At 27.1% G+C, this 57671-nt stretch carries 53 protein-coding genes and 1 tRNA gene (1 of these 54 running past the window's edge); 27 read left to right on the top strand and 27 right to left on the bottom strand.

The features are described 5' to 3' along the window. The 3 genes in view from PF569_06805 to PF569_06795 are tightly spaced (at most 1 nt apart) and all read right to left on the bottom strand, a layout consistent with a single transcriptional unit that may run on beyond the window. Nucleotides 1–2159, bottom strand: partial view of a DUF2341 domain-containing protein gene (locus tag PF569_06805; GenBank protein MDA3855948.1) — the 5' portion only. Its footprint begins 1723 nt before the window's first position; only the first 2159 of its 3882 coding nucleotides appear in the window; its start codon is at nucleotides 2157–2159; its stop codon lies beyond the left edge, outside the window. Between the two features lies 1 nt (nucleotide 2160). Further along, nucleotides 2161–5040, bottom strand: coding sequence for a DUF2341 domain-containing protein (locus tag PF569_06800; protein MDA3855947.1), 2880 nt, complete (start codon nucleotides 5038–5040; stop codon nucleotides 2161–2163). Then, on the bottom strand, nucleotides 5037–5516 hold the full coding sequence (locus tag PF569_06795) for a hypothetical protein (protein MDA3855946.1): 480 nt from the start codon (nucleotides 5514–5516) through the stop codon (nucleotides 5037–5039). Before PF569_06795 ends, PF569_06800 begins: the two co-directional genes overlap by 4 nt. Before the next feature lie 104 nt (nucleotides 5517–5620). On the opposite strand from PF569_06795, the gene PF569_06790 reads away from it, so the two are divergent. The 3 genes from PF569_06790 (at nucleotide 5621) to PF569_06780 (ending at nucleotide 8827) form a co-directional block, all read left to right on the top strand. Beyond that, nucleotides 5621–6283, top strand: a complete 663-nt coding sequence (locus tag PF569_06790; GenBank protein MDA3855945.1) for a hypothetical protein — start codon at nucleotides 5621–5623, stop codon at nucleotides 6281–6283. A gap of 54 nt (nucleotides 6284–6337) precedes the next feature. After that, a complete protein-coding gene (locus PF569_06785; GenBank protein MDA3855944.1) occupies nucleotides 6338–7180 on the top strand; it encodes a transketolase in 843 nt (280 codons plus the stop codon). Between the two features lie 693 nt (nucleotides 7181–7873). Further along, on the top strand, nucleotides 7874–8827 hold the full coding sequence (locus PF569_06780; protein MDA3855943.1) for a transketolase family protein: 954 nt from the start codon (nucleotides 7874–7876) through the stop codon (nucleotides 8825–8827). 3 nt (nucleotides 8828–8830) lie between these two features. Here the strand turns inward: PF569_06780 and PF569_06775 are convergent, their stop codons facing one another. Together PF569_06775 and PF569_06770 are read right to left on the bottom strand one after the other, a co-directional pair. Continuing rightward, a complete protein-coding gene (locus PF569_06775) occupies nucleotides 8831–9400 on the bottom strand; it encodes a hypothetical protein (protein ID MDA3855942.1) in 570 nt (189 codons plus the stop codon). A gap of 50 nt (nucleotides 9401–9450) precedes the next feature. Then, entirely contained in the window at nucleotides 9451–10005 is a 555-nt protein-coding gene (locus PF569_06770; protein MDA3855941.1) for a hypothetical protein, read from the bottom strand. 59 nt (nucleotides 10006–10064) lie between these two features. Here PF569_06770 and PF569_06765 point away from each other — a divergent pair, with 59 nt between their 5' ends. The 5 genes from PF569_06765 to PF569_06745 all read left to right on the top strand — a co-directional run bounded on the left by PF569_06765 (nucleotide 10065) and on the right by PF569_06745 (nucleotide 15029). After that, nucleotides 10065–11069, top strand: coding sequence for a PH domain-containing protein (locus tag PF569_06765; protein ID MDA3855940.1), 1005 nt, complete (start codon nucleotides 10065–10067; stop codon nucleotides 11067–11069). Beyond that, entirely contained in the window at nucleotides 11056–12510 is a 1455-nt protein-coding gene (locus tag PF569_06760) for a PH domain-containing protein (protein MDA3855939.1), read from the top strand. The genes PF569_06765 and PF569_06760 overlap by 14 nt, the downstream gene beginning before the upstream one ends. A 46-nt stretch (nucleotides 12511–12556) precedes the next feature. Next, nucleotides 12557–13546, top strand: a complete 990-nt coding sequence (locus PF569_06755) for a glucokinase (GenBank protein ID MDA3855938.1) — start codon at nucleotides 12557–12559, stop codon at nucleotides 13544–13546. Nucleotides 13547–13624: 78 nt separating this feature from the next. Next, complete coding sequence (locus tag PF569_06750; GenBank protein MDA3855937.1) at nucleotides 13625–14269, top strand: TVP38/TMEM64 family protein; 645 nt, start codon at nucleotides 13625–13627, stop codon at nucleotides 14267–14269. A 34-nt stretch (nucleotides 14270–14303) separates the two neighbouring features. Beyond that, the gene (locus tag PF569_06745; GenBank protein ID MDA3855936.1) at nucleotides 14304–15029 is read left to right on the top strand and encodes an alpha/beta hydrolase; all 726 of its coding nucleotides are present in this window, start codon (nucleotides 14304–14306) and stop codon (nucleotides 15027–15029) included. Here PF569_06745 and PF569_06740 read toward each other — a convergent pair. From PF569_06740 to PF569_06720, 5 genes are all read right to left on the bottom strand, one after another. After that, nucleotides 15026–15325 (bottom strand): MGMT family protein, encoded by a 300-nt coding sequence (locus tag PF569_06740; protein ID MDA3855935.1) that lies wholly within the window; start codon nucleotides 15323–15325, stop codon nucleotides 15026–15028. The two genes, PF569_06745 and PF569_06740, sit on opposite strands and share 4 nt — an antisense overlap. A gap of 51 nt (nucleotides 15326–15376) precedes the next feature. Then, a complete protein-coding gene (metG, locus tag PF569_06735) occupies nucleotides 15377–17386 on the bottom strand; it encodes a methionine--tRNA ligase (protein ID MDA3855934.1) in 2010 nt (669 codons plus the stop codon). 35 nt (nucleotides 17387–17421) lie between these two features. Continuing rightward, nucleotides 17422–18666: a methionine adenosyltransferase gene (metK, locus tag PF569_06730; protein MDA3855933.1), complete on the bottom strand. Its 1245-nt coding sequence runs from the start codon at nucleotides 18664–18666 to the stop codon at nucleotides 17422–17424. Between the two features lie 135 nt (nucleotides 18667–18801). Next, entirely contained in the window at nucleotides 18802–19386 is a 585-nt protein-coding gene (locus PF569_06725) for a CBS domain-containing protein (protein ID MDA3855932.1), read from the bottom strand. A 73-nt stretch (nucleotides 19387–19459) separates the two neighbouring features. Beyond that, nucleotides 19460–22078, bottom strand: coding sequence for a cation-translocating P-type ATPase (locus tag PF569_06720; GenBank protein ID MDA3855931.1), 2619 nt, complete (start codon nucleotides 22076–22078; stop codon nucleotides 19460–19462). Nucleotides 22079–22218: 140 nt separating this feature from the next. Here PF569_06720 and PF569_06715 point away from each other — a divergent pair, with 140 nt between their 5' ends. Beyond that, a complete protein-coding gene (locus tag PF569_06715) occupies nucleotides 22219–22494 on the top strand; it encodes a hypothetical protein (protein MDA3855930.1) in 276 nt (91 codons plus the stop codon). A gap of 66 nt (nucleotides 22495–22560) precedes the next feature. On the opposite strand, the gene PF569_06710 is transcribed toward PF569_06715, so the two are convergent. Genes PF569_06710 through PF569_06695 form a run of 4 tightly spaced genes read right to left on the bottom strand, consistent with a single transcriptional unit; the run spans nucleotide 22561 to nucleotide 24359 of the window. Then, entirely contained in the window at nucleotides 22561–23115 is a 555-nt protein-coding gene (locus PF569_06710) for a hypothetical protein (protein MDA3855929.1), read from the bottom strand. Further along, nucleotides 23108–23680, bottom strand: a complete 573-nt coding sequence (locus tag PF569_06705) for a hypothetical protein (protein ID MDA3855928.1) — start codon at nucleotides 23678–23680, stop codon at nucleotides 23108–23110. Before PF569_06705 ends, PF569_06710 begins: the two co-directional genes overlap by 8 nt. 3 nt (nucleotides 23681–23683) lie before the next feature. Continuing rightward, a complete protein-coding gene (locus PF569_06700; GenBank protein ID MDA3855927.1) occupies nucleotides 23684–23947 on the bottom strand; it encodes a YhbY family RNA-binding protein in 264 nt (87 codons plus the stop codon). A gap of 58 nt (nucleotides 23948–24005) precedes the next feature. Then, nucleotides 24006–24359 (bottom strand): YigZ family protein, encoded by a 354-nt coding sequence (locus tag PF569_06695; GenBank protein ID MDA3855926.1) that lies wholly within the window; start codon nucleotides 24357–24359, stop codon nucleotides 24006–24008. 128 nt (nucleotides 24360–24487) lie between these two features. Between PF569_06695 and PF569_06690 the strand changes: the two genes are divergently transcribed. The 3 genes from PF569_06690 to PF569_06680 all read left to right on the top strand — a co-directional run bounded on the left by PF569_06690 (nucleotide 24488) and on the right by PF569_06680 (nucleotide 27191). Continuing rightward, a complete protein-coding gene (locus PF569_06690; protein ID MDA3855925.1) occupies nucleotides 24488–25570 on the top strand; it encodes an MBL fold metallo-hydrolase in 1083 nt (360 codons plus the stop codon). Between the two features lie 174 nt (nucleotides 25571–25744). After that, the gene (locus tag PF569_06685; protein MDA3855924.1) at nucleotides 25745–26215 is read left to right on the top strand and encodes a GNAT family N-acetyltransferase; all 471 of its coding nucleotides are present in this window, start codon (nucleotides 25745–25747) and stop codon (nucleotides 26213–26215) included. Between the two features lie 598 nt (nucleotides 26216–26813). Further along, a complete protein-coding gene (locus tag PF569_06680; protein ID MDA3855923.1) occupies nucleotides 26814–27191 on the top strand; it encodes a hypothetical protein in 378 nt (125 codons plus the stop codon). On the opposite strand, the gene PF569_06675 is transcribed toward PF569_06680, so the two are convergent. Then, a complete protein-coding gene (locus tag PF569_06675) occupies nucleotides 27188–28309 on the bottom strand; it encodes a phospholipase D-like domain-containing protein (protein MDA3855922.1) in 1122 nt (373 codons plus the stop codon). The two genes, PF569_06680 and PF569_06675, sit on opposite strands and share 4 nt — an antisense overlap. Before the next feature lies 1 nt (nucleotide 28310). Between PF569_06675 and PF569_06670 the strand changes: the two genes are divergently transcribed. Next, nucleotides 28311–28676, top strand: coding sequence for an OB-fold nucleic acid binding domain-containing protein (locus PF569_06670; GenBank protein ID MDA3855921.1), 366 nt, complete (start codon nucleotides 28311–28313; stop codon nucleotides 28674–28676). Here PF569_06670 and PF569_06665 read toward each other — a convergent pair. From PF569_06665 to PF569_06650, 4 genes are all read right to left on the bottom strand, one after another. Then, nucleotides 28645–29181: a phosphoglycerate mutase family protein gene (locus PF569_06665; protein ID MDA3855920.1), complete on the bottom strand. Its 537-nt coding sequence runs from the start codon at nucleotides 29179–29181 to the stop codon at nucleotides 28645–28647. The two genes, PF569_06670 and PF569_06665, sit on opposite strands and share 32 nt — an antisense overlap. 13 nt (nucleotides 29182–29194) lie before the next feature. Further along, nucleotides 29195–29890: a hypothetical protein gene (locus PF569_06660; protein ID MDA3855919.1), complete on the bottom strand. Its 696-nt coding sequence runs from the start codon at nucleotides 29888–29890 to the stop codon at nucleotides 29195–29197. Nucleotides 29891–30169: 279 nt separating this feature from the next. Further along, nucleotides 30170–30526 carry a BlaI/MecI/CopY family transcriptional regulator gene (locus PF569_06655; GenBank protein ID MDA3855918.1) on the bottom strand — a complete coding sequence of 119 codons (357 nt, stop codon included), beginning with the start codon at nucleotides 30524–30526 and terminating at the stop codon, nucleotides 30170–30172. Nucleotides 30527–30591: 65 nt separating this feature from the next. Next, entirely contained in the window at nucleotides 30592–31524 is a 933-nt protein-coding gene (locus PF569_06650; GenBank protein MDA3855917.1) for a tRNA-dihydrouridine synthase family protein, read from the bottom strand. Nucleotides 31525–31603: 79 nt separating this feature from the next. On the opposite strand from PF569_06650, the gene eif5A reads away from it, so the two are divergent. From eif5A to sepF, 3 genes are all read left to right on the top strand, one after another. Continuing rightward, a complete protein-coding gene (gene eif5A / locus PF569_06645; protein ID MDA3855916.1) occupies nucleotides 31604–32017 on the top strand; it encodes a translation initiation factor IF-5A in 414 nt (137 codons plus the stop codon). Between the two features lie 5 nt (nucleotides 32018–32022). After that, complete coding sequence (locus PF569_06640; GenBank protein MDA3855915.1) at nucleotides 32023–32193, top strand: 50S ribosomal protein L40e; 171 nt, start codon at nucleotides 32023–32025, stop codon at nucleotides 32191–32193. 65 nt (nucleotides 32194–32258) lie between these two features. Next, entirely contained in the window at nucleotides 32259–32642 is a 384-nt protein-coding gene (gene sepF, locus PF569_06635; GenBank protein ID MDA3855914.1) for a cell division protein SepF, read from the top strand. Nucleotides 32643–32723: 81 nt separating this feature from the next. Here the strand turns inward: sepF and rnz are convergent, their stop codons facing one another. Together rnz and PF569_06625 are read right to left on the bottom strand one after the other, a co-directional pair. After that, nucleotides 32724–33644 (bottom strand): ribonuclease Z, encoded by a 921-nt coding sequence (rnz, locus tag PF569_06630; GenBank protein ID MDA3855913.1) that lies wholly within the window; start codon nucleotides 33642–33644, stop codon nucleotides 32724–32726. Between the two features lie 123 nt (nucleotides 33645–33767). Continuing rightward, nucleotides 33768–34298: a hypothetical protein gene (locus tag PF569_06625; protein MDA3855912.1), complete on the bottom strand. Its 531-nt coding sequence runs from the start codon at nucleotides 34296–34298 to the stop codon at nucleotides 33768–33770. A 151-nt stretch (nucleotides 34299–34449) separates the two neighbouring features. On the opposite strand from PF569_06625, the gene PF569_06620 reads away from it, so the two are divergent. Genes PF569_06620 through PF569_06610 form a run of 3 tightly spaced genes read left to right on the top strand, consistent with a single transcriptional unit; the run spans nucleotide 34450 to nucleotide 36078 of the window. Next, nucleotides 34450–34683, top strand: coding sequence for a hypothetical protein (locus PF569_06620; protein ID MDA3855911.1), 234 nt, complete (start codon nucleotides 34450–34452; stop codon nucleotides 34681–34683). Nucleotides 34684–34732: 49 nt separating this feature from the next. Next, nucleotides 34733–35857 (top strand): TIGR04084 family radical SAM/SPASM domain-containing protein, encoded by a 1125-nt coding sequence (locus PF569_06615; GenBank protein MDA3855910.1) that lies wholly within the window; start codon nucleotides 34733–34735, stop codon nucleotides 35855–35857. A gap of 32 nt (nucleotides 35858–35889) precedes the next feature. Continuing rightward, the gene (locus tag PF569_06610) at nucleotides 35890–36078 is read left to right on the top strand and encodes a hypothetical protein (GenBank protein MDA3855909.1); all 189 of its coding nucleotides are present in this window, start codon (nucleotides 35890–35892) and stop codon (nucleotides 36076–36078) included. 60 nt (nucleotides 36079–36138) lie between these two features. Here the strand turns inward: PF569_06610 and sppA are convergent, their stop codons facing one another. The 5 genes from sppA to PF569_06585 form a co-directional block, all read right to left on the bottom strand. After that, nucleotides 36139–37074 carry a signal peptide peptidase SppA gene (gene sppA / locus PF569_06605; protein MDA3855908.1) on the bottom strand — a complete coding sequence of 312 codons (936 nt, stop codon included), beginning with the start codon at nucleotides 37072–37074 and terminating at the stop codon, nucleotides 36139–36141. Nucleotides 37075–37141: 67 nt separating this feature from the next. Beyond that, the gene (locus PF569_06600) at nucleotides 37142–37810 is read right to left on the bottom strand and encodes a hypothetical protein (protein ID MDA3855907.1); all 669 of its coding nucleotides are present in this window, start codon (nucleotides 37808–37810) and stop codon (nucleotides 37142–37144) included. A 253-nt stretch (nucleotides 37811–38063) separates the two neighbouring features. After that, nucleotides 38064–38144: transfer RNA gene (locus PF569_06595), tRNA-Leu, on the bottom strand. A gap of 63 nt (nucleotides 38145–38207) precedes the next feature. After that, entirely contained in the window at nucleotides 38208–39779 is a 1572-nt protein-coding gene (locus PF569_06590) for a hypothetical protein (GenBank protein ID MDA3855906.1), read from the bottom strand. Beyond that, nucleotides 39766–40374 (bottom strand): hypothetical protein, encoded by a 609-nt coding sequence (locus PF569_06585; GenBank protein ID MDA3855905.1) that lies wholly within the window; start codon nucleotides 40372–40374, stop codon nucleotides 39766–39768. Before PF569_06585 ends, PF569_06590 begins: the two co-directional genes overlap by 14 nt. A gap of 203 nt (nucleotides 40375–40577) precedes the next feature. On the opposite strand from PF569_06585, the gene PF569_06580 reads away from it, so the two are divergent. From PF569_06580 to PF569_06545, 8 genes are all read left to right on the top strand, one after another. Next, nucleotides 40578–41486 (top strand): hypothetical protein, encoded by a 909-nt coding sequence (locus PF569_06580; GenBank protein MDA3855904.1) that lies wholly within the window; start codon nucleotides 40578–40580, stop codon nucleotides 41484–41486. A gap of 51 nt (nucleotides 41487–41537) precedes the next feature. Next, a complete protein-coding gene (locus tag PF569_06575) occupies nucleotides 41538–42029 on the top strand; it encodes a hypothetical protein (protein ID MDA3855903.1) in 492 nt (163 codons plus the stop codon). A 1-nt stretch (nucleotide 42030) separates the two neighbouring features. Continuing rightward, the gene (locus PF569_06570; protein ID MDA3855902.1) at nucleotides 42031–42594 is read left to right on the top strand and encodes a nucleotidyltransferase domain-containing protein; all 564 of its coding nucleotides are present in this window, start codon (nucleotides 42031–42033) and stop codon (nucleotides 42592–42594) included. A 94-nt stretch (nucleotides 42595–42688) separates the two neighbouring features. After that, nucleotides 42689–43207: a hypothetical protein gene (locus tag PF569_06565; protein MDA3855901.1), complete on the top strand. Its 519-nt coding sequence runs from the start codon at nucleotides 42689–42691 to the stop codon at nucleotides 43205–43207. 146 nt (nucleotides 43208–43353) lie between these two features. Next, on the top strand, nucleotides 43354–46425 hold the full coding sequence (locus PF569_06560) for a hypothetical protein (GenBank protein ID MDA3855900.1): 3072 nt from the start codon (nucleotides 43354–43356) through the stop codon (nucleotides 46423–46425). 63 nt (nucleotides 46426–46488) lie between these two features. Further along, entirely contained in the window at nucleotides 46489–49734 is a 3246-nt protein-coding gene (gene ileS / locus PF569_06555; protein MDA3855899.1) for an isoleucine--tRNA ligase, read from the top strand. 83 nt (nucleotides 49735–49817) lie between these two features. Continuing rightward, complete coding sequence (locus tag PF569_06550) at nucleotides 49818–56405, top strand: hypothetical protein (GenBank protein MDA3855898.1); 6588 nt, start codon at nucleotides 49818–49820, stop codon at nucleotides 56403–56405. Nucleotides 56406–56465: 60 nt separating this feature from the next. Next, nucleotides 56466–57077 carry a hypothetical protein gene (locus PF569_06545; protein MDA3855897.1) on the top strand — a complete coding sequence of 204 codons (612 nt, stop codon included), beginning with the start codon at nucleotides 56466–56468 and terminating at the stop codon, nucleotides 57075–57077. On the opposite strand, the gene PF569_06540 is transcribed toward PF569_06545, so the two are convergent. Next, nucleotides 57078–57671, bottom strand: a 594-nt coding sequence (locus tag PF569_06540) for a hypothetical protein (GenBank protein ID MDA3855896.1), incomplete at its 5' end; no start/stop codon positions are given.

The following is a 57671-nucleotide window of genomic DNA, read 5'->3' as shown; positions in this document are numbered from 1 at the left end:
CCTGAACTACCAATACCAGAACCATTTTGCATTTGAATAATTAAAACCTCATCACCAATACTAAAATCAGTCCCATCATTAACAGTAATAGTTGCATCTCCAGACAACTCATTGCCAGCCAAATAAGTGTATGAATTAACAACAGTATTTGCAGCAGTAACATTTAATTCTCCATCACTTGAATCACCAAATGGATTCTTAGTCAAATTATAAACTGCATAAGCACTAACATTTGAGCAAGTTCCAACACAATCCATCGTAGCTTTAATAGTGAAAGTTTGATTCTGTCCAATCTGTTTAATACTATAAGGAGTAGGTAAGTCAAGATTAATCTGAATTGGTCCATAAACTCTATTAATTTCACAATCAATTTTAATAAGAGTCTTATCAGTATACTCATCAGAAGTCACATTAAATACAGCGCTATAAGAACCCGAATCAGAATCAGAACATTCAAATTCAATATTTTTAGTACTACTATCACTCAAATTAATTCCATTAGTCCAATTACTAGTAATAGTAGAACAATTTCCACTCTCACAAGCTACAATAATATTAGAATTATTCCCAATACTTGAAACAACATCTAAAACAACACTTCTATTTCCACTTTGTTTATTAAAAGGAGCAAAAGTATAACTAGTTACATTAAATGATACTACATTTCCTTCAACAATTTTAATAGTTAAATTATCACTAGTAATATTATCATATGCACTAATATTTGAATTTGCTAAAACATTAACCAAATACTTCTCTCCAATATCTCCAGTCATATTAACAATCCATGAAACACTACAACTCTCTCCACTAAATAAAAGACAATACTGTGGCTGAGAAGAAGAACTCCAAATAGGAGTAGTTCCACTAACAGTTGAAATATCGTTAAACAAACTAGATGAATTATACATTGAATGCAAACTCAAATTCCCACAAGAAGTTGAACTCTTCCCCTCACATGAAACAGTAACATTAATCTCTTGAGTATAATTTTGTAAAATAGCAATAATTGCAGCAGTTGAAGGTGAAGTAATACTAATACTAATATTTGGATAATATTTTTGTTCAGAACCATAAAATGTAACCGCGCTATGATCTAAAATATTATTAGAAGTTTGTGAAAACCAATTATCATCTAAATATGAATCTTGGGTTCTCATCTCATAAATATTTCCAGTAAAATAAATCCCAGGACCAAAATTACCATCATGATAATCTTTATTATTTGCTCCAGTATAAGCAATACCTCCATCACCACTATGTGCATCCATATGATCTGGTGAAGCAAGTGTAGTAATAAGTACTCCATCCAAATAAAGCGAATAATTTCCACTCTCAGAAAGATACATTGTAGCATAATATTTAGTATTAGCAGCAACAGACACATTAAGATGATTACCAGCCCAACTAGGAGAACTCTCAGACCACCATCTTGCATACAACTCTCCTCCAACAATGTACATCAAAATTCCATTAGTGCCTCCTCCTTCTGCAAAAAGAGTCTGTCTTGTTGTAACATCACTACTAGTCTCAAACACAATCTCATGAACCCTATCCATCCACTCAATTTCCCAATAAGCAATATTTGTAAGTGACCATGCATCATTTCCATCAAAAGTTAAACCATGACCCAAGAATGTATTATTAACAGTAGGCGCTCCAACATCTGCAACTCTATCTCTATTATTTGAAGTAGAATCTTGTCCAGTTGAATCCATATGATAAACAATTCCATAATTAGTATTCCAAACTGAAGTAGGATTAGCAGCGCTAAGAACAGTTGAATTACCATAATACATACAAACACTATTATTACCAAGAGAAAAATTAGGAATCTTAACCCAAACACTTGCAAAAGAAGCATTATACAATTCAACTTCATACTCTAACTGACTACTCTGTGGCGAGCTACAATCTCCGTTAATAAATCTTAAATCATCATAATCTGCTTGCATATTAGTCTCATAACTAATATTAAAATAAACTGGGAAATCAGACAATACAGAAAATCCATTATTTGTTGCATTAATCTCTTTTCTATACTCAAAATCATCATTCCACCAATTATTTGCACTATGTACAAACTGAATACTAAACATACTAAGCACTAGAATCATCATCCAAAACTTCAAAGTCCTTTGCACATTTATGTTTATCATTTTAGTCAACCCCTACAACAAAATAATTTCCAAGATAATAATCATCAACTCCGACAACTGAATATGTATTATTAAATTCTAAATTCAATTCCCAACCAAGAACAGTTCCATTGTAACTTAAGCCTGAAGTTATATTTTCCCAATCATAAAGCGTTCCAAAAGACCCATAATTAAAACTATTATCAACAAAATCAATAATATTATAATTAGGAATCTCACTCAAAATAGAGCTAACATTTTGAATTATTTTATACTGGTCATTATTCTCAAAAATAATTTCCTTTCGAATTCTTAAATCATATTCATTAATCAAATTAAAATAATGCTTAGAGGAATTAATTGTATTATTCTCATTATCTAAAACTTCAACAATCCAATTATAATTTCCACGAGGAAGTGTTAGATTATAATAATTAATTGTATTATTACATCCAAAACTTCTATTCAATAAATCATTCAAATATAAATTACAAGATAGATTATATTCATTATCTGTAATATTAAATCCTAATTCAATAGTTCCATTTCCTAAAATATTTGTTGAGTTTAAAGGTGAAGTCAAATTAATAATTGGAACTTGCGCATTATCTGAAATCCAGCTAATGTTCAAATTATCCAAACTTACACTTGATAGTCCATCACTACTAACAATTAATTTCACAATCATAGAATTATTTCCAGTAAAATTACTAAACGCTAATCCATTACTCATATTATACCAACTCATTCCATAATCAAAACTCAAATTAACTTCTAATTTATTACTTCCAGAATTATACTCATCCCAGGTAATATTTGTAATACTTGTAATATCTTTAGTAGTATTAATCGATTTGAAAATCACTTCGCTACTCCCTGACCTATCGGCAATATTCTCACTAACACTTCCAATACCCCAAGTCAAATTTGCTACAAGTACATCTGAAGAAATAGGAGTAAATGCTTCATTACACCCATTATTATCATCATAATACCACTGTCCAGAATTATAACAAACTGCAACAAAATAATTACTCTGTTGAGCATGTGGTGCTGGACTAAATCTTGTATGAATATCTTCCTCAGAATACATAACAAATCCTACTGTTGAGAAATCAGAATCTAATGTAGTGACTCCATTACCAATATGTGGTGCTGAAACATTTGTTCCATTTTGACGAACAAACCAACAATTAGCATCTCCTCCAATACAAGTAATATCTACTTCACCAGCATTAGCAGCACCATTCCATTGATTAGCGATATAAGTCATATCTGAAGATAAAACTCCAATTTCTAAACCTTGGTAATATTTAATTGAACCACCTGAATATGAAATATTTTCACCATTCCATAAAGCATCATTAAAAGAATCAATACTTGAATCATCAACAAAATTTTCAAAGAAATTACCTTTCATATCAATAGTAAATGAATTATTTAATGATGAATTAAAATTATCATAACTATCATTAGCAAATATATTAATTGCATAATCTCCTTCAGCTAAATGCAGATATGATGTATCGATGCTTAAACAATTATTACACAAACTATGATTTAATCCATTATCAATATTAAACCAACTAGTAACAGTCTCACTAAAACTTACATTAATCGTAGGTGTTACATCCTGAACGCTTCCAAAAGGAGAATGCAGATTAATTTGAGGCAGAGTTTTATCAATAATTAATGTATGATTAACTCCCCAATCAAATCCTCCTGATTGATCATAAGCAACACAACTCCATAAATAAACTCCACTACTCAAAGGAAGACTAATTGTGAAATTTGTACTATTAATTTGTCCAATTAAATTAGTAGTTTGATTCAAACTCCAACTTCCACTAAAATTACCATAAATTGAGATATTATCTAATTCAGTTGTATTTGTTGTAACAGCAGAACAAGTAAATTCAACAGTATTATTCCCTGTAGTATAATTTGTTATAGGATTCATATAAGTCAAAGTTGTATCAACTGCTTCTTCACCTCCAATAATAAACCCAGGCTCATTAGCTACATATTTTCTAATTCTAATATCTTTGAAATAAATATCACCACTTGCATCTGCATCATCATCAATAGGTAGGTGAATATGAGTAGGAGTAACAGTAAAATCATTCAAAACGCTACCTACATCTTCCCAATTACTTGAACCTGAATAAGGATCATCAGGAACAATACCCCAATTAGTTTGAGAACCACACCATCTATAATTATTAGTATCTTCTTGGACAGTATTTGTATCAAACTTAATAGAAGCAATCTCACCACAATCACTAGATCTAAAACTTAAATCTAACATTTGTGACCCATTATTATAAATTGCATAACTAGTAAATCCACTCAAAACCTTCCAGGAATTTCCCCAAGTATGAAAAGTTCTACCATTCTCTAAAATATCTCCATTTCCTGAAGAATCCTGTCCTGCTCCTTCTGAAGAAATTGTAAGACCACTCATATTAAAGTAGAAATCAAAGACTGCACTAGCATTAGTTCCCTCATAACTAGCACCTGAGTTTCCATAATACATAAAAACATTATATCCTGCAGTTGTAATTCCTGAAGGGATTTTTGTCCATAAATAAATCTCCTCGGAACTAGAAGAACAATTCTTAATCCAATAATCTAATTTAACACTATCAGTATCATCAACAAGCCTAATCTTAGATAAATTATTATAACATGCTTGACTCCAATCAAATCCAGCACCTACAATCGTAGAGTTCAAAATAATCTCTACAGAATAATCTGCAGGAGCAGTTCCACTAGGAGTTGAAACATTAATTGTTTGTCTTAATGGATAACTACCATCCCACCAACTAAATCCTAAATTAATCATAAGTAACATCAAAACAAAAACCATACTAATTTTAATCAAAGATTTTCGACTAATCATTGGCTCTGACCTCCAAGCATTAGTTTTACTTTTTTATCTTCTATCTTTAATTTATCTGAATGGTCTAAATACGCAAGAATAACTTTATATGTTTGATACATAATTTTTTTTGGCAATGAATTCCAAAGTTCAGTTTTAGAGTAAAGCCCCGAATTCTCTACTAAAAAACTCTCAATAGAACAAATTGTATTAAGTGTTGCATTATGATTTTGTGCACTAAAATTATCTAAATTAAATTTAGAATCTCTTCCATTCCATATAACTTTCTTGCCCCGAATTGTTATTTTATTAGAATTAAGAAGATATTCTAGCACTATTTTGTAAGATTGATACATGATTTTCTTTGGTAATGCCTTCCAAAGCTCAGTTTTAGAGTAAAGCCCCGAATTTTCATAGATAAAACTCTCTATGTTAATTATAGTACTAAGTGTACATGCATGATTTTTTGAAGAATAACCTTCGGGGCTAAAAATCATATAAACTTATATGATTTTCTATTTATAAGTTTATTTGTGATTTTTATTGTAAAAACACATTTGTTATAACAAAACTTTAAAAACAAACATAATAAGATAATATCATGCAAAGAGAAGAAATAAGAGATTATGTTTCAAAATATAAAAATCAATATTCTAGAGAATCAATAATAAATCAATTAGTATCTCATGGAGTAAAAAGAAAAGAAGTAGAATTAGTATTCAAAAAATTAGAGACTAGACCATCCCAAAGTGAATATAAATCACCATCAGTATTTCTTATATTATTTATTGTCATCATTTTTTTCACATTTGTTGGAGTATTAATATTCTCAATATTTAATTATGTAGATTTTGATAAAATTGAAGTCTCTAGTGGATTACTTTCAAACAAATTAGATTTAACTAATAATCTTATAGGAGATTCATCATCAATGATTTATGATATAAATAAAAATGAATTCACAATACTTGTAACATTTGTTGGAACAAGAAGTTCTAATTTAATCTTGGAAGGTTCTCAAGTATTAATTGAAAATAAAATTTGTCCTCTAAAAATTGCGCAAAATTTAGCTACTCAAACTGAGTCTCCATCTGATATAAGTTTTATTAATGGCCAAAATGGCTTACTAACATTTGATTGTACAAGTTTAGAAAATATTGAATCAGGAGATATATTAGAAGGAAATATTAATATAATATTACAAAATCCAAAAACTGGGATAAATATTCCTTCAACAGGAACATTTAGAACTACTGTCCAATAATTCCCTAATCAATCATAACAACTTTTTTTAAACATAAATACTAATATAATTCTTATGAACTTAAAAGATTTAAAACTCAAGTCTAATGATATTAGAAAAGATATAGTTTTAATGTTAAACAAAGCAAAATCAGGACACAGTGCTGGAGCAATTGGTCTTACTGATATTTTCACAACTCTATATTTTGATAATCTAAAACATGATCCTAAAAAACCAAATAAAGAAGATAGAGATTTCGTAATTTTATCAAATGGTCATATATGTCCAGTTCTTTATGCAACTCTTGCGCATTCAGGTTATTTTCCAAAAAAAGAACTCTTATCTTTAAGAAAATTAGGCTCAAGACTCCAAGGTCATCCACATAACAATTCACTTCCAGGAATTGAAAACTCTTCAGGTCCTCTAGGCCAAGGTTTGTCTCAAGCAGTAGGACTTGCAGCATCTCTAAAAAGAGATAAAAAGAAAAACAAAGTATATTGTTTTGTGGGAGATGGGGAATTAAATGAAGGTCAAATTTGGGAATCTTTACTATTTGCAGGAAAAGAAAAACTTGACAATTTAATAATAATTGTTGATAGGAATTTCATACAAATTGATGGAAATACTGAATTTGTATTACCGCTTGAACCTTTAAATAAAAAATTCACAGCATTTAATTGTAAATCAATAGAATTCAATGGAAACGATATAAAACAAATCAAACATGTATTTAAAGAAATAAAAAAACTAAAAGGAAAACCAATAGTCCTAATTGCAAAAACAACTCCTGGAAAAAATATATCTTTCATGGAAGGAAAATCTGAGTGGCATGGAAAAGTACCAAATGATGAAGAAGCAAAACAAGCAATCAAAGAACTTGAAGCTATTGAATTAAAAATTAAAAGAGGTGAATTCTAAAATGATGATAATAATTTGCGAATCAAATTTTAGCAGCGTTCAAAAAATCAGCGAGGTGAGTTTTTGAAAATGCTCAAAAAACCTAAAATCTTGGACACAGAAATAAAAATTGAAACAAAAAAAGAATTAGATGAAATAAGAGTAATTAATTCGACAAAAAAAAAAGTAATAAGAGAAGCAAAAGACTTTAAAATAATTACAAAAGAGAAAGAAATAGATTATAAACAATTTTTAAAAGAAAATAAGTTTGATGGTATAATCAAAATTCAAAAAAATGATTATAAATTAATACATAAAAATCAAAAATTATTAACTCATTTTAATTTACAATATTCTGGACATGAAAAAGGAAAAGTGTATTTACTCGTGAAAATTTTAAAACAAGGCCACTACATCTCAGATGAAGATTTTTCTTATCCAGTTTTAGATTTAAACAATTGTTATGTGGCAAAATGTTTAGAAGTTAGAAATTACATAGATTGCAATACATTACAAAAAGAAGATTTTGAAAATTCATTTGAAAATATAAAAAATAAAACAGAATTAAAAAAACAAATATTAGAAAGATATTCTCATTCACTTCCTGAATTCTCAAATAAAGAAATTCTAGATTTAGGAGTAAGTATAACTCAATTAGAAATTATTGACAAATTTACTTTTGAAGAGCTAAAAAGAAAAATTTCAGAATCATATATTTCAACTTTAGACGATAACTCAAAAGGTCAAACTAGAAATGGTTTTGGAAAAGCAATGGTTGAGCTTGCTAAACAAAATAAAAACATTGTAGGTCTTTGTGCTGATTTAAAAGATTCTTTAAAACTAGGTGAATTTGCAAAACAAAATCCAAACAATTTTTATGAATTTGGAATCTCTGAACAAAATATGCTCTCTGCAGCAGCAGGAATGACAATCAATAATAAAATACCTTTTGTAGCATCATACGCTGCATTTAATCCTGGGAGAAATTGGGACCAATTAAGAGTTAGTGTATGTTACTCAAATACTAATGTAAAAATAGTAGGTGGTCATGCAGGACTTACAACTGGCCCTGATGGTGCAACACATCAAGCACTAGAAGACATAGCAATAACAAGAACTCTTCCAAATTTAGTAGTAATAGTTCCATGTGATGAAAATCAAACCAAACAAGCAACAATTGCTTCAGCTAAATATAAAGGCCCTGTATATATAAGATTATCACGAGAAAATGGTATGAATATAACTAATACTAAAACTGAATTCGAAATTGGAAAATCTCAAGTTTTAGATAAAGGTGAAGACTTAACAATAATCGCAACCGGACTAACAGTCCAATTTGCTCTAAAAGCAAGAGAAGAATTAAAACTTCTAAATATTTCAGCATCAGTAATTAATCTACACACAATAAAACCACTTGATGAAAAAACAATTCTTGAATACGCAAGAAAAACAAAAGCAATAATAACAATTGAAGAACATCAAATCCAAGGAGGAATGGGAAGTGCAGTTTCAGAATATCTCTCACAAAATTATTCAGTCCCAATTGAGATGATTGGCGTACAAAATACCTTTGGAGAAAGTGGAAATGGATATGAACTTTTAGAAAAATATAATATCTCGACAAAAGAAATTATTCAAAGAGCAAAGAAAATATTAAAGAGAAAGTAATTATTATTTAACTGCTTTAAGAGAGTTCTTCTTAATTCCCTCATTAAATCTATTACCAAGATTTTGAAGATAAGTATCATATAATACATCAATATTATTATAGCCTTTTGCAAAACTGTACTCTTTTGATAAATCAAATATATATGAAGCTTTATGAAAATTAATTACAGATTTCATAAATCTCAAATAATTATTCCTATCATAATAAATAGGCCATTCAAATTGTGTTTTAATATTTAATTTTTCTCTACTATTACTAACACTAATATAACAAACATTATATGACTCACTTTCTTCAAAACCATTTTCATCTTCTTCTAAACTTTCAGCATCTATTCTAAAATCATTAATTGTAGAATATTCACCATCCGTAGCATCTAAAAAATTTTGAGCAATTATATCATCATATTTAAGAGTATCAATAGAAGACTTAACTCTAGACAAATTATTTCCTATTCTTTTTAAGATTTTAACAAGTTTCAAATGATTACTTTTATCACTCTCAATTTCTGTTTTAACTAATAAAGTTCCACTTGACTCATTAAAAGATATATAATTATAAACTAATTCCATAACTAAAAAATATTTCTATCCTTTATATTATTTACTATTTAGTAATAATATTATTTTTGAGCTAAACTATTAGAAAATAACTCTTCAACACATTTATCTCTTTTTTTAATATCTTTAATAATATTCTTGATATTATTTTTCATTGTATCAAGTTTATATTCAAATTCAAATTCAACACCATAAATCTGTTCTATGTAATCATAAACTAATACAAGTCCATCAAAATGATCTTTAATATTAATGATTGGGAATCTAAATTTATTTTCAAAGGTAATTGTATCTCTAGAAACAAGATAATCTAAAATAAAAACTTCTTCTTTTTCAATTTCTCTTAAATCATTTAGTTGAGATTGAGAATATATGAGACTATTACCAGTATTTATTACTCCATTTTTTTTGTATTTAATTGGTGAAAGAATTGGTTCTAATTTACAAGGAATAGTAGTTTTAATATTTTTATTCATAAAGGACCAAGTATTAAATAATACCGATTCAAGTTTGTCTGGAGAATTTTTTTCTACTAAATCTATATCAACATTTAAATGAAAATCATAATAATCTAAATCAGCTTTAAAATGCATATAGTTAATATAGTTAGGACTCATATATTAACGTTTTCATTAATAAACAAACCTTTATAATAATATTATACTATGAAGTATTTATGGAATTCAAATTTAAACCTAGTGTTAATAGAGTTTTATTTCCAAGTATGATAATATTTATCTTTTTTATTATAATATTTATTATAGGAATAGGAATAATAAACTTAGTTCCACAAGTTGATTACTATACTAAATTAGCTGGCAATTCGCTTATAGTATTTTTAATATTAGTACTAATAACTTCATTTGTAAACTCAATTGGGAAAGTTAGAAATACAACCTATTTCATTAATAAAAAATTCATAACAAGAAATAAAAAATTCATAAGTGAAATTCAAGAAGATATACCAATAGGACAAATTACAAATGTTGATTATAGAATAAGTTTTTTTTTAGACAAACTATTTGGGACAGGTTCAATTGCAGTATATACAAGTGGTTCTAATTCTGCTGACATTAACATTTCAGGAATTAAAGATGTTGTAAAAATATATGAAGGTATAAATAATTTACTTAAACTAAATAAAAGTATTGAACTTAACGCAGAAGGAGAAGTTCGAGGCACTCATCAAAAAATTGAAGAAAGTAAATTAGTTGAGAGAATTAAACCGAGTGCAGGAATTGCTACAGCATTTAGTGTTTTTTCTACATTTATTTCCTTTATTATGTTTGGTGTATATGTATTAATAGATTCAAGGATAGCCTTATACTCGAGTTATCCTATCTTAAGTATATTTATGGTTTTGGTAGTCTCAATTATTTGGTTATTCATCGCTCCTTTTTTTACATACAAAGCATACAAAAAAAAATACTATGATTTTTATACGGACAAATTAGAATACTATGATGGTTTTTTTAATTTACACAAAGCAACAATTCCTCTTGAGAGAATAACAAATATTTCCTTACACAAAGGTTTAATAGAAATGATAGTTGGAGTATCAAGAATCGATATTGAGACTGCAGGAAGCTCAGGTGCAGAAATTAAAATAAGTTATGTCAAAAATGGTGAGGCCATAATTGCAAATTTAAAGGAGGTATTAAAGAAACATGGAAGAAATTAGATTTAAACCAAGCATTAAACCAGAAATGTATCTTTCAGGATTTTCAGTAATTTACTTAGTATTAATAATAATACTTGCTATTTTAATTCATCCTACAATTTTATTTGGAATTGCAATATTAATTCCAATAGGTCTTGGAGTAATAGCAGGAATATTTTCAAAAATATTTTTAACATATACAATAACTAATGAAAATGAGATAATGATTAAATACTCTTTTTTATCCGAGCAATCTAAATTTTTTAGAGTTGATCAAATAACTAGTATAACTCAGTCAAGATCTCCTATTCAAAAATTAACAGGATTAGGTAGTGTTCAATTTGGAATATTTGGTAAAAATAATTTTAATTTACAACCAGGAGAAAATGCTAATGCTTACAGAATAAATTCAATTTTCTCTTCAATAGAAAACTATGATGAGATATTTCAAAGATTAGCAAGAGTAATACATCTAGAAACAGACACTAAAGATATTTACAAAGAAAAACCTTCAACATCTCCTAAAATATTTTCAATAGGATTAAATTTAATTTTCATGGTTTTATTTTCAATAGTTTCATTTTTCATATATGAATTTGTACTGAGAATCTTGCCTACAAATAGTTATAATCTTCCTGAAGACACACAAATAGTTAATATGATTGCTTTAGGAATTATAGGTTTTTATATGTTAATCTCTCTTCTAATTTTATTAGGGCAATTCATAGGTTATTTAAGATTAAGACAAAAAACGAATTATATTTATGAAGACAAAGTTGAATCAAGTTATAGTTACTTTTTTTCTTCAGCTAAAACTTATGTACCAATTAAAAAAATAACTAATACTCAAATTAATAGAAATTTGATTTCGTACTCTTTATTCAAAGTTGGTTCTGTAAAAATCTTTACTGGAGGAGACAACGACCCTAAACTTGAACTATTAAGAAATTATGAAAGATTCTCTGAAATAGTCTCTAATTTATATTCAGGAAAATCAGTAAAAGAAGCAATTGAATACAGAAAAGAGGAAGGCTATAAGACTAGTCCTTCAAGTTCATTCTTTATCACAAATTTATTTTGGACAAGTATTTTTTTTATACCAATAATTGCAGGTTTATTTCTCATACCTTATGGATTTATAGGCTCAATTTTCTTTGGAATAATTTATTTATTAATAATAATATTAAGATTAATTTTATGGAAAAATACTTCTTATGAATTTTTTGATAATAAGATTGTTGATAAAAGTGGAATTTTAAATATTACTAAAAAAGAGATTTACTTTAAAAATATAAAACATATTGAGTTGAGAAGAAACTTGTTATTTGATAGAATTCTATCACAAGGTACTGTTTTTTTATACACACCAGGAACTGGGATGGTAGATAATAAAATAAATTCAGTAAAAGAATACGAGCAAGTATATAAAGAACTAAAAGAAATAATTGGTGAGATGAATTAATTATCACCAAAGATTTTATAAATGAGTAAACTTTTTATTTAATTAGATGGATGAGTTTGTTCTTATAGGCGATGTGGGTGGGACAAATTCAAATTTAGCATTAGTTCAAAGATTAAAAAAGGATTATGAGATAATATTTCAAAAACTTCAACCTAATGCTGCATTTGATTCTTTTGAAAACCTACTAAAAGATTTTTTAAAAATTTGTAATATAAGATATAAAGTTGAACCTGAAAAAGCAATTTTAAGTGTCGCAGGTGAAATTGATAAATATAGAGTGAAATTATCAAATTCTAAATTTATTATTGATACAAAAGAACTTGAGAAAAAAACAACTCTAACAAAGATAGAGTTATTAAATGATTTTGAAGCAATTGCATACTCTGTAGAAAAATTAGAGAAAAAACATGTTAAAATTTTAAACAAAGGAACAGTTCAAAAAGGTAAAACTGCAGCTGTAATTGGAGCAGGAACTGGTTTCGGGAAAGCTGTTCTAATATATGATAAACTAAACAAGAATTATTTAGTTCAAGCATCTGAAGGAGGACACTGTGATTTTGTAGCATATGATAAAGAAGAGTTGGAACTAGTTGAATTCATAAGAGAAAAAGAATCAAAAGAAGTTGTGGTACTTGAAGATATAATTTCTGGAAGAGGTATAGAATATATATATTCATTTTTACAAAAAAAATATACTGGAATTGAAAATAAATCTTCTGCTGCAAAAATTTCTGAGAATAAAAAAAAGGATCCAATTGCAAGAGAAACAATGAGACAATTTTTCAAATATTATTCTAGAGCATGTAAAAATCAAATACTTGAAACTCTATGTGAATCTGGTCTTTATATTGGGGGAGGAATAATTGCAAATAATATGGATTTCTCTAAAAAAGAATTCATAAAAGAGTTAACAAACAATCATTTATTTGAAAGTTTATTAAAAAATACACCTGTTTATATAATCAAAGATTATAATTGTTCTTTATTAGGATTAATGAATTATCTAAATAAACATGAAGAAATTATAAAATTATGAGCTCTTCATTTTAATAGAATTAATAATCACAATTATACTAAAGAATAGTTTTATTAATACTAAAATTAGTGATTAATTATGATAAATAAAAAAAATCTAAAAATTTTAACATACATTTTATTTTTTTTAGTTTTAATAGTATTGATATTTATTTTTTCAAAATATTATTTTACGGATTTAGAGAAAACAAAAGAATATATTCTAAATTTTGGGATTTTTGCTCCATTAGTATACATATTAATTATGGCAATAGCAATAATAATATCTCCAATACCATCATTTCCTCTTGCAGTAATTTCAGGAGTAATATTTGGAACTTTAAACGGAGTAATTTACACATTAATTGGAGCAGAAATTGGAGCAATAACTGCATTTTATCTCGCTAGAAAATTAGGGCGAAAATATATTTTAAAAAAATTCAAAAATAAACTCGAATTTATAGAAAAAATTCCCGAAAATTTATTAGCATTATATATTTTCATATTTAGACTATTTCCATTTTTTCAATTTGATATTGTGAGTTATGGTGCAGGCCTTACAAAAATTAAACTAATAAAATTTGCCACTGTAACATTTTTTGGAATGATTCCTATGGTAATAGTTTTTGTATACTTTGGGAGTTCAATTAAAATCAATCCAATAAACACATCAGTAATTACAATATTCATAATTTCAATGATGTTTTTATTATCATACCATTTTAAATATAGATTAGAGAATTAAAAAGACTTATAAACATAGTATTTAATCTTAAAATATGAATGAGTATAAAACTATTGAAGTTGGAAAAAACAAAATAGATTATATTCAAAAAGGTGAAGGTAAAGACATAATTTTTTTTCATGGATTTGGTATTCCTCCAAACTTGTGTTCAGGATTAATTGATTGCTTTGCAAGCAAATATAAAATTACTGCACCAAAGCTTACTGCAATAAATTATTTAAAAGTACAACCTAAATCTCTTAACGAATATGTCGAAATTGCAAGAAATTTTATGAAAGCATTAGACATAGATAAGAGATATTTAATAGGACAATCTTGTGGAGGTTCATTAGTTTTAGAATTATTAAAAGATGTAGATAATAAAAATAAAGCAGGAATTGCAATTAATCCAATTTTACCAACAAAGATATTACTTCCCAAAATTAGATTTTCGTTAATAGCATTATATCTTGTACACGAAAATTCTTTAGGCAAATTAAAATATATGAAAAATTTTCTTAAAGATCCTTTAAAATCAAGAGCATTGGTAAAAGAGATTGGAGAGTATTCTTGGGAAAAAATACATCCCATAAATCCATCTTTAATGATTCATTCAAATAGTGATGAATTTTTTAAAGAAAGTATAAATGAATTAGAAGAAAGAAAAAATTCATTGGGAAATCTTGAATTAGACATTTTAGAAGATTATGATCATATGTGGTATTTAAACTCTCCTCAACTATTATTTGAAAAAGCAGATAAGTTTTTCTCAAAGTACTAGAATTCAAATAATACTTTTTTGAAATTAATTACTTTGTTATTCTTAATCTCAATTCCTTCAGATTCAAGTAGTCTTATTTTCTCATCAGTTCCATGCATAAATCCCCCTATCTTTCCGTTCGAATTAATAACTCTATGACAAGGAACTTGAGGCGCATAAGGATTTCTACCAAGTGTAGTTCCAACTGCTCTATATGCTCTTGTATTTAACCTTAGAGCTAATTCTTTGTATGTTGTAACTTTCCCTTTTGGTACTCTCTTTAGTTCATCATAAACTCTCTCAGAAAAAGATTTCATCTTATATATTTAATTTGATAATTTAAAAAGTTACTTATTTAAGATTTTATTTTAACAAATTTTGCCTTTAAAGTCTCTATCAATTCCAACACCTTTCAATTCAGTATCATTGTAAAGCACTTTACCGCTTTTTCCAAACATCTCAGTTTTTTGAAATATTTTTGATTTAATTTGAGCATCATTATCTGCTACATCTTTTCCACAAGAAATTTGCGCTCCTACTTTTAGTGTAGTTGTAAGCAATCCACAATCATCATGTCCGATTTCTGGATCTTCACATGCAAGAATCATACCTTGAGATTCATAACCTCCAAGTTTTGCAGCTTTAAGATTTGCAATAACAATTACTTTTTTATTTTCTAATTCTTCTTTTTTGTAAATGCCTTGAAGCCCAGAGACAATTTGTCTCTTCTCACTACCTAAATCAACTTGTAAAACAAATAATTTTTCAGAATCTGGATGTAATTCAACTTTAACAATCTGAGCAGCTTTTAAATTTAATTTTCTAAAACCTTCTCTTACCTCTTCTTTAGGTTCTTCTTTCTTCTCAAGTTTAATCTTTTCAAATAAATTATCTTTCTCACCTAAAGTATGTCCAGCAGGAATTGCTTCAAACTTATCAAAACTTCCTTTCTCAAAATTATATTGCTTTCTGATTCTTTGAGCTTTTGAAGGCATGAAACAATCAATATAGTCAGCAAATGTTTTCATTGCAAAATTTAAAGTATTCATGATTGCAGATAGTCTCTTCATATCTTCCTCTTTCCATGGAGCAACTTTGTTAACATATACATTTGTTTCTCTAATTGCTTTCCATAAAATATTAATTGCTTTATTAAATTCTAAATTTTGCATTGCTTCATTAAAAGGTTTAAAAATATTAAGTTGTTCAACTAAATCAATCTCATGTTGGCTTAAGTTTTCTTGATTAGGAACATTGCCACCAAAATACTTGTTAGTCATTGCATGAACCCTTGAAATCAAATTTCCTAAATCATTATTCAATTCATTATTAATTTTCTCAGCAAATGTTTCATAAGAAAAATCTAAGTCATCTCCAAATGCGCCAAGAGCTAACATATAATATCTAAATTCATCCACACCATACTTTTGAGCAACTTTAATTGGATCAATAACATTATCTAATGCCTTACCCATTTTCTCTGAATCAACAGTCCACCAACCATGCGCAAAAACTTTCTTTGGCATCTCATAACCGGTACTCATCAAAAAAGCTGGCCAATAAACCTTATGAAACCACATAATATCTTTTCCAACAACATGAACACTTGCAGGCCAAAACTCATTCTTATCATTCTTATCTAACAAAGAAACATAATTAAACAAAGCATCAAACCAAACATATGCTACCTGTGTATTATCAAATGGAAGTTCAATTCCCCATTGCAAACTCTCCTTATTTCTTGAAATACTAATATCTTGCAATCCTTCTTTTACTCTATTAATGGTTTCTTTAGCTTTAGAATGTGGGGATAAAAAATCAGGATTATCTTCATATAATTTTAACAACTTATCTTCATATTTAGAAAGTCTAAAAAAGTAATTCTCCTCACTCATCTTAGATACTTTCTTTTTATGAATCGGACAAATATTATCATCCATTAAATCTTCTTCCTTGTAATATTGCTCACAATCAATACAATACAAACCTTCATATTTTGCCTTGTAAATATCTCCATTATCAAATGATTTTTGAAGCATATCCTGAACAAATTTCTTATGGTGTTCATCAGTTGTTCTAACAAAATAATCATTAGAAATATTTAATTTTTCAAGTTGTTCTTTAAACGCAGGAATTAAATTATCTACAAATTCCTTAGGCTCAACTCCTGCAGCTCTTGCATTTTGTTCAACTTTTTGTCCATGTTCATCAGTCCCTGTAGAAAAAAAAACATTTTTCCCAATGTTTCTATTCCATCTAGCTAAAACATCACAAGCAATTGAAGTGTAAGCATGTCCTAAATGTGGTTTGCCACTTGTATAATAAATAGGTGTTGTAATATAGAAATTATTCTTGTTATTTTTTTTATCCTTACTCATAATATAAGATAAATAAAAGTATTTTATAAAATTATTTAATTAATTATAACTTTTTGAATTAATTTTTCTTTTAATTCATTAACTTTATTCAAACTCTCCCAAGTAAAATCTTTATCATCACGACCAAAATGTCCATATGCTGCAGTCTTTGAAAAAATAGGTCTCCTAAGTTTTAAGTAATCAATAATTCCTCCTGGAGTTAAAGGGAATATAGTTTTAATTGCATTGATTAAATCATTTTTAGGAACTTTTTCAGTCCCATAAGTTTCAACATGAATTGAAGTTGGTTCAGTAACACCAATGGCGTAAGATAATTGAACTAAACATTTATCTGCTAATTCTGCTGCAACAATATTTTTTGCAATATGTCTAGCAATATATGCAGCAGACCTATCAACTTTTGTTGAGTCTTTTCCACTAAAAGCTCCTCCTCCATGAGCCCCATGTCCTCCATAAGTATCTACAATAATCTTTCTACCTGTAAGTCCTGCATCTCCTTGAGGTCCACCAATTACAAATTTACCTGTTGGATTAATATGATATTTAGTATTTGGATCCAATAATTCATTAGGAATAATAGGTTTAATTACATATTCAATAATATCTATCTTTAATTGTTCTAGCGTAACATTCTCACTATGTTGAGTTGAAACAACAATTGCATCTATCCTTTTTGCAACATCATTTTCATACTCAATAGTAACTTGAGTTTTCCCATCAGCTCTAAGATAAGACAATGTTTCTTCTTTTCTAACCTTAGATAATTGAAATGTAAGTTTATGTGCCAAATCAATAGTCAAAGGCATATAAGTAGGAGTCTCATTAATAGCATAACCAAACATTATACCTTGATCACCAGCACCAAGTTCTTTGGTCTGTGAACAAGGTTCCGAACGATTATCAAGAGTGACTACACCTTGATCACCTGCGCCTATCTCTTTTTGTTCTCCTTCATTAACTCCTTGAGCAATATCTGGGGACTGTTGTTCAATTGCAACAAGTAAATTTAAAGTTTTATAATCAAATCCTTTATCTGAATCATCATAACCAATTTCTTTAATTTTATCTCTAACTATTTTTTGATAATCTAATTTTGCATTTGTAGTAATCTCTCCTAAAAGCATAATCATTCCAGTTTTAGTCGCACTCTCACATGCAACTCTAGAATAAGGGTCTTGTTTTAAACAAGCATCAAGAACAGCATCTGATACTTGATCACAAATCTTATCTGGGTGTCCTTCTGTAACACTCTCTGATGTAAAATAATATTTTTTATCCATTTTGTTTTAAGTGGAGAAAAAATGCACCGAAAAAATCAAAGATTTTTGACTGTGTATTCTTATTATCCATACTAATATTAATAAAATTTCTTATATAAAGCGTCTTGACATTATTATTCTTTAAAGAATAATTACTTATTGTTTAAATAAATCACTTTTAGTAATAAGTCCTAATACTTCATTATTTTTCCCGACCAAAACAAATTTAATTTTATGATTTTGAAAAATATAACTCAAATCAGATGCACTATATTCGGGAGGAACAATAATAGGATTTGGTTCAATAAATTTTTTAATTTGTGTTTCATAAATATCTATTTTCTGTGTTATAACATCAAGAATAGTTTTTTCATAAATTGTTCCAATAGGTATATTATCTTTAAAAACCAAAAGTTGCGAAAAATCATTTTTTCTCATAAGTTCTAAAACATTAAAAATTTTACAATTAGGTTTTACTGATATAATCTCTTTAATCATAATACTCTCAGCTTTGACATTTGAAATTTCTTCTTGTTCACTAAGCGCTTTTTCAATTTTCAAAATAGTAGAATAAGTAGGATCAATTTTACCATTTTCTAATTTATTGACAATTGATTGTGATAAATTTGCAATTTTTGCAAGCTTCAATTGTGAGATATCAAGAAAATTTCTTCGTCTCTTAAATTCTCTAGCAACCTCTAAAATTTCATTTTTAGTAAAATCCTGTTTTAGTTGTATCATATATTTTTTAATTATTCTTAATTTATATAACTATTCTTTAAAGAATTATTAATAAAATAAAAATCAAAGATTCTTAGTCATTATCTTTATTAAAAGAAATATTGAAAAAATAATAAATTAAATAACAAATGTAAAAGAATGCCCCAGCATAAAATAATACTAAGATATCAACTAGACTCAATGCTACAACTCCAAACATAGTACTAAGTGGAGTATACATAATTAATGCTTGCAGTCCAAGAGTTAACACAATAGCTCCCCATAACCATAAATTACTTAATTGTTTAATTCTATATTGTTCTCTAATCACAAATACTAAAACTAATTCATACACAGCAATAAAATTAAATATCATTGTTTGTGAAAGAGCAGAAGTCTTATCTCCAACATTTCCTCCATAAATACTAAACAAGTATAATCCAATGATTGTACCAACACTACCTAAGACTCCAATCAAAATTAATTTAGATCGAGGCAAAATTCCTTCTTTTGATGAAATAGGTTTTCTCTTCATAATATTCTTTGAATAAGGATCAACTCCAAATGCAAGTGCAGGTGCTCCATCAGTTACCATATTTATCCATAAAAGAAGAATTGCAGTAAGAGGTAAATTAAATCCAAAAATTACTGCTAAAAAGATAATTAAAACTTCACCAAAATTACCAGAAAGTAAAAGCATGATAGACTTTTGAATATTATCATAAATTCCTCTTCCTTCTTCAATAGCATTAACAATATTAGTAAAAGAGTCATCAAGTAAAACAAAGTCTGCAGCTTCCTTTGCAACATCAGTTCCTGAGCCTACTGCAATCCCTATATTCGCCTTTTTTAGAGCTGGCGCATCATTTACTCCATCACCAGTCATTGCAACCACATTTCCTTGTCTTTGAAGTTCTGTAACAATTCTTTGTTTATGTTCAGGATTAACTCTTGCAAAAATATTTGTATTTCTCTTTAAGACCTCTCCTAATTCTTTATCACTGATAACTTCAAGTTCTTCACCAGTCATAACTTCTCCCAAAATACCTACTTGCTCTCCAATTGCTCTTGCAGTTTCCTTATAATCTCCTGTAATCATAATAACTCTAATTCCTGCATCTTTAGTTTTAGCAATAGCTTCAATAACATCAGGTCTTGGAGGGTCAATCATTGCTTGAAGACCAACAAAAATTAATTTCTCTTCTGTAAAATCCTTTTTATGTTTAATTTCTTTATATGCAAAACTTAAAACTCTAAGTGCTTGTGCAGAGTACAAATCATTTTGTACGAGAATAATTTTTTTAATATCTTCAGTTAATTTCACAACCTTACCATCGTTAACAACATGACTACATTTATTTAAAACTGCATGAGTTGAACCTTTACTAAAAACAAAAATCTCCTTCTTCTCTTGAATCAAAGTAGACATCATCTTTCTTGTTGAATCAAAAGGAATCTCATCTAAATTTGCCAAATCTTCTTTAATTCCTGCCTTTATTGCAGAAACTCTAAGTGCTGCCTCTGTAGGATCTCCAGAAATTTTCCAGAGTCCTTTCTCTTTATAATGTGAAGAATTATTACAACCAAGACCAATCTTGTATAACATAGGATTTAATCTCTTTTCAATATGACCTTGTGGGTTATAACCTACTCCTTCAATTGAAGTCTCATTATCAAGAGTCCAAGCATTTCTCACAGTCATTTCATTTTGAGTAAGAGTTCCAGTCTTATCTGTACAAATCACATTACAAGAACCAAGAGTCTCAACTGAAGATAATTTTCTAACCAATGCTTTCTTTGAAAGTAAATTTTTAACGCCAATACTAAGAGCAACAGTTACAACTGCAGAAAGAGCGGTCGGAACTGCTGCAACTGCAAGTGAAATTGCAACAAGAGCAAATGATAAGATGTTGTCTTTACTAAATCCTTTAGTAATAGTTAGAGCAATAAATACAAAAACACAAATCCCTATAATTGCATAACCTAATTTTTTTCCAAATTCATCTAATCTTTTTTGAAGTGGAGTTTGCTCATCTTCTACTTGGGTAATAAGTTTAGTAATTCTACCAATTTCAGTCTTCATTGCAGTACTTACAACTATGGCTTTTGCAGAACCTTCAGTTACTGTTGTAGAACTAAAAAGCATATTCTTCTGATCACCAATACCACAATTATCATTAATTACAAATTGATGTTTATTAACTGGCAAACTCTCTCCTGTAAGAGCGCTCTCTTCTACTCGTAATTTCCTCTCTTCAATAATTCTACAATCTGCAGGAATTCTATCTCCTGCCTCTAAAAAAATAACATCTCCAACAACTAGATTTTTTGAATCAGTTTTAATTAATTTAGAATCACGATAAACTTTAGCAACTACAAGATTTAATTTTTTTAATGCTTCAAGAGACTTTTGAGCTGAAAGTTCTTGAAAGAAACCAATTGCAGCATTTGCTAGAATAATCACAATAATAATTGCAGCATCTAAATAATGGCCGAAAGCTAAAGAAAAAATACTTGCAAAAATCAGTAAATAATTAATGAATCCTTGGAACTGACTAATCAAAATTTTAATAGGGTCAATATTAGTTTTAGTCTTTAATAGATTATGTCCATATGCTTTAATTCTTCTTTTAACTTCTTGATTTGAAAGACCAGAACTTGTACTATCTAATTCTTTTAAAATAGTAGAAGTTTCTTCCTTATAATATTCCATAAGAAATCTTAACTAAAATTATTTATAAATATTTATAGTCACGAATGAGATTGATTATTAATATATAGCAATATAAGAGTTAGTAATTATCTCTTTATGTCGAAACAAAGACTTATATAAATGTTATACAAAAAGAGATTATGGTAGTAAAAACAACATTATCTTTTATGCTTTTAAGCCTAGTAAATGTTCAAGATGTAAGAATAACTCTTGATTCAAATCAAACAATTGGAAATCCAATTCAAATAGTCTCTACTTGTCCTCAAAGAGAATGTCCTGAGAAAACATATGTTGTCTCAGCAGGTCCTTTTCTAAGAGAAGACGAATATACTCCAGTTAATATCTATGAAAATTCTTCAAGAAAAAACAAATATTTTTTAGAGAGTAGTCAAAAAAGATTTAAAAAATTATATTGATCAAAGAAAAAATGTGATGAGATATTCACCTTACTTAAATAAAACAAGAAGAGATCCAAGACTCGGTTAGAATTTAGGACAAATAATTTTTTTAAGTCCTTTTACATCTCCTTGAAAAATATTTTTATAATTTAATCTATAAGTTTTTTCATTACACATTGCTTCAATTAATGAAACTGTTCTTCTTGGCAAAACTAATCTATCAAAACCTCCTTCAATCATTAAATAATCAGTATTTAAAATATCTTCCTCTTCAAATTTATTTTGAGTTTCAAGTAATGCAAGAATAGGATTTTCATTATTAATTGGGTCTTCAACTAATTTAAATCCTAAAAACTGATATGCAATTCCAGTAATATATCTTTCAACCCTATCTGAAGAAAGTCCTCCAATTTTAATTTTTCCTTCTGAAGTCATATTCTTTGCAGTTTCACTTCTAATTCTACTAATATATGATTCAATTGATTTAAAAGGTAATTTCTTCACAGATGGTTTTAATTTTTGAGATAATAATCTAATATTTGGGGTTCTTAAATTTAAATTATTGTAAATTTCGTAAGTATATTCAACTCCTAAATCACCCTTCTTATTCTTATGTAGATAACCTAAAATCTCAACCATTTTTCAATCTATCATAAATATCATTCCAAGAATTAACTCTATTAATTTTTTCATTCTCTAAAATATTTTTATTCCAAGGCCAGCTCATAACAAAAGTTTGAATACCTTTCTTTGAAACATTCTCAATTACATGTGGAGCATCATCAATCATCAAATCAAAACCTTTCTCAACACAAACTCCAGATTTACAATCATATCCTGTTTCATCTAGAAAAATAAATTCTTTAAAAATTCCTTCTCCAAAATTATTATTAATCCATTCAATAGTTCTATCCCTAACTTTTGAATCTCTAGCTGTAAGAACATATAATTCATATTTGTCTTTTAGAATATTTAATATTTCTTTTGCATTATTTATTGCTTTTAAGTTTAAGATGTTTTTATCGAGCATTACTAAATATTCTTCAAACATTTCTTTTGCATCATATTTAGGTGTTAACCACTCAAAGAAGTAATCTTTCATATCTTCAAGTTTATAATTGGAATTATCTTTCGAATTAACCATATCTAAAAGATTTTCTGTACTCTCACATAAAACCTGATCAACATCTATTGCAATTTTCATATTTTAATCTTTTCGAAATAATACAAATGTAAAACCTTTAACATCAACTACTTCAGAATCAGTTTCTTCTGCTAAGAATGCTGCCATTTTTTTCAACTCACCCTTATCTTTTGCTATAAGGGATTTAATTTTCACAATTTCATGAGCTCTTAAATAATTATCAACAGTATCAATAAAAGTATCAGTTATTGCACTCTTTCCAACATTAAATTGAGGCTTTAGTGCATTAGCAATACTTTTTATTTCTTTTTTATCATAACTTTCCATAATAAAGTTAGTAATAATAGTTTTATAAATATAATGCTCACAAAACTTACAGTTAATTCTAAGTATAAACTTTAAGTGCCTCTCTTCCAATTTCTCTAAACGCTCTTTGAACTCCACCTTGTCCTAGTTTTATTCCGCCAAAATATCTTACAACAATTAAAACATGATTATCTAACTTGTTTTCTTTTAAAATTTCAAGTAGAATTTTCCCTGGCTGGCCTACTTCTTTATCATTCTTGAATTTTTCAAATGAATCTAATTTAATTCCAACACAAATATGATTTGCCTTTTTATGTTTTTGATTAAACTCTGATAAAATATTTTCTATATCTTCTTCATTTGTAATTTCATATAAAAAAGCGAAGAATTTTGATTTCTTAACAGTAAATTTTGTCTCAGAGATTAGTTTCATATTTATATAATAAATATTCGTTTAGTATAGATTATAAATCTATTTTTTATTTGTCAGGAAGGTTTATAGATTTCGAGAGATTAATTAATATAAGAATGTTTAAAAAATATTTAAAACGGTTTTCAAAAATGATATTATATACAATACTAATACTAATCATAGGAGGGACTTTATTCCTAAATTTTGCACCAACTTTTGGAGATGATGCTAAGGGTAAGAGTCTAGATAAAATAAAGGGATCAAATAACTTTGATGGTAAAAAGTTTACAAATCTAGTTCCTACAAGATTAGGGATGAATAGAACTGAAGATGGAAATCATTCGATGTGGGACTTCTTTTTCAAGAGTAAAAATGGGAAAAATCCTGAGGCGCCTTTACCCTCTAAAAAGTTGAATAAGTACATTAAAGATGATTCATTCACATGGCTTGGTCATTCAACAATTTTAATGAAAACTTCAAATGTAACAATAATAACTGACCCAGTTTTCAATAGGGCATCACCACTTCCAATCTTTGGGAAAGCATTCGAATTTGAGAATCCAATTAAGATAGAGGATTTGCCAAAAATAGATGTAGTTGTGATTTCACATGACCACTATGATCACTTAGACCATAGAGCAATTAAAAAATTAGCTCCAAATGTGGAAAGATTTTTTGTACCCTTAGGTGTTAAAGCGCATCTTCTAAAATGGGGAGTTGACGAAGATAAAATTATTGAGAAAGAATGGTATGAGAATGTAAGTTATAAAAATATTAATTTTACCTTTGTACCAACAAGGCATTTTTCAGGAAGAGGATTAACAAATAGAGACTCAACTCTTTGGGGAGCTTGGATAATTAAATCTGAATCATTAAATATTTACTCTGGAGCAGATGGTGGTTATTCTAATGAATTTAAAAAAATAGGAGACAAATATGGTCCTTTTGATATTGCATTTATGGAAAATGGAGCATATAATCAAGCCTGGGCAGATGTTCACATGAAGCCAGAAGAATCTATTCAAGCAAGTATTGATTTAAATGCTAAAGTTGCATTGCCTATCCACTGGGGAAAATTTGACCTTTCTATACATCCATGGGATGAACCTATAATTAGATTTACTAAAGAAGCTCAAGTTAAGAATGTAAGTGTAGCTACTCCTTTAATTGGAGAGAGTTTCACATTAGATAAAATTCCTCAAGATAAATGGTGGGAAGAGTTGAGAGATTAGAATTATTAATTAGGAATAGATATTTAAATTATTTATTTGTTAATATAAATTCTCTTGGTAAAGGTATTGGAGATAAATTAATGTTATTTATAGAGAAAAGTGCAAAATATCTTTCTCTCTCTCTAAGTAGAATTTAAATACATTTTTAAATATAGAGTTTTATGATATATATATATGATAGAAATTAAAGAGTTAAGTAAATCTAAAGTAAATGATGTAGTTCAGATTTATTCTCAATATGATAAAAATGATTCTAAAATAATTGAAAAAGCTTATCTTAAATTTTATTCCAAGTCTAAATCTAAAAGAAACAAAAATGTTAAAGATTATATTTTATTTAATGATAAAGAGATTATTGGATTTTCAGGTTTTAATAAAGAGGAAACTGAAACTACTGATATATATTGGCTTAATTGGACAGCTATAAAAAAAGGTAATGAGAAAAAAGGCTATGGTTCAGTATTATTAAATTTTATTCTTAAAGAGCTAAAAAGAAGGAAGGGAAGAAAATTATATGTTTCAACATCTTCTAAGAATAAAAATGCTATAGAATTTTACAAAGAGATTGGTTTTCATAAAGAAGCAATATTGAAGGATTATTATAAAAAATCAGAAGATTCAATAATCATGAGTATTAATATTTAATATTATCAGGATAATGAGAATATTTTATTTCTTCAAAATAATCTAAATATTCTATTAGAAGAATATCTTTGGAATATTTCTCAGTTAAACTAGTAAAAACTGAATAAATATTATATTGTAAAATATATTGAAATTTTATTCTTTAATATTTTTGTTACATTTGAAAGAATTAATCTTATTTTATTTGAAAAATATTATAACTCATTACTTATTTTTATCCTTAGATTTTTCTTCTTCACTAAATGCAATCATAAAAACAAACCCTAAAGATATTCCCATAATAATACTATCAAATACAACTCAAAACATTAAACCAAATGTTAAACCTAATGAAATAGATTTTTCACTAAGTTTTAAACTTTTAAAATAATTTTCAATTTTATTCTTCATATAAAAACAAATATGTAGGTATTTATTAATTTTCACTTTTTCAGTATTAACTTTCTTAGTAAACCTATATTCCTTGGAAATTTCATTCAATTTATGATAAACTATTATAATAGAAAATAGCAAGTGATTTTTCATATAGATGAATCACTACAAGTATTCAAAGAATTATTTAAGTAATTTTTATAAACTTCAAAACCTCTAGAAAACTATGAGTTTAGATAAATTACCATTAATAATTAAAAATAGAGGTTTAATTGCAGATATGGTTAATGCACTTGCTGCTTCAAAACCTAAGTTAAATATTGAAAATGAATTAATTGCTTACAATTTAATGAGATATTTTATTCCAGAATTTAATCCAATATTAAATAAGGGAGGCTCAGTTGCAATCCAAGATAAAAAAGGTAGAAGTTTTTTATATAGAGGTAATTCAATTCCAAGAAGTTTAGGTATAAGACATCTAGATGAATTATCTGGTGCTAATTTAGCTTATTTTTGTGAACAAGCAGAAGTTGAAGCTGTGTTATTAAAACCTGAGGAGGCATTTGGTTTTGAGTCATTTTACAAATGTTTGTTTAATCTTTAACCAATCAACCTTAAATATTCTTCTTTATACAATTTAGCTATTCTCTCATTCTCAATAATTAAAACATTCTCATCATTATAATCGTCTCCTGAAGCGCTCGGATTCATTGAACCAGTAATAACTATTCTCTCATCAACTACAAAGAACTTATGATGCATATTCCCTTTGCTAGTATCATTATACAATGTAAAATAACTTGAAAGATTTTTAGCATCAGACCCTTTAAGATTAAAATTCCTCTTTTCAATTAATCCTGAAACATTTAAGCCTTCAATAGATTTTCCAATAAGTTTATTTGAAATATCATTATGAGTAATTGCAAAAGTTGCAAAAAATATTTCTTCTTTTGCAGAATTTAATATGTCAATAATCTCATCACCACAATTATCTTGTGGACACATATAAGAAGATATAATATATTTATTCTCATTCTCAATAATTGTTATATTATTAAACTCTAAAAAAGATTTTTTATTATCTCCAAAAACATTATTACTCATCTGATCAAATTCATTCTCATAATTTGTAGCAAGACTCTTAGAATTCAAAACAATAAGATTATTATTATTCTTAAAAAATCCATTCGTTGTAGGATTAGTTGAACCTGTAATTAAAATTTCATCATCAATAATACAAAACTTATCATGCATATAATTATTATATCTTGTTCCTCTATTAACATCAGAATATACTTTAACTTTAGTATTTGAAAGTTCTTTAATTGAATCTTCAAGCAAGTAATCATTATCAATAATTAAACTAATCTCTACATCATCTTCTGATTTTTCAGATAATATTTCAGATAAATTTAACTCGTCCAATTCATAAAAAGCGCATTTAATCTCAAACTTAGCATTATCAAAACTAGTTTCAAATATTTCATAACACTCATTAGAAGGACAAAATAATACTTCTATTTTCTCATCAGAAATCTCTTGCAAATTATAATAAATATTTTGTTGAAAAATTTCATCTTCAAAAGTATCTTCATAATAATAATTAATCTCGGAGATAAAAGACTGATTATTATATCCAAGAATTAAAAGTAAAACAACTATAATTAATTTCAAAAATTTCTTTTGCATAGCTTTATTAAAACTTAATTTATTTAAATACATTATGAAGCTCTCAGAGAGGACAATAATTAAAATATCCTTTATAATTTTTTTACTAAGTTTTACTTTACTATATTATTTAGACTCAACACTTGAAGTAAAACAAATTCCAATAAATGAGATTTCAATCAAAAATTTAAATGAATATGTAGCAATCAAAGCAAGTATTTCAAAACAAACAGTAAATAAAAATAATTCATTTTTAATACTAAAAGACTCATCAGGAGAAATTGATGCAATAATATTTAATATAAAAAATAAAATTCCAAATGAAGAATATCTATTTTTAGGAAAAGTCAGTTTATATGATGACAAATTAGAATTAATAATCGATGAAATTAAAACTCAAAATCATGAATCGAACAATTAGGAATTTCAATATTTATTATTTCTTCATTTGTTAGATCATTAATAAATCCATATATTTTTTGTATAATTGAATCATGTGTGACAATTAAAACATTTTCATAATTTTCTTTCTTTAAATTATTTAAGAATTCATAAACTCTACTTTTCTCTTCATTAAAGCTTTCGGCATCATTAAATTTAGCATTCCATTCATCCTTGCTTTTATTAATTTTTAATTTATAACTATCATAGGATTCATCTTCAAAACCTGTGTGTCTATCATCTAAATTTTCATTTTCTAATATTTTCAATTCATGATATTTATTAATAAAATTAGCCGTTTGGTATGTTCTATAAAGTTCAGAAGAATATATTATCTCAAATTTATTGTTTTTTAATTTTATTGCAACATCTTTTGCTTGTGAAATGCCTTTATCTGTTAAAAAGCATTTTTTAGTAGGAAATGAATTGCATAATCCTAAAACATTATAATTTGTCTCACCATGTTTAACACAAACAAGTTTCATATTTTAAAAAGAATTAGATATAAAATTCAACTTCAGTTACAGTCGGTTCTCCTGCATCAATTGTTACAGTTCTTACTATTTTTCCGCCTCTTTTAGCTAATCTTCTAGCTTCATCAAAATTCTCTGTTTGAGGTAAATCAATCTTATCAACAAAAATTTGATTTTGAATGATAATATCTTTTGCATCTTTATTTTTAACATCAAATGCGAATTCTCCCATAATTTTTTTCTTCATACTCTCAGGAAAATTTGTTTTACAAAAATCATGACTAACTTCTTTATTTGGTTTAGGAAGTTTGGCTTTTGTGCTAAGTGTTACATCTTCTTCTTTAAAACTAATTAAGAGATGATATTTCTTTAGTGTATCTACAAATTCTTTAAATTTAACACTATTCAGAAGAACATAATTAAAGATACCTCTTGATTTTTTAACTTTGAGATGCTTAATACCAATTTGTTCAAGCTCTGGACTCAAATCTTGGTTCCATGCAAGAGTTCCTTTAATCTCTATATCCCTATTGCCTACATAATCTGCAATTAAAGTTAATAATTCATCCACTAGATGATAGGAACCATTTAATTTGATTCCTTTCTTAGTTATTTTAATTTTAATCTGTGCTCCTATAAACTCACCCTTACTATATCTTACGAATTTGTTATGGGCATGTTCGGAGTCCTTCTTTTCAAATAAATCTTTAATATAATGCATAAATAGCTTAAGAAAAAGATGTTTATATATATTTGTTTTCTTGAAATATAAGTACTACTATTGTCGTTACTAGTAAGTTAAGACTTTTAGATAGATTTATAAATTAAGAATTGTTACTTAAAATTAGAATGATAAATTCAGAATACTTCGCAATCAGCGCAATCTTTTTTTTCGGATTTTACTTAGGTTTTAAACTTAAAGGCGCAGCATATTCCTTTAGAGAATATATTAAAGCAAATTTTTAAATTTGTAAATTAGAATTAATTTTTTAAAAAGTGATTATTTAGCTTTCCACTTTTCCAAACTTTCTTGGATTTTTTCAAAATACGATTTCACATTATCTTCAATTTCTTTAACTATCTCATCTTTATTTTTAGAGAAATAAACAAACATAAATCCTCTATCTAAATTAATTTGTCTTTTCATTAGAAGTTCTCTTTTCAGAAGTTTTGTAAGAATCTTTTGAATAGTAGTTCTATCTTTTTGAACTTTCTCAACTAACTCTTTAACACTGAGTCCTTTTTTGCTTTTTATAATCTCAGCAAAAATTTGATATTCCGATTCATTTAGGTTATAATTACATTGAACCAAATCTTTTAATGTAACCTTTTTACATGTGAAGTCAACTTTTCTCATAGTGAAAATTAATTCACACACCTTTAAAAATCTTTCTAGTTATTTAAGAATTAATTACATTAAAATTAAAATTTCCTAACTTTCTCAATGATTTCATTAACCTCTTTAGTAGAGCAAATTTCATTTCTTAGTTCCTTTGAACCTTTTACTCCTTTAGTAAACCACATAGATTGTTGTTTAATTTTAAAATCTTTTTTATAAAAATTAATTTTATCAACTTTCTCTAAATACTCTTCAAATGTTTTTTTTTGAATTTCTTTCTTATCAAATTCTAGTTTCTTGCCAGTTTTGTAATAATGATTAAACCTTGTAAATATGTTTGGGTCTCCAATTGCTGCTCTCCCAATCATTAGAGCATCGCAATGAGATTCGAGATATTTAGTTATTTGTTCTTCATCTCTGATATCCCCATTTCCAACAACTATAATATTTAGACTTTCATAAACTTCTTTAATAGCATCCCAATTAGCTTCTCCTGAATATCTTTGTGATGCTGTTCTACCATGAACTGTAATTAATTTCGCTCCTGCTCTCTCGATTTCTTTTGCAATTTCAAGATAACTAGATTTTTTATAACCTAATCTAATCTTTGCTGTAATTGGAATATTTGTATTTTCAACTAAAGCTGAAATAATTTCATAAACATTTTTTGGGTCTTTGAGAAGTGATGCTCCAGAATCATTACTCATAACTGAAGATGATGGACAACCAAAATTAACATCAATAATATCTGCTTCATCTTTAATTTTATCAATTGCTAAAGCAAAACTTTCAGGATTCGAACCAAACAATTGAACGGCATTTATTTTAAGGTTTCCTCTCTCATATCTATATTTTGGTACTTTATCACGAATTAATGCTTCAACAGAAATAAGTTCAGTTGTAGAATAAGAAGCTCCGTATTTTTCACATAATTCTCTAAAACAAATATCTGTAACATTATCCATTGGAGCTAGGAGAAATGGATTTCTTTTTACTTGTTTTTTGAGGTCTATCATAATAAATTCAAATTAAATAGTATTTAAAAACGCTTTCATTTAGAAACATATATAAATGTTATGTCATTTTTTTAAGTATATGTCAGACATTAAATTAACACATGCAACATCATTGAAAAAGGGAAGTTACCTTTTAGTTGATGGCAACCCGTGTATTGTAAAATCCGAGCCTCAAGTTTCAAGGCCTGGAAAACATGGACATGCAAAAGTAAGAATTAAAGCTATGGATATTATTACTGGCTCAACAAAAGAAGTTGTAAAACCAGGTCATGATAGTATTGAAGTACCTCTAATCTTGAAAAAGAAAGGACAAGTATTGAGTGTAGATGGTACTAATGCAGAAGTTATGGATATGGAGACATTCGAGCAATTCACAGCAGATTTAAAAATCGCTGATGAAGAGCTTGATGGTAAAATTGAAGCAGGTCAAACAGTAGTATTCTGGCAAGTAATGGGCAGATATATTATTAAATCAATTAGTGAGGATGCATAAATAAAATGGCAACATTTCCAGAAGCAGAAGCGAGATTATTCAAAAATATGTACGTATGTAGAAAGTGTGAGACTAAATTTAGAACAACAGTAGGAAAAGTTCTTGCAGGTAAAGTCTCTTGTAGAGAGTGTAAATCTAGCAGCGTAAGACCTGTTAGGATGAGGTCTAAGAAATAAATTTCTTTGAAATTATTTCATTAAACCAAAAGTTTATAAATAACATAAATCCATAAATTATAAAGATGGCACGATTCTTAAATTTCTCCGGTAAAAGGAAAGAAGATGAATATATTGAAGATAGTAATGATGACTATTTGTCTATTACAGAATTCGATGTAAGTAAGAAAACAGGCTCTACTAAAGAAGGCAAAGTTGTTGATGTTAAAGTATTTGTTTTAGACGATTATGATAATATTAGGGACATTCTTGATGTGATTAGAGGAGAAGAAACAATGTGTTTAATTGACATTCATTTACTAAGGAACAAAGATCCAGATGAATTAAGAAGAGCTGTTGACAAATTAAAGAAAACAATTGAAGCTGTTAGTGGTGAATTAGTTGGATTCCATGAGAATTGGATTTTAGCAGCACCAAAACATGTTCATATCCATAAGGGTAAGAATTAATTTTCAATTTTTCTAATTTTAAGAATCAAAATATTTTATAGGTTTTATTATTTTCAACTTCAAAATCATCATAACAATAATTTATTTTAACTTCAAACTCATTAAATCATAAGTAGAAGTTGTCTTTTCAAATACTTCTCTTGCTTCTTCTTCAATTTCCTTTGTATCTTTATATCTTTGAGAGAAATGAGTAATAAATAATTCATCTACATTATTTCTAAGCGCAGTCTCAGCACTATCTTGTGCAGTCATATGATCTGTCTCTTCTGCTTTATGAGCATGTTTTTTCATATGTGTTGCTTCCATTACTAAATAATTTGAATCTTTAACAAGTAAATCAATTTCCTTACAGGGCCTTGTATCAAAAACAAAACTAATCTTTGAGCCAACTTTTGTATAACAAACATCTTCAGGTAGAATAGTTTTCCCTTCAAATTCTATTGGTAATCCCATTTTAATTCTGGCAAGCATAGGTGAAGTTTCAAGAGAAGGTGCAATTTTTTTAATTTTTTCTTTATCAACATTAAGTGTATCTTTAACTTTGAAAGAATAACCTATGCAAGGAACACTATGACTAAGTTTTGCGCAAAAAATTTCATAATTTGAATTTTCAAAAACTTTCAAAACTTCTCCTTTTTTTGGTTCATATTCAAAAACTTCAATTGGGATTTTACTCTCAAAAATAGTTGATTTTAACATATGGTCTAAATATTTTTTAGAATCAATAGGACCATGAACTTCAATTTTTTCAACATTATCTGTATTAGTTAAAGTTTGAATTAAACCATTTAATCCTATAGTATGGTCTCCGTGCCAGTGAGAAATAAAGATTTTTTTAATCTTACCAATTGGAAGTTTCATCTTTTTAATTTGGTTTTGTGTAGCCTCGCCACAGTCAAATAGAAAAATCTGTCCTTCATACTCAAGTGCAACACTAAGATGATTTCTATCTTTAGTTGGCACCATACAACCAGTTCCTAAAAAATGCAACTTAAAGGTCATAGTATCCTCCTTTTAGTTGCGACCAAAAATTCTTTTTTAATTTTTGAGTATGTAATTTAAAAGTCATTTTAATATATAATCTAGAAAAAACAAAGAAATATTAATTTATAAATGATTGTGTTATTAAAATTCATTCACAACATAGGGTAATAGTGGAGTTAAAGGCTTATTTTTTATTAAAAGTTGTCCTTTTTTATTAAACTTTTCAATTTCTCCATACATATTTGGTGATACAAATAATCTATCATTAACAAAGAAGTATCCAGATTGATGATGTTTTTCAACAGATGCAAGAGCTATAAGTCTATCTCCTGCTTCTGCTTCTGCTTGAGACATAATTTTTTTATTGTTAATAATGCTTTGTGGTGAGCTAAAAAATAAATATCTTATATTTTTTTCAAATAATCCTAATTCTCCTTCAGGATTAATCACCTTATTAATTTGTAAATTTGCAGAAATATGTGGATACTCAAAACTCATATTAAAAGGTTCTTTAAGTTTTAAAATCATTTCTTCACCTTGTCTATCATAAGCATCAAGTAAATTATTTTCAAGTCTTCCTATCATTGATTCAGGATTCTCATTAAATTTTGCATGTCTGTAAAATTCTTGCATATGTGCAATTATATGTGTTGCATTTTTTTTAATATCCATATTTAGAGTATTTTATTGTGAATTTTCTTTATAAATTTATCCTAAAAAATATTTTTACTACAAATTTCCTCCTATTTTTTCCTTAAATTCAAATTTTGTTAAACTTTTTAATAATAAACTATTTATTAAACAAGATTTCATTTGAGAATACATGGAATCAAAAAATGAAAAACCTGTGTATAAAGCAAAAATTGGAAGTATGGATATTGCAGTTTGGGAACATAAAACTGAGAAAGGTTCTACCTATTGTTCAGTTTCATATGAGAAAAATTATTTACACGACAAAGATGGTTGGCAAAAAACTAAAAATATTTTGATAAAAGATATTCCTAATTTACAAATTGGTCTTCAAAAAGCTTATGAATTTGTAAAAATAAGAAGTTAAATCTTAAAAATTATAAATTTTTATAAAATAGAATTAATTCTTTAATATTATGCATTACTATTTAGCACTTACATCAAAATGTAATTTGAGATGTAAATACTGTTATGGAAAGAGTTGTGAAGATTATTTAACTCATAAAGAAGAAGAAAAGTACGACTTTTCACTTCCAGAGGATTTAGATTTTACAGTGGAAACTCTTGCTAAATATTCTAAAGACGATTCTAATTTTGCTTTAACATTTTATGGTGGGGAACCACTATTACAAATTGATAAAATAAAAGAGATAATGGACAAAATTGATTGTAAAACTTATATGTTGCAAACAAATGGTATGTTTTTAAATAAGTTAGATAAAGACTATGTAAATAAATTACACACAATTTTAGTTTCAATTGATGGTAATAAAGAACACACTGATGAGCGAAGAGGTGTAGGAGTATACGATACTGTAACTAAAAATAGTAATTTAATCAAACAAAACGGCTTTCAAGGAGAGATAATTGGTAGAATGACAGTTGATGAGACTTGTGACATTTATGGGGGTGTAACACATTTATATGAAAATGATGATTTTTCATTCTCTTCAATTCATTGGCAAATTGATGCTCAATTCTGGAAGGGAGATTATGAAACACGAAATTTTAAGCAGTGGTCTAATACATACAATCAAGGAATTAAAAAACTAGTTAATTGGTGGCTTGATAAAATCAAAGAAAACAAATCAGTCCCAAAAATTTACCCATTCATTGGAATCATGCAAACTCTTCTAAATGATGAAAAAGTTCCTATGAGATGTGGAGCAGGACATTCATTATTAGGAATACAAACAAACGGACAAGTTGTAGCATGTCCAATTACTGCAGGATTTAAACCTCTTTATATGGGAAATATTAGAAACTCTTCCCTAAATGATATTGAAAACAATAAAATACTTCCAGGTGGCCTTTGCTCAAGTTGTGAAATCAAAGACATTTGTGGTGGGAGATGTCTTTATGCAAACAAATCAATGTTATGGGAAGAAAAAGGATTCAAGGAAGTTTGTGATACAATATTTTTCTTAGTAAACTCTCTAAAAAAGATAAAACCTCAAATTGATGAGATGATTAAAAATAAAGAACTAAAACTTGAAGATTTTAATTATAATAAATATAATGGTTCTGAAATTATACCATAATCTTATAAATATTATAAAATTAAATTTTATATATGACAAAAAAAGAATATTCAATGGAAGATGGAGCTTGCTTTGATAAATCAAAAAAAATTCTTGCACACAGAGTACTTAATCCTAAAGTTCCTGAAAATTCACCTCAAAGATATTTATGTTACAATACTAGAGACTGCGAATTAAGATTAATATTTGAAAACATGAGATATTGTAAATATAGAGATTAAATAATAAGTTCATACCATACTATTATTTTATTGAAAAGAAATAATTTTTTTTTTAAATTTTTATTGTAACATTATTTGACTCTTAGTTTCTGGAACTGCAAAAAATGATTTAATTCCTAAAGCTTCAAGTAGTGTAGGTGTTTCTTCATATGTAATAATTAGTGGGTCATCTAAATCAGTTATTTCTTTAACTTCTCTTAAAACATCAGGAAAATATCCAATTTCATCAACAAATCCAATTTCTTTAGCTTTTGAACCTAAAAAGATTTCTCCAGTTGCATAAACTTCAACTTCTTCATAACTCATATTTCTTGAAGTTGCAACATGTTGAATAAAATAAGTATGAATTTCATCTAAAATCCCTTGGATTAATTCATTCTCTTCTTGAGTAGGTTCTCTAAATGGGGACCCTAAATCTTTTTTATCTCCTGCAACTAATCTTCTATATGTAATATTATATTCTTCAATCAGTTCTTCAAAACCAAGTGTTGCAGAAGTCACTCCAATACTACCAACAGTAGACATTGAAGATGCATAAACTTTGTCTGCAGAAACTGCAATCCAAAAAGCTCCTGAAGCTCCAACATCATTAATAAGAGCATAAACAGGTTTCTCTAATTTTAATTCATCAATAGCTCTTGAAATTTCCTCTGATGCAACAGGACTTCCGCCTGGAGAATTAATATCAAGTATTACTGCTTTAATTGAGGAATCACCTTGAATCTCTCTAAGTGTATTTGCAATATTTCTTGAAGATTCAGACTCTCCTAAAAGAGTTGAAGATTTTTCAGTAGAAATTGGTCCATTAATTGGAACTACTGCAATTTTTGGAGTAAATGAATAAGTAATTGATGAAATAATACTACTTACTAAAAAAAGTACAATCAAAAGAATAAAAAATCCTCTCCAATTAAAACTTCGTCTAACTGAAACTCTTTTCTTAGTAGCCTTTGTCTTATCTGAATTTTCTTCGTCTATTTTTACAAAATCAGCCATAAAATAAAATGAGTTTAAGAGTTTATAAAACTATTTAAAATAGTGTTTTGAAGTTTATTTGTATGTTTTAATTTATATTCTTCTTTCTCTTTCTTCTAGAATATAAATAAAATAAGTATTGAATCCCATGACTTGGAATCACAATTCCAAAAAACACTATAATTGGCCAGAAATAAGTATATGAAGCAAAAGTTAACTGTGTCGTGCCACAAATTTCGTAAACACAATTAATATTTCTTGCAGGGTCAGTATATGTAAGGGTCATTGCATACAAAAAAATAAGGTAAACTAGTGAGTAAAATAAAATTTTAAGTGTAGGTTTCTTTTTGTAGGTGAAATAAAAAGCCATATTAGTAGATAGAACATGAATTAATATTGGGATAAGAACATAAATTCCATGAATATCTTCAAATACATACCTTGTAACTTTAAATATATAAACATTAAATATCAATTTAGACAAGAAATCAAGAGTCCATAAAAATTGAGCAATAAAACCAACATTAATTAGTGCTTTGATGACATTCTTCTTTCTAAAAAAAAAGGCAAAAGCAAAAATTAGTGGTGTATGATTGCAGAACCAATAAAAAACATCATATCTATCAGAAAAACCATTTGCAAGAATTGCAGTAAATTCAAGAATAAGAAAAAAACTACCTAAAACTTTAAATTTGTTAGATTCTAAATCCATCCATTTTTTTAGATTTTTGTAGTTTTTTTTTATTTTTTTTCTCATTTATGAGATTATATAATTCAATACTTATAAATTTATATACAAAGTTTTGGGTAAGGGACTTCTTTTTATGTAAAATAAAATGACACCGAAAAAACATAGTTTTTGACTGTGTATGAGTCTTTGCACCATACAAAGTTTTGGGTAAGGGACTCGAAGGTTTGTGTAAGCTTTTATCTCATAAACTGCTAAACGAGAGAATCGAGTGACTGCATCTTGAAAAAGGGTGAGAGTGTATTCTAGAAAATAAATAAAGTGTGGGGTAAGGGACTCGAACCCTTGAACCCTAAGGAACCGATTTTGAGTCGGTCACGTTTGACCACTTCGCTAACCCCACATAAGAAAATAGTAACTTGTAATAAAGAAATATTCAATATGTTTTAAAAATGTTTTGAAAAAATTATGCTTGAACTGTATCTTCTGGATTCTCTTCAGACAAAGTATTCTCTTCAGAAATTGGAGCTGTACCTTCATTTGTTGTTTGAGAATTATCAACAATAACAACTTCTTCAGGATTTGAGTTTTGTGGAGCTTCATCATCAGTTAATGGTTTTGCAATATAAATTGTAAGTGTATTTTTTTTCTCAAGAAGAGTTTTAACATCCATTGTAATTTTCACTTCACTATACTCTTTCTCAATACTTTCTTTATTTAATCTTAAATCAAATTCTAAAAAAGCTTTTTCTTCTTTATCTTCATCATTAGCAAGAACTAATTCATTAAAATTTGTATCAACAGTTTCAAAGATTGAAGGTATTGTATAATTATAAACTTCTATACCTTTTAATTTACCATACATAATTCCTGCAGACTTAATAATAGTATATAAAAATTCATACTCTTCTTCCTCATCACAATTTGCGCCAATAGTAATAGGCATACTTGCATAATGAACAGGTTCAACTTTAATTGCATCATTACTATTTTCAAAAATATCTGACTTTCTTTTCTCAGCACTAGACATATCATCACAATCTTTCTTAAAAATAGGAATACTATGTTTCAAACTTGTCTGGATTGAATATGTTAAAACTGGAATAACTTTAATAGTATCACCTTCTAAATCTTCACTACTAATATCTTGTAAATCGCAGTGCATTCTTTTCTCTTCTGCAACATCATCAGTATCAATTAATTCATTTAAAATTTCAGTATAAACTGGATCACCTCTAACATTGTTAATATAGCATTCTAATTTTTCAAACTTGATTGCATTATTCAAACTCATAACTTTATATTTAAATTTAATATCTTCTCCATCTGCAAAATCTTCTATTTTAATTGTCGACTTATATGAATTTGAAAGTAAAACTAAACTAAAATCTTGTTTATTAGTATTTGTAGTATCAACAGCATTTTGTTTTTGAAGTAAACATTGTGTATTAAAATTACATAAAAATTTTTCCCAAGTACTCATTGCAGTCTCTTGAGTTTCTTCTGCAGCAATTGTAGCTCCTCCCCAAAAATCTCCTCCAGCCATACCTGAAACAATAACTGTAATTATTAAAGGTATAATTAAAATTAAAGATATTTTTGCTTCAAAAAAGATATTAGAACCAACAACTTCTTGAGGTGCTTTTTTAAAATAAAACATCATTGAAAGAGGCATAACAATTAAAAAATTAAAATAAATCATAACTCCAACTATCCATAAAGACAACAAACCTAATGCGCCTGCTTTAGGTAAAAGTGTAAAACCGAAAATATATCCTTCACTTCCAATTAGACTTGCAAGAAGATTGTATAATAATGCATTTACATCTTGAAACCATAAAAAATTATATTTTCCAATAAAATATAAAACAAAAGTAAGATACAATACTCCGATAATGAATTGTTTTAATTTAATACTATTTTTTACTTTTGGTTCAGTTTCTTTTTTTGATGAATTTTGATTATTAACTATTCCATCAGAGATTTCTTTAATCTCTTTAAATTCTTTTTCAATTTTTTTATCATCACTCTTTTCCAATCACTCCTGCAATCTTTTTTTTATTAAAATCATAATTTCCGATTTTTAATAAAAGACTTTTAACTTCACCCTTTTTCCTATATCTTTTAAAAAAAGATAATTTACTATACTCCTCACTCTCAACATAAATTTGAATTTCATTTGCAAAATATGCTCGAAGTTGATTCTTAAGATGCCATTTAAAAGCTTCATATTCTTCATCTTGTTTTACTTCTAAAATCTTTTCAATAATTGTATATCTATTTTGAAAATAACTATGAAGTAAACTTTTAACAATTTTCTCACAAACTTCATTAACTTGATTATTATTAGACTTATAAGAATCTAACCATTTAATATAGTAATTTCTAATATTTGAAACATCATCACTTGAAGTGAATTGTTCTTTTGTTTTTTCTTCTTCTATTTGTTTTTCAATATTTTCTAAAATAATTTTATTTTCTCCTGCTAAAAGAGAACTTGAGGTAAATTTTTGATATTCATTAGGGTTTTGTTTAACCATATTAATAATTGAACTATTGGTCTTATTCTTTTCATAACCATCAGTTAATTCTTTATAATTATTTAAAAGTTCTATAAACTCTAATTCAAACATAGTATTTTTCAATACTTATCATTTATAAATATTGTTTATAGTTAAAGAGTTGTTATATTTTATTGTAAAATTATTTTTTGTTGAGAAAATGAAGAAAATATTCTAAGAACCTTAATCTTTTGGACCTTATCCTAAAGTAATTATGTTGTTGCTATAAAATAATATAGGCAAATTATTTAAATGAATTTGTTTGAAATATAACTATGAAAAAATTTTTAATTGCATTTTTTTTAACAATAATTCTAGTTTTATCTGGATGTAGTGGATCTAATTCGGGAAAAACTGGAACCGATGATCAAGTAACTTCAGGTTATGGATTAGAAGTTGATTTTAAAATTGATGATAGATACATAAAACAAAGAAAACTAATTTACGAATTAAACTTTAGAAATTCAGGATTAAAACCTGTAAAATTATCACCTTCAAATGTTGATTTATACACAATTCAATCTGAAGGTCAAAATAGTTATTTTAGTAGTGAGAGCTTAAATAGTTTTGAAGAAAAAGTATTTGGAAATCAAGGAGAATTAGAACTATACAATGATCAAGAAAGAGATGCTGCAGGAACTCTACTCTTTGCAGACAATTTTGATTTCAAAGACTACACAAAATTAGACTATTTACTCGAAGTAAAATACGATTACGAAACATTATTTAATAATAATTTAGAATTTATAGAAGAATTTGGAATGTTTAAATTAAATAAATTAGACAAAGTCTCACAAGCAGCACCTCTTCAAATCTCGGATATAAAACTAGTTCCAGGAATTGAGAACAACGAATATATACTTGAATATTATTTCGAAGATAGAGGTAAATCAAGTTCTCTTGCTGAAGATGAAACTACAGTTGAAATTAGAGAATTGACAATTTTATTTGGAAGTGAGGATATAACTTCTAATTGTATAGGATTACAAAAAGAAGAAAGTAAGAGAGATAAAGAACTAAGTATAAATGAGTTAAAAGTTAGTAGAAATTCAGACTTAGTAGTTGAATGTAGAATAACAATTGAAAATGAAGACACATTCACAACAAAAACTTCAGGAAACTTCGAATACGAATACAAAATCAAAAAAATTGGTTCAATATCAATTCCTAAAATAACTAATTAATTATTCTTTTTTGGTAACATTTATAAATAAACAAGTATTTATACCAATTAAATGGTAAAAATCAATACTTTAATTGAAGAAGGAAAATTATCTAGAATTGGAGATTTGGAACTTGAAAGGTATATTAATTTCTTTAATTCTTCTTATGGTGATAATTTAAAACATTCTGAATTTAATAAAAATGAATTTCCTAGGTGGGCAATTATTTCAGGATATTATGCAATGCATGACATCAGTAAGTTATTAATTGTTAAAACTTATGGTTTAAAAGTTGAGTTTGAAGTTCATTCTACAACTATCAAAGTCTTGAATGAAATTTTAAAAGATAAAGAAATATTTGCATTAATTGACCAAGCTTATTTTGAATTTAAATATTTAGCAAATGATTTATTTGATGCAAAAAATGAAAGAGTGAAAACTCAATATTTTACAGGTTCAGAATTTATGCATGATGAGTACAAAAAGAAAGCTGAAAATTTTATTAAAGAAATAGTCAATCCATTCATTGAAAAGATAAATATCTTATTGGAGGTAGAAAAATAAAATGATTTCAAACTTATTTAATCAAAACTGTATTAAAGTATTATTTTTATTTAATTTATCACCTGGTTCTAAGTTTAATAGAAAAGAAATACAAGAAAGAACTAAATTAAATAATGTTCCTTTAGATAGTTCATTATTAATCTTAATTAATTCAAAAATTTTAATTAGAGAGAAAAATTTTTATTCTTTAAATTTTGAAAGTTCTTATTTAAAAAAGATTATGGATTTGATTTCAAAAGAATATATTGGATTGAAAAAAATTCCTCTAAATGTATTTTATATGGTTTTAGATACTGTTGATTTTTTTACAACTTATAAGAATATTGAACTTTACTTATTTGGTTCTTATTCTAAATTAACTTATAAATTAAATTCAGATTTAGATATAGCTTTACTTTCCGAAAAAGAAGATAATAGAAAAGAGATTTCTAATTTAATTCAAAAATTACATAAACTATATGGAATTGAATTGGAAATACATTATTTTGATAAAAGAACTTTTTATAAAAACAAAAAAGATCCAATAATTGCATCAATATTAAGAGAAGGAGTTAAATTAATTTGATAACTAATTAATACATACTCTTATGTATGTTACTACTACTAAGATACAGATTAAACGATAAGTTTATAAATAAATAATCATCTATAAGATTATAATGGTAAACAAAGTTAAAACAGGTTTAGTTGCTTTAGCATTCTTAGGTGCTGCTGCAACTCCAGGTATGGCTCAATCAGAGTCTCAAGTAGGTGCAAGTGTAAGATTTCCAATTAGTAAATCTTTTTTTAAAGGAGCTCAAGTAGGAGTTGTAGGTCAATATGGTAAAATTCAAGATGAAGATGCTGTATATGGTGGAGAAGCAGGTCTTTATTTCAGACTTAACTCAATCAAACCTTCCTTTGAAGCAAAAGTATTCGGTGGAGATGGCGACACATTAGGAAAAGCAGGAATTGGTTATGACTTTGCAAAAGAAGATGGTTACACATCTCTAGCAGTTCAACACAAAAATGCAGAATTAGGTTTAAACTTTTTAAAAGAAAACGGAACTCAAGCATACATTGGTGCAAACACATTTGGTTCACTTCCAGAATATAATAAATCAACAGCAGTTGGAACAACAGTAGTTGCTCCAGTAGTTGAAGAACCAACAATTACACCTCCTCCTGGATTTGATTAATTACTTTTTAATTAATACATTTATTTAATTATTTATTTTCTTGAATTTTTCATATGAAAAAGCTAAATTATTTTAAATTTATAACGATATTCTTTTTAATTTTTGTTAGTACAAATTTTTTATATGCGAATCAAGTAAGTTATACTATGTCAAATCAAGACTGGAATTATGAAACTTGGAAGTCAGATTCTTCTTGGACTATTTTAGATACTGGTTCTTTAATGCCTTTAGATTCTGGAGGAACATTTCTTACAGGAGTAGAAAATCCGATTATTTATGCTTCTAGTTCTGATTTTGGAAGAATATTTATTTTTCCTTCGAATAATGAAGATTATGTGTTAAAAAAGGCAGCCTTTGATTTTAGTTTTATAGGTCCTTATTCTTATCCTACGGAAATTTTCACTAAATACAGACAAACTACAACAGACCCATTATATTACGAACTTCCTATAGGTCAAATATGTGAGCCTCAAGCAGGAACATTTTATTACAACCAAATACTAGAAGAAATACGATATATGGGAATTAGTTCCAATTTAAATTCTCTTCAAACTTCATCAGGAATTGAAATTCAAAATGAAGAAGTTGTAATTCCACATTTAATGGATAAATACTATTACATGAAAAATTTTGCAATGCTTGAAGTAACAAATGGAATTCATACATTTTATCTATATCCTAGAGATTTAGATAATGGAAGTGATATTGATTACTATACTTATAATGGTTATTTGCCTTCAGAAGTATTAGATAAAATGCAAAATAAATTCAGTAGTCCTTTATCTTTTGATATGGTTCAAGATCCAAGATTTGGTGCTCCAGGTTCCTCAACTTTGTCATTTTCAGGAATTACTCCTTATATTTTATTAAAAGATTCAGCTCATCCTACTGAATTAGTATTTGATTTAAACATATTAATTCAAAATTTAAATGTTAGATGTGAATTAGATACAACTTATTGTGGTGATTTTAATTCAACAATTAATATTATTCCTGTAGATGGAAAATGTGATTTGGATGACAATTTAGATTTATTAGGTGAAATTTTAACTCATACTTCAATTAAAGATATAAACACATTCACAATCACAGACCCAAATTCAGATGATGATACTGATGGAGTTCCATTCTCTTTAGATTTATTTCCTTTAATAACAGGTCATGAAATCTTAGATGGTGGAGATTCATTATATATTCAAGGGACTTGTGATGATGAAGGAAGTAATATTTGGGGAAATAATCCTGTAACAAGATTTGAAGGTAGTTCAATTCGGTGTGATGATGATGGAATGGCAAATGATGATTATTTAGCAATTGCAGATTCTACTTCATGTACTTTGGGAAGTTCAGAAGGTTCATTAGTTTGTGGTGGTTTAGATTATAATAATTATGGAAGTTTAGTAAGTATTCTTACAGGGTTAGTTCCAATATATACAGGAATTAATCGGTATGTTTGTGTAAATGAAGATTCTGGAAGTGATAAAGTAATCGGCTACTGTAACTTAGAATACTACGGACCTCTTCCTTCTGAAGAATTAGCAAATATTGAAATTGATGATACACTTCAAACTTTAACTTATGATGATACTTACACAGTAAATAAAATAGAATTTGATTATGTAACAAAAGATGCTTATTATATTAATGAGGCAGGAGTAAAAGAATTAATAACTTTACCTACAACTCAAGATAAAGAAATAATTATCATGAAAAATGGAGGAAATATAAAAAATGAAACAATAAGACCTGAATATATTGCTCTAAATGCTCATCAAATTGCATTAACAAAAAATAAAGAAGAATTAATTGATTTCGTAGATAAATCATACACTCTAATGACAAAATTAAACATAACAAAAGAACTAGACACAACAACAGTTCCAGGAAAAACTAGAGTTAAAATTAAACTAGAAATTCCTACAGGAGACTCTAAAAATATTACTCTTTATCAAACAATCTCAAAAACACAAGCAGCTGATTATTCAGAAATAAATTTCATAAACAATGGTGGTGCTCAATTAATTGTATTAGACAAAGACCCAGTAATTGGTTGGTATTTTAATGAATCCGACGGAACAGAAGAAATTGAATACGAACTTCCAGGAGATGTAGAAGGAGGAGTAATAATTATTACTCAAGAACCAATTCTATTCAATGAAGGAGAATTAGTAATCAATTACAGAGAAGGTTCATGTAATGCAGATGAAGCGCATCTATTTGACATAACTGATCTAGCAGACTCAAATATCTACGCTCCAACAACTTCATTCTACAAAGTATGTGTAGCTCACTTAACTGAAAATTTAGCAGCAATACCGGGCATTCAAACTCTAAACATTTCAAGCTATGAAAATGCAGGTTTAATGAACCTCTCTGAAACACTAACAAACTTAGTACAAATTTCAACATCCAATTCTAATATCTATTGGAATATGAAAATTCAAAAAGATAATCCGAATGGAAACTACTCCTGTTTAGGTTCTGTTAACGACAAACAAAACCCTTCTTTATTTGGTGATTGTGGATATAATCAAGACAATAGAATTTGGATACATCTAGGTGATGATTCTGAATCTCCAACAACTGACATCTCATATCCTTACTTAGCTCATACGATGAAAATAACTGTAATAGGTGATGATGGACTTCAAGGCTCAGGAATAGATAAATCTTATTATTGTATAAAAGATAATCCAACTGATTGTTCAAACAATCCTGCAGACTACACAGAATACACAAAAGAAATTCTATTAACTTGTGAAAATACTTGGGGATGTATTAAAGAAATAAATGTATTCTCTACAGACAATGCAGGAAATACTGAAACTCCAAAAACAAAAATTGTAACAATAATTGATGAAGGTTCAGCTTGCGCAGCAGACTGTACTGCAAAACCTACACCAAATAGATTCCTTGCAGCATGTAGGAATTTAAATGGTTGTAATTATTACCAATTCAATGCAACAGGTGATTATGATGATGGGAAATATGTAGCAGACCAATGTAATTATTTAGTTGAAGACTCATGGGCTTTCTTCAACATATCTCATGAAATTAAATGTCCAAATGGACCATTTAGACAATCAAGATTCACATTTGAAAGATTATATATTACAAGTAATATGAAATGTAAAAATATTCATTCAATAGATTATCCAGTATTAATTGATGGAGAACAAGTTAAAATGAAAATCATATATTGTTCAGATTACAGTTAATAATAATAATTAATTCTTAAATTTTTCAAAAAATATATAAATCATTTAATTTATTTTTATAATATGACTAACGACAAGTTTCTATACGAAGAAGAAATATTAAAATTTTGGGAAGAAAAAGACATATATAATAAAGTCCAAAAAAAGAATGAAGGCAATGAGCTCTACACTCATGTAGATGGTCCTCCATTTCCAACAGGTGAAGTACATATGGGACTTTTAAGGAATTGGGCTACAAAAGATAGTGTTTTAAGATTTAAAAGATTACATGGATATGATGTGTACGCAAGGGATGGTTATGATGTCCATGGACTTCCTGTTGAAAATAAAGTTCAAACAAAACTTAATTTGAAAACTGTTGAAGATTTAAAAAAATTCGGTGAAGAAAATTTTGTAAAAGAATGTAAAGAATATGTAAAAGAAATAGTAAATGATATGAGTACAGTTAGAACTAGATATGGTCTATGGATGAACAGGGAACAATATCAAACTTCACATCCTGAGTATTTATCTATGGCATGGAGATTCTTCAAAAAAGCACAAGAGAAGGGCCAATTATACAAAGATTATAAAACTGTAGCTTGGTGTCCAAATGATGAAACAACTCTTTCCGATTATGAAATCAAAGACACTTACAAAAATGTTGATGACCCATCCATTTATATTAAATTTCCACTAAAAAAAGAATATAGGACAACAAATTATGAAGAATCTTTTGTAATCTGGACTACAACTCCTTGGACCTTGCAATCAAATATGGCAATTGCAATGCATCCTCAATTAGAATATTCTAAAGTTCTAGTAGAATTAAATGGAAAAAAAGAAGTATTAATTACTGCAAACGCATTAATTGAAAAAGTAGTTGAAATTTTATCCAAACAAAATGAAATTAAATTCTTAGAAGTATTAGAGACAAAAGTTGGAGCAGAATATGAGGGGATAAAATACGACCATATTTATTTAGATGACACTCCATCCCAACAAGAATTTGTTAAATTAGATAACAAACATATTCACGGTATTGTTTTAGCAGATTTCGTAACATTAGGTGAAGGTGAAGATATTTTTGACAAATTAGAAAAAAAATCTTATAAACATTCAAATAAGCAAGAAGGAACAGTATCTGAAGAAAAAATTCAACAAAAAGGAAAATCTGAAGGTTCAGGCCTAGTACATATTGCACCTGGACATGGATTTGACGATTATGAAGTTGGAAAAAAATACAATTTACCTATATTTTGTCCTGTTGGTCCAAATGGTTGTTTTACTGAAGGTAAGTACGATAAACAATATTTCAAAGATGTAGATCCAATTGCAATTGATTACCTTAAAGAAAAAGGATTCCTTTTATCTTCAGCTATGAAAAATCATAGATATCCATGTTGTTGGAGATGTAAAACTCCTATCGTTTATAGGGCAGCAGACCAATGGTGGATTAAAAGAGGAGACTATACTAAAGATGTAATAAAGGCAAATAAAAATGTTCACTGGACTCCAAATAGTGCAAGACACTCATTTGATAATCTTCAAGAAGGTGCAGGTGATTGGGCAATTTCTAGACAAAGATACTGGGGAATTCCTCTACCAATTTTTGAAGATGAAGATGGTAATTACGAAGTATTTGGCTCAAAAGAAGAATTAGAAGAAAGAATAGGGAAAACTCTAAATGACATTCACAGAGATGATTTGAAAAATATTGTTATAATAAATAAAGTTTCAGGAAAAGAAATGAGATCAGTACCTTTTATTGCAGATGTTTGGTTTGACTCAGGTTGCGCATCATTTGCATCTCACTATAATGAAGGATTAGATTTCAATCAAATAATTGAAAAATATTATCCTATGAATTGGATTACTGAAGGAGAAGATCAAGTAAGAGGTTGGTTCTCATCATTATTTAATGTTGGATATATGATAACAGGTAAAGCTCCATACAATCAAGTTTTATTTCAAGGATTTGTAATGGATAGTGAAGGAAAACAAAAAATGTCAAAATCATTAGGAAATGGTGTTGGTGGAAATGAGGCAATTGATTTATGGGGAGCAGATGTTACTAGATATTATTTATTATCTAAAAAAGTCCCTGAAGAAAAATTCAATTTTGATAGGAACGAAGTTACAATTGTTGAAGGATTTTTCAACACTCTAGACAATGTTATAAAATATATGAATGTGTATTTAGAAGAACATGAAGTAAGACATCCATCATTAAACATTTCTGCACTAGATGTAGAAGATAAATGGATACTATACTCACTAAACAGAACAATTCAAAGATTCACATCATTATTTGAAAAGTTCAAATTATCTCAAGCATACAAAGAATTAGAAGATTTCATAGTAAGAGACCTATCTAAAACTTATTTAAAATTAGTAAAAGATAGAACTGAAGAAAGAGATGAAAATCTTCATATAATCTTCAAAGAAATAATTAAAACTATTTTAATATTATTATCAACTGCAACTCCATTTAGGGCTGAGAATTTATACAAACAAACAAACCTCCCAAATAAAAAAGAATCTATATTTTTAGAGCATTATCCTACAGTAGATGAATTACTAATCAAAGAAGTTGAATCAAAAGGAATTGATAAAAACTTCGAGTTATCTCAAGAAATAATTCAATCCGTTTTAAACGCAAGAGAAAAAGCTAAAATTGGAGTTAGATGGCCACTTCCACAAATTGACATAATTTCTTCAAAACCACTTGGAGAAAACCTAAAAGTATTTGAAAATTTAATGAAAAAATTAACAAATATTCCAAAAATTAATTACGACTTAAATGATGTTGAAATCAATTATATAATTAAGCCAAACTTTGCAAAACTAAAGCAAGATTTTGATAATGTTCAAGATGCAATAAAAGCAATTAATTTATCTAAACACTACATTTCAGAAGACTTAAAATTAGGTGAAATTGGTGGAACTTATGAAGGTGTAAAATTAGACTTTGAAAAGCATATATTAAAAGAAATAGAATTAAAAGGAGAATATACTTCTTCAGATTTTAGTAATGGAAGTGTAATTTTACATACTCGTCAAGATGAGATTCTTCTAGAAGAAGGATACTTAAGAGAAGCAATAAGAAGAATCCAATCATTAAGAAAAGACTTAAGTCTAAATAAAAAAGATGAAATAGAATTATCTTTTTCAGGATCAGATGAATACTTTTTAGAACTATCACAAAATTGGGGAAGTTTAATTAGTAAAAAAGTTGGTGCATCAAATATTTTACAAAATGCATTCGAAAATTCACAAGAATTTGAAATCAAAGGTAAAAAACTTACAATTTCAATTAAATCTCAATAAATTCTTTAATTCTTTCTTTTGTCTATTAGAGTAAAAACTAATATTTATATTACAAAATAATTTTAAATAATATATAACTTAAAATGCAATATAACAAATTTGCAAAAAGATTAATGATTTTTTTAGCCTTTACTATAATTTTTTCTATTTTTCAAACTAATCTTTCCTTCTCTGCAATCCCAAGTTGTCTTGAAGCGGCAACGATTAGTGATACAATTTATACATTTCCAAATAATGATTACAATTGTGATGCGCCAGGAAATTTTGATTTTTCAAATCTAAACAATTTCACACTTGATTGTAATGGAAGATTTTTAGAAGCAAGAACTGGGGCAAACATTAATATTACAAATTCAAACATAATTTTTAAAGATTGTGACATTCGAATTTCAGGAACAGGAACTTGGATTGAAAATGGTGCAACTAATGCAATCTTAAATAATTCAATATACACAACAAATATTTTCTTAAATACAACAATTGGAAATTATTATTTGTATGAAGAATTAACCTTTAACACTCAAAATAAATTCTTAGAAGAAGTCAATGGTTTTGATGTAGAAATTAACTCAGTACCTCAAATATATCAAATAGTAAAAAGTAATCTAAATTACAGCGAAACAATTTCACCATTATTCGAAACTTACATAGGTGGAGTTCAAACAAATTATAATAATTTCACAATTAATGTTTCATACACTGATTATCTAAGTTACAATCAAACATCATTAAACATCTCTGAAAATTCAGTAATCAATTTAATTTTAGAAGACAATAATTCTCCTAATCTGATATCTTTAAATCCTTCAATCACAAATGAATCTATGAGTTTCAACCCTGAATTTTCTGAACCTGTAAATGGGACATTTATGATACTATACATGAACGACTCAATAATTAGTGAAACTATTTATTCTGATTATTCTACTTCAAGGTTAGTTTCAGCATCAGGTCTCATTCCATTCACAAATTATAAATTTGCATATAATGATGTATATGATAGATTAGGTAATGGGCCTATAGCATATCCTTTAACTATTTTCCATACATATGAAACAATTAATGCAACGACAAATATTCAAGATAGTTATACTTTTACTGGAGACCCACAAGACACAACTTCATTTAATTTCATATCCTCTCTCTACAATATTGAAATTGAATTCTTAGAAGCACTAAATATTTCAGGAATTTTTAATTTTTCAAATGAGATTAACATAACAAGCAATTTAATTTTTATAGATACACTCTCAGAATTTAACAAAGCTGCAAGATTATATTTTTCAAATCTATTATTTGAAACTACTCCAGTTGTTTTAAAAAATAGTTCAATTTGTAATATTCCTGATTGTCAAATTGAAAGTTATATTGGTGGAGAATTAATATTTAATGTTACAGGATTTTCAAATTACTCACTTACTTCAAACTCACAATTAAATTCAAGTTATGATTCTCCTGAAATAGGAAATAATTTCACAATATACTCAAACTATTCAAAAACTCAAAACAATACTCCAATATTAAACTCTTCATGTTATATGACTCTAAATTCACAAACAAATAATATGACTTACAATTCAAGTTTAGGTTTATACACTCAAGAAATATATACTTCTATAATACAAGAATATATCTACAACATTTCGTGTTATTCTTTATATTTTGATTCAAAAAAATTAAATACGAACATGACTACAATATTTCAACCTATTGACAATTTTATTGCAACAAGAACAATTGTAAAAAAAGATGGAGATTCATTTCTTACAGAAATCAAAAATTTAACTGTAAATCTAACTTCTTCTGGAACAAATAATACTGATTTGTCAACTGATAATGAATACTTTTTCATGGTATCAAAAGATTTTCCAATAACTAATCCAAGTTTCACAAACACAGATAACTTAACAGGTTGGGTAAATATTTTCAAAGAAGAATCTTTTAAAATAAAAAATATAGGAGAAGATAACACTGTATATGAATTCGCAAATGGAACTCAAAAAAATATTACTTCATTCATATTTACAGATGATGGTGGTTCAAGTTTTTATATAAATATTAAATCTTGTACATTTGGAAATTCATGTATCTACAATTCAACTGATTATTATATTTTTTTAGACACAACTCCTCCTGAATATTATTTACCAATAAATGTATCGAAAAATTACAACAGTCATAACAAATTGAACTTTAGTTTTTTTGTAAGAGATTTAGAATCTGGACTTGACTTAATTTCATATGGTGTTGAAAAATATCCAAATCCAATAACTCCTTTAAATCAGATTTTATCTTTTAATAATAATCAAGAAACATATTTTCAAGATTTCGGACATAATTTTGAAGAAGGAAAATACTACCGAATAAAACTTGAATCATATAATCTTAGATTAAGTGCGCAGCCAAGTTATAATACTTCAAATAATTTTTTAATAGATACTCTCCCACCATATAATGCAACATTCAATATTAGTTTATACCAAGACAATTACAAAAATCAATCTCTAACAAACTTAAGTTTTAACTTAGGTGATGATTACCATTTTAATTACACAGCAAAAGGATTAAATTATAGTGGTCTTGATTACATGATAATTTCATATAAAAATGCTTCATTAATTCAAGATGTTTGTTATACTTGGGGAAGTGAATTTGTAATTAATCAAACCTTTAATTCTTCACAAAATTATTATATGGATAATCTTACAACTGGATATTGTTATAACTTCTCATATGAGGTTTTTGATAAGGCAAAAAATAGTAATATCTCCTATTTTGAAAAGGAAGTAAGAGTTGATACAACGATACCAATAATTAATACTCAATTATCTGAAGACCCTATAAATAGAGTAGAAAAATCCATTTTCGAATTAAACAATGATTTAGTAATTTACACATTAAGTTGGGATATAAGTGATTTAAATTCAACAGTTGATTATTATGATTTATTCATATATGATAATACAACTAATTCTAATGTTAAAAATTTCACATTAAATGGCTCAAATCATAATTCATTTGAAATGAAATATAATTCAACATACATAAAAGATGGACACACATATATTTCAACAATTAGGGCAAGAAATAAAGCTGGTTTATATTCAGATAATTCGACAACAGATGGAGTAAGTTTTTACATATTAAAAATTCCTGAAGTAGAACCGCAAAATGCAGTTATAATTCAAAATAATCCTTTAAACAATTACTATCAAATCTTAGACTCAAAAGAGAATGGAACTTATATATTAAAATTAAATGAGAAAAATGGTTACAACACAACTTGTAGATGGGACATAGAAGATTTCACATATACAATCGCAAAAGGAACACTCTGCTCAGGCTCAAACACTCCAAGTTCAAATTGTACTTTAAATCTTTCACAAAGTTCTAATTTTTATATCTCTTGTATGAATGATGAGCTTGTGAATTCTTACAATGATATAGTAAATAATCTGGATGTAGAAATAATTTCACAAAAAAATTATGCGCCACAAATAGAATCCTTAAATTCTATAATGAATTATTCTAATCCATACACACTCTACGAAAACGAAACATTAAATCTAGACTTAATAATAAATGATAGTAATACTCTAAATTATCTTCTATTAAATTCGACATTAAAAATTGGAAACTTAGAAATTAAAATTAATACAACAAATGTTATTAATGATTTAATAAGTATAAATTTTCATAACTCAAGTTTACAAACTCAACCTAATTTAACAATATTTAGTTACAGTTATGATTTTTATTTTAACAACACAATAAATCATTCAGATATAATATCTCTTTACTCTGCAAAGTCTGACACATTACTAGATATCACAACAATAAATCTTGCAGAAACAATTTCTCAATCAAGTTATACTTCGGAAAACTTTTCTAAAACACATTATGATGGAGTATCTAACAATGCACAAATAATAAATATTTCTTCACCATACAATATAATATTAAATCAAAGTAAAATCTCGTGGGATATTGAAAACTTTACAATAAGAAGAGATTTATTTAATATAACTATAAATCTAAGAGATGACTTAAATACAACATCGTATAATTTGACAATTAATTTAACTCCAATTAATTATCTTCCTCAAATCAATCAAACTTATACAAATCTAAATAATCAATTTAATTTAACAAAATTTAAAGTATACAAATACAACTTAACAAAATACTTCTATGAAGAAAATACTAAAGTTGGAATAAATGAAAAACTTTCATATTCATATTCAAATGAACAAAATATCGAAATATTAAATTTAGATAAAAATTCGGGGATATTATATCTTTTAGGAAAAATTCAAGATAATGCAAGTATAGAAATTATTGCAACAAATATTATAGGTAAATATAATTCTACAATATTAAATTTTTCAATAAATAATACTCCTGATAATCTAAGTCCAAATTTAATTATTTCCTCACCTATAAATAATTCAATATTCTCAACTTTCAATAAAGAGATATTTGTAAATGTTTCTTCAAATGAGAATTTATCATACATCAATTTAGTTCACAATTCAATTGTATATAATTTATGTGAAGGTTATTGTAATAATTTCAAATCAGATTTTTCAATATTTAGTCTTGTAAATGGAACAAATTATTTAAATTTCACAATTGAAGATTATGCTGGAAATTTAAACTCATCCTTAATCCAAATAAATTTCACATTAGATTCAGACTCTGATGCAATTCCAAATCATAATGATACTGATTCAGATGGAGATTTAATTCTTGACATACAAGATAAAATTTTATGGACAAATACTTCAATTAAAACCGATATAAACTCTGCATTATTTCAAATTAATGATTCAAGTAATATGTCCGTTAATTATACAAGCTTAGAAAAATTAGAATATGTAGATTCAAACAATCAAACTTATTTTAATTTTAGTTTTGATTTTAATACAACTCAATTAAATTTATTAGAAGTATTAGTAGTTTATGATACTAATGAGAATCAATATTTGTTCGTTCAAGGATTAAATAATATCTCCGGAACAAAAACATTTTTCTTACCAAAAGATAATATAAACTCTTTAGTTTGTATAAGAGATGAAGAGATATACTCTCTTGCTCAAATAAGTAATACTTGTTCTGATGTGAATGAATATAGATTGGATTGTTCATTAAATGAATCGCAAGGAAATTATTCTTGTGAGCAAGAAACAAAAGATTCAAAAGATTATTTTGTAATTAAAGGTTTAACTCATAGTGCAACTAAACTTATGTGTAAAGAAGATTGGATTTATAGTGTGTGGAGTGCATGTTCAAATAGTCTACAAACAAGAACTGGGACTGATTTAAACAACTGTGGTACGACATTATTTCAAACTCTAACTCAAAGTTGCATAATACCTCCAACATCACCTTCAAGTGGAGGAGGTTCAAGTAGTGGAGGAAGCAGTAGTTATTATCCTTCAATAATTATAGAAGAAAATGAAAGTGAAATTCAAGAAAATATAACTTCAGATAATCCAATTATACTTCCAATATCTTTAGGAAATGTAGATTATGGGTTTAGCAAAATAATTGAAGAAAATAAATTATACTCATTTACTTTTGAAGGAGTAATTTATGAGGGAGAATTTTCAATAAACTCGGAAAATATAATTTTTGAAACAAAAGAGAATTCATTTATTTTTGAATTTGGAGAATTTGAATTTGATATAGATTTTGACAATGAAAATGATGCAGTATATATTTTAGAATTCGATGGAGTAAATTATTTATTAGATGTTAATCCAATAAAAAAAGAACAAATTACAATTCCTACAACTCCAGTAATTGAACCAACTCAAGATACACCTATTGAAGAATCTAAAAGTTATTTAAGTTATATATTAATTGCTTTAACAGTACTAACTATTGGTGGTGGTTTAGCGTATTATCTAGTTGATAAAAATAAGCATAAGCAAGAAGAATTTGACTATAACTCTTTAGCATCAACTCAAGGAGCAAAAGGATTTTCAAGAAATTTAAATGATGCACAATCTTATGAGAAAATTATTGATGACTTATTAGCATATTCGCAAAATCTTAAAGAAGAAGTATTATCTGAAGAAGATTTATTTAATAAATTACACAATCAAGCAAAACAACTTGTAAGACAAGGTTATTCTTGGACAGATATATATTATTATTTGAAAGATAAAAAATTATCAAACTTTTTCATTAGAAAAGTTATAGACTTCAAGTATCTAGGGGATAAATTTGAAGATTTTTATCAAAAAGAAGATATTAGAGTAAATCCTCAAAATTTAAGAAATAAATTATTAACTCAAAGTTGGTTTAATGAATGTTACATTTATGACGGTGATGGCTCTAAAATATTAAATGATATATTATTCATGTTTGCAGGAGCAAATATTTATGGATTTTCAAAAGAAAAATTCTTAGATGTTTTAGAAGATGAATTTAAATTTGGTCTACAAAATACGAAACCTATTGTTGTAGAAATGACAAAAGATAAATTAGTACTCGCAGACATTCAAGTACTACTAAATTTACAAAAGAAAATTGAGAACTTAAAACAAGACACACACGAATTAAGAGAAGAAGTAAAAACACTAAATATCTCTAATCTAAATGAAATTGAAAAATTAATCGATGATTTACTGCATTCAACAAATAAACATTTAGATGAATCCTAATAAAAGTTACTATTCTTATAAAATAATAATATATATAAATCATTATAAATCAAAATCATTATGAAAAAGCAGCTACCTCAAGTAAAAAAGAGTTTGAAAACTTTTATTTTAGATGACGATGCAAAAGTAATCGATAAAGCTGCAACAAAAATAGCCCTTACTTCTTCTTTTATGGCAATAACTATTATTGCAAATAGTAATGATGCTCATGCTGGCCATAGTAATCATACAAACCATGCAAACAATCTAAATGCACCAGAGAATTTTGGTACTGATTATCATGGTGGAAATAATCCTCTTGATGCTGTTCTTAATGGAATTGAAGAAAAAGGTGTTGATACACTCCACTCCAATCACTACAATCATCAAAATGTAAGTGGAGGTCAAAGTGGATTTGCAATGATAATTGGAGCAATAGTTGCAGTAGTTGCTGTTGCCGCAACTGCTGGAGCAGGTTTGTTGGCAGTAGGAGGTGCAGTTGCATCTTTTTCGGCAGTTGGTGTTGGTACAGGTATGACTGCTTTAGTATCTGGTATTGGAGTTGTTGCAGCAGGTGGAGCAGCAGCAGGTTCTTTAGTAACTGAAACTCCTGACACTGCTATGATTACAACTGGTGACCCATATCATGTGACTGAAGAAATTCTAAGAGAACTTCAAGACGAAGAATCTTAATTATAAATTATACATTGTCTTCTTAAAAATTTCTCCATCTCTAATATAAAATGCAAGAATTTTATATTGTTTGTCAAATAATTTATTTTGTCTTAAAATATCCTTTTCTTCATTAGTAAGAATTCTATCATATTCAAATTCAAACTTTTCATCAATTTTGTGATTGTCTCTATACTTTGAAACTTTAACACACTCTTTATTATGAAAAACTTTATTTAAAATTTCATCATTCATTTTTTCTTTAAAAATAAAAGGTTCCTCATAAACTTTAATCTCCTCTTTATTCTCATAATAATCAATTGCGTAATACCAAACATTTTCGAATTCTTCTTTTATTTGAATATCGTGTCTTTCTTGAATAAACTTCTTAATTTCTCCTTTAATAATTAAAGCATTTGCAAATTTAGAATACAAACTAATTCTCTCAATTTTATCATTTTTATATGAGAGTCCAATAGCATAATAATATGTTTCTTCATTAATTTTATTTTTCGAAATCAAATTTTTAATTTCATAATATGCATTTTCTAAATTAGAATTATAATATTTATCTTGTTTTTCAATACTTCTTAAATTATCAATAATCTCTAATGC

The sequence above is a fragment of the Candidatus Woesearchaeota archaeon genome (assembly GCA_027858315.1).
Taxonomy (GTDB): Archaea; Nanobdellota; Nanobdellia; order Woesearchaeales; family UBA583; genus UBA583.
The sequence above is the reverse complement of the archived record's forward strand: the minus strand, read 5'-3'. Positions and strand labels throughout refer to the sequence as shown.

What these genes read in the sequence shown, in the direction of transcription:
- PF569_06740 (MDA3855935.1), bottom strand. Translation starts at nt 15,325, where the DNA reads ATGAAATCTTTTTCTGAGAGAGTTTATGATGAACTAAAGAGAGTACCA.
- PF569_06640 (MDA3855915.1), top strand. Translation starts at nt 32,023, where the DNA reads ATGGCAACATTTCCAGAAGCAGAAGCGAGATTATTCAAAAATATGTAC.
- ileS (MDA3855899.1), top strand. Translation starts at nt 46,489, where the DNA reads ATGACTAACGACAAGTTTCTATACGAAGAAGAAATATTAAAATTTTGG.
- PF569_06665 (MDA3855920.1), bottom strand. Translation starts at nt 29,181, where the DNA reads ATGAAACTTGTTTGTGTTAAACATGGTGAGACAAATTATAATGTTTTA.
- PF569_06705 (MDA3855928.1), bottom strand. Translation starts at nt 23,680, where the DNA reads ATGAAAATTGCAATAGATGTTGATCAGGTTTTATGTGAGAGTACAGAA.
- sppA (MDA3855908.1), bottom strand. Translation starts at nt 37,074, where the DNA reads ATGGCTGATTTTGTAAAAATAGACGAAGAAAATTCAGATAAGACAAAG.
- PF569_06620 (MDA3855911.1), top strand. Translation starts at nt 34,450, where the DNA reads ATGGAATCAAAAAATGAAAAACCTGTGTATAAAGCAAAAATTGGAAGT.
- PF569_06765 (MDA3855940.1), top strand. Translation starts at nt 10,065, where the DNA reads ATGGAATTCAAATTTAAACCTAGTGTTAATAGAGTTTTATTTCCAAGT.
- PF569_06600 (MDA3855907.1), bottom strand. Translation starts at nt 37,810, where the DNA reads ATGAGAAAAAAAATAAAAAAAAACTACAAAAATCTAAAAAAATGGATG.
- PF569_06715 (MDA3855930.1), top strand. Translation starts at nt 22,219, where the DNA reads ATGGTAGTAAAAACAACATTATCTTTTATGCTTTTAAGCCTAGTAAAT.
- PF569_06565 (MDA3855901.1), top strand. Translation starts at nt 42,689, where the DNA reads ATGGTAAACAAAGTTAAAACAGGTTTAGTTGCTTTAGCATTCTTAGGT.
- eif5A (MDA3855916.1), top strand. Translation starts at nt 31,604, where the DNA reads ATGTCAGACATTAAATTAACACATGCAACATCATTGAAAAAGGGAAGT.
- PF569_06775 (MDA3855942.1), bottom strand. Translation starts at nt 9,400, where the DNA reads ATGGAATTAGTTTATAATTATATATCTTTTAATGAGTCAAGTGGAACT.
- PF569_06750 (MDA3855937.1), top strand. Translation starts at nt 13,625, where the DNA reads ATGATAAATAAAAAAAATCTAAAAATTTTAACATACATTTTATTTTTT.
- PF569_06690 (MDA3855925.1), top strand. Translation starts at nt 24,488, where the DNA reads ATGATATTATATACAATACTAATACTAATCATAGGAGGGACTTTATTC.
- metG (MDA3855934.1), bottom strand. Translation starts at nt 17,386, where the DNA reads ATGAGTAAGGATAAAAAAAATAACAAGAATAATTTCTATATTACAACA.
- PF569_06670 (MDA3855921.1), top strand. Translation starts at nt 28,311, where the DNA reads ATGAAGCTCTCAGAGAGGACAATAATTAAAATATCCTTTATAATTTTT.
- PF569_06700 (MDA3855927.1), bottom strand. Translation starts at nt 23,947, where the DNA reads ATGGAAAGTTATGATAAAAAAGAAATAAAAAGTATTGCTAATGCACTA.
- PF569_06575 (MDA3855903.1), top strand. Translation starts at nt 41,538, where the DNA reads ATGGTAAAAATCAATACTTTAATTGAAGAAGGAAAATTATCTAGAATT.
- PF569_06695 (MDA3855926.1), bottom strand. Translation starts at nt 24,359, where the DNA reads ATGAAACTAATCTCTGAGACAAAATTTACTGTTAAGAAATCAAAATTC.
- PF569_06685 (MDA3855924.1), top strand. Translation starts at nt 25,745, where the DNA reads ATGATAGAAATTAAAGAGTTAAGTAAATCTAAAGTAAATGATGTAGTT.
- PF569_06650 (MDA3855917.1), bottom strand. Translation starts at nt 31,524, where the DNA reads ATGATAGACCTCAAAAAACAAGTAAAAAGAAATCCATTTCTCCTAGCT.
- PF569_06550 (MDA3855898.1), top strand. Translation starts at nt 49,818, where the DNA reads ATGCAATATAACAAATTTGCAAAAAGATTAATGATTTTTTTAGCCTTT.
- PF569_06615 (MDA3855910.1), top strand. Translation starts at nt 34,733, where the DNA reads ATGCATTACTATTTAGCACTTACATCAAAATGTAATTTGAGATGTAAA.
- PF569_06745 (MDA3855936.1), top strand. Translation starts at nt 14,304, where the DNA reads ATGAATGAGTATAAAACTATTGAAGTTGGAAAAAACAAAATAGATTAT.
- PF569_06610 (MDA3855909.1), top strand. Translation starts at nt 35,890, where the DNA reads ATGACAAAAAAAGAATATTCAATGGAAGATGGAGCTTGCTTTGATAAA.
- PF569_06720 (MDA3855931.1), bottom strand. Translation starts at nt 22,078, where the DNA reads ATGGAATATTATAAGGAAGAAACTTCTACTATTTTAAAAGAATTAGAT.
- PF569_06580 (MDA3855904.1), top strand. Translation starts at nt 40,578, where the DNA reads ATGAAAAAATTTTTAATTGCATTTTTTTTAACAATAATTCTAGTTTTA.
- metK (MDA3855933.1), bottom strand. Translation starts at nt 18,666, where the DNA reads ATGGATAAAAAATATTATTTTACATCAGAGAGTGTTACAGAAGGACAC.
- PF569_06545 (MDA3855897.1), top strand. Translation starts at nt 56,466, where the DNA reads ATGAAAAAGCAGCTACCTCAAGTAAAAAAGAGTTTGAAAACTTTTATT.
- PF569_06760 (MDA3855939.1), top strand. Translation starts at nt 11,056, where the DNA reads ATGGAAGAAATTAGATTTAAACCAAGCATTAAACCAGAAATGTATCTT.
- PF569_06785 (MDA3855944.1), top strand. Translation starts at nt 6,338, where the DNA reads ATGAACTTAAAAGATTTAAAACTCAAGTCTAATGATATTAGAAAAGAT.
- PF569_06660 (MDA3855919.1), bottom strand. Translation starts at nt 29,890, where the DNA reads ATGCATTATATTAAAGATTTATTTGAAAAGAAGGACTCCGAACATGCC.
- PF569_06755 (MDA3855938.1), top strand. Translation starts at nt 12,557, where the DNA reads ATGGATGAGTTTGTTCTTATAGGCGATGTGGGTGGGACAAATTCAAAT.
- PF569_06800 (MDA3855947.1), bottom strand. Translation starts at nt 5,040, where the DNA reads ATGATTAGTCGAAAATCTTTGATTAAAATTAGTATGGTTTTTGTTTTG.
- PF569_06625 (MDA3855912.1), bottom strand. Translation starts at nt 34,298, where the DNA reads ATGGATATTAAAAAAAATGCAACACATATAATTGCACATATGCAAGAA.
- PF569_06560 (MDA3855900.1), top strand. Translation starts at nt 43,354, where the DNA reads ATGTCAAATCAAGACTGGAATTATGAAACTTGGAAGTCAGATTCTTCT.
- PF569_06585 (MDA3855905.1), bottom strand. Translation starts at nt 40,374, where the DNA reads ATGTTTGAATTAGAGTTTATAGAACTTTTAAATAATTATAAAGAATTA.
- PF569_06680 (MDA3855923.1), top strand. Translation starts at nt 26,814, where the DNA reads ATGAGTTTAGATAAATTACCATTAATAATTAAAAATAGAGGTTTAATT.
- PF569_06655 (MDA3855918.1), bottom strand. Translation starts at nt 30,526, where the DNA reads ATGAGAAAAGTTGACTTCACATGTAAAAAGGTTACATTAAAAGATTTG.
- PF569_06570 (MDA3855902.1), top strand. Translation starts at nt 42,031, where the DNA reads ATGATTTCAAACTTATTTAATCAAAACTGTATTAAAGTATTATTTTTA.
- PF569_06710 (MDA3855929.1), bottom strand. Translation starts at nt 23,115, where the DNA reads ATGGTTGAGATTTTAGGTTATCTACATAAGAATAAGAAGGGTGATTTA.
- PF569_06675 (MDA3855922.1), bottom strand. Translation starts at nt 28,309, where the DNA reads ATGTATTTAAATAAATTAAGTTTTAATAAAGCTATGCAAAAGAAATTT.
- PF569_06790 (MDA3855945.1), top strand. Translation starts at nt 5,621, where the DNA reads ATGCAAAGAGAAGAAATAAGAGATTATGTTTCAAAATATAAAAATCAA.
- sepF (MDA3855914.1), top strand. Translation starts at nt 32,259, where the DNA reads ATGGCACGATTCTTAAATTTCTCCGGTAAAAGGAAAGAAGATGAATAT.
- PF569_06770 (MDA3855941.1), bottom strand. Translation starts at nt 10,005, where the DNA reads ATGAGTCCTAACTATATTAACTATATGCATTTTAAAGCTGATTTAGAT.
- PF569_06795 (MDA3855946.1), bottom strand. Translation starts at nt 5,516, where the DNA reads ATGATTTTTAGCCCCGAAGGTTATTCTTCAAAAAATCATGCATGTACA.
- rnz (MDA3855913.1), bottom strand. Translation starts at nt 33,644, where the DNA reads ATGACCTTTAAGTTGCATTTTTTAGGAACTGGTTGTATGGTGCCAACT.
- PF569_06725 (MDA3855932.1), bottom strand. Translation starts at nt 19,386, where the DNA reads ATGATACAACTAAAACAGGATTTTACTAAAAATGAAATTTTAGAGGTT.